General features: G+C 51.2%; 50 protein-coding genes and 1 riboswitch (2 of these 51 cut by a window edge). Of the genes, 32 read left to right on the plus strand and 18 right to left on the minus strand.

Annotated features, from left to right (window positions below):
• Both ndk and PsAD46_RS14920 read left to right on the plus strand, forming a co-directional pair.
• Window positions 1-30: the end of a nucleoside-diphosphate kinase gene (gene ndk / locus PsAD46_RS14915; RefSeq protein ID WP_057465350.1), read on the plus strand. The gene continues 393 nt to the left of window position 1, outside the view; 30 of the gene's 423 nt are visible here — the last part of the coding sequence; its start codon lies off the left edge, out of view; it ends in the stop codon at window positions 28-30.
• Window positions 31-251: 221 nt separating this feature from the next.
• Window positions 252-725 (plus strand): heme-binding protein, encoded by a 474-nt coding sequence (locus PsAD46_RS14920; protein WP_057465349.1) that lies wholly within the window; start codon window positions 252-254, stop codon window positions 723-725.
• A 104-nt stretch (window positions 726-829) separates the two neighbouring features.
• Here PsAD46_RS14920 and PsAD46_RS14925 read toward each other — a convergent pair whose 3' ends face one another.
• Window positions 830-1,267: a hypothetical protein gene (locus PsAD46_RS14925; RefSeq protein ID WP_063307253.1), complete on the minus strand. Its 438-nt coding sequence runs from the start codon at window positions 1,265-1,267 to the stop codon at window positions 830-832.
• A gap of 162 nt (window positions 1,268-1,429) precedes the next feature.
• On the opposite strand from PsAD46_RS14925, the gene PsAD46_RS14930 reads away from it, so the two are divergent.
• The 5 genes from PsAD46_RS14930 (at window position 1,430) to PsAD46_RS14950 (ending at window position 7,171) form a co-directional block, all read left to right on the plus strand.
• Window positions 1,430-3,415 carry an inositol phosphate phosphatase SopB gene (locus PsAD46_RS14930; RefSeq protein ID WP_063307254.1) on the plus strand — a complete coding sequence of 662 codons (1,986 nt, stop codon included), beginning with the start codon at window positions 1,430-1,432 and terminating at the stop codon, window positions 3,413-3,415.
• 369 nt (window positions 3,416-3,784) lie between these two features.
• Window positions 3,785-4,396 carry a TetR/AcrR family transcriptional regulator gene (locus PsAD46_RS14935; protein WP_208980904.1) on the plus strand — a complete coding sequence of 204 codons (612 nt, stop codon included), beginning with the start codon at window positions 3,785-3,787 and terminating at the stop codon, window positions 4,394-4,396.
• A gap of 238 nt (window positions 4,397-4,634) precedes the next feature.
• Window positions 4,635-5,243 (plus strand): TetR family transcriptional regulator, encoded by a 609-nt coding sequence (locus tag PsAD46_RS14940; RefSeq protein WP_063288462.1) that lies wholly within the window; start codon window positions 4,635-4,637, stop codon window positions 5,241-5,243.
• A gap of 486 nt (window positions 5,244-5,729) precedes the next feature.
• Window positions 5,730-6,344, plus strand: coding sequence for a TetR/AcrR family transcriptional regulator (locus tag PsAD46_RS14945; RefSeq protein WP_057465344.1), 615 nt, complete (start codon window positions 5,730-5,732; stop codon window positions 6,342-6,344).
• Between the two features lie 233 nt (window positions 6,345-6,577).
• Window positions 6,578-7,171 (plus strand): helix-turn-helix domain-containing protein, encoded by a 594-nt coding sequence (locus PsAD46_RS14950; protein ID WP_244273214.1) that lies wholly within the window; start codon window positions 6,578-6,580, stop codon window positions 7,169-7,171.
• 117 nt (window positions 7,172-7,288) lie between these two features.
• Here PsAD46_RS14950 and PsAD46_RS28610 read toward each other — a convergent pair whose 3' ends face one another.
• Window positions 7,289-7,561 carry a hypothetical protein gene (locus PsAD46_RS28610; RefSeq protein WP_244273220.1) on the minus strand — a complete coding sequence of 91 codons (273 nt, stop codon included), beginning with the start codon at window positions 7,559-7,561 and terminating at the stop codon, window positions 7,289-7,291.
• On the opposite strand from PsAD46_RS28610, the gene PsAD46_RS14955 reads away from it, so the two are divergent.
• From PsAD46_RS14955 to PsAD46_RS14965, 3 genes are all read left to right on the plus strand, one after another.
• The gene (locus tag PsAD46_RS14955; RefSeq protein ID WP_244273218.1) at window positions 7,517-8,053 is read left to right on the plus strand and encodes a TetR/AcrR family transcriptional regulator; all 537 of its coding nucleotides are present in this window, start codon (window positions 7,517-7,519) and stop codon (window positions 8,051-8,053) included. The genes PsAD46_RS28610 and PsAD46_RS14955 overlap by 45 nt on opposite strands.
• Window positions 8,054-8,281: 228 nt before the next feature.
• Complete coding sequence (locus PsAD46_RS14960) at window positions 8,282-8,824, plus strand: TetR/AcrR family transcriptional regulator (RefSeq protein WP_063288464.1); 543 nt, start codon at window positions 8,282-8,284, stop codon at window positions 8,822-8,824.
• A gap of 223 nt (window positions 8,825-9,047) precedes the next feature.
• Window positions 9,048-9,611, plus strand: coding sequence for a TetR/AcrR family transcriptional regulator (locus PsAD46_RS14965; protein WP_057465341.1), 564 nt, complete (start codon window positions 9,048-9,050; stop codon window positions 9,609-9,611).
• Between the two features lie 18 nt (window positions 9,612-9,629).
• Here the strand turns inward: PsAD46_RS14965 and PsAD46_RS14970 are convergent, their stop codons facing one another.
• Window positions 9,630-10,247 carry an HAD-IA family hydrolase gene (locus tag PsAD46_RS14970; protein ID WP_063288465.1) on the minus strand — a complete coding sequence of 206 codons (618 nt, stop codon included), beginning with the start codon at window positions 10,245-10,247 and terminating at the stop codon, window positions 9,630-9,632.
• Between the two features lie 223 nt (window positions 10,248-10,470).
• On the opposite strand from PsAD46_RS14970, the gene PsAD46_RS14975 reads away from it, so the two are divergent.
• Complete coding sequence (locus PsAD46_RS14975) at window positions 10,471-12,564, plus strand: molybdopterin oxidoreductase family protein (protein WP_063307256.1); 2,094 nt, start codon at window positions 10,471-10,473, stop codon at window positions 12,562-12,564.
• Between the two features lie 237 nt (window positions 12,565-12,801).
• Window positions 12,802-14,025, plus strand: a complete 1,224-nt coding sequence (locus PsAD46_RS14980; RefSeq protein WP_063307257.1) for a hypothetical protein — start codon at window positions 12,802-12,804, stop codon at window positions 14,023-14,025.
• 157 nt (window positions 14,026-14,182) lie between these two features.
• Here the strand turns inward: PsAD46_RS14980 and purN are convergent, their stop codons facing one another.
• Together purN and purM are read right to left on the minus strand one after the other, a co-directional pair.
• A complete protein-coding gene (gene purN, locus PsAD46_RS14985; protein WP_063307258.1) occupies window positions 14,183-14,836 on the minus strand; it encodes a phosphoribosylglycinamide formyltransferase in 654 nt (217 codons plus the stop codon).
• Window positions 14,833-15,918, minus strand: coding sequence for a phosphoribosylformylglycinamidine cyclo-ligase (gene purM, locus PsAD46_RS14990; protein WP_063291875.1), 1,086 nt, complete (start codon window positions 15,916-15,918; stop codon window positions 14,833-14,835). The genes purN and purM overlap by 4 nt, the downstream gene beginning before the upstream one ends.
• Here purM and PsAD46_RS14995 point away from each other — a divergent pair.
• The 5 genes from PsAD46_RS14995 to PsAD46_RS15015 all read left to right on the plus strand — a co-directional run bounded on the left by PsAD46_RS14995 (window position 15,917) and on the right by PsAD46_RS15015 (window position 22,060).
• Window positions 15,917-16,240, plus strand: a complete 324-nt coding sequence (locus PsAD46_RS14995; protein ID WP_153039902.1) for a hypothetical protein — start codon at window positions 15,917-15,919, stop codon at window positions 16,238-16,240. The two genes, purM and PsAD46_RS14995, sit on opposite strands and share 2 nt — an antisense overlap.
• A gap of 84 nt (window positions 16,241-16,324) precedes the next feature.
• Window positions 16,325-17,416: an AI-2E family transporter gene (locus PsAD46_RS15000; RefSeq protein ID WP_057465336.1), complete on the plus strand. Its 1,092-nt coding sequence runs from the start codon at window positions 16,325-16,327 to the stop codon at window positions 17,414-17,416.
• Entirely contained in the window at window positions 17,413-18,093 is a 681-nt protein-coding gene (locus tag PsAD46_RS15005) for a DnaA/Hda family protein (RefSeq protein ID WP_057465335.1), read from the plus strand. Before PsAD46_RS15000 ends, PsAD46_RS15005 begins: the two co-directional genes overlap by 4 nt.
• A 318-nt stretch (window positions 18,094-18,411) precedes the next feature.
• On the plus strand, window positions 18,412-20,559 hold the full coding sequence (locus PsAD46_RS15010) for an RNA degradosome polyphosphate kinase (protein ID WP_244272077.1): 2,148 nt from the start codon (window positions 18,412-18,414) through the stop codon (window positions 20,557-20,559).
• Entirely contained in the window at window positions 20,537-22,060 is a 1,524-nt protein-coding gene (locus PsAD46_RS15015; RefSeq protein WP_084404427.1) for a Ppx/GppA phosphatase family protein, read from the plus strand. Before PsAD46_RS15010 ends, PsAD46_RS15015 begins: the two co-directional genes overlap by 23 nt.
• A gap of 92 nt (window positions 22,061-22,152) precedes the next feature.
• Here PsAD46_RS15015 and rnd read toward each other — a convergent pair whose 3' ends face one another.
• On the minus strand, window positions 22,153-23,376 hold the full coding sequence (rnd, locus tag PsAD46_RS15020) for a ribonuclease D (RefSeq protein WP_063291879.1): 1,224 nt from the start codon (window positions 23,374-23,376) through the stop codon (window positions 22,153-22,155).
• A 297-nt stretch (window positions 23,377-23,673) separates the two neighbouring features.
• Between rnd and aspS the strand changes: the two genes are divergently transcribed.
• Both aspS and PsAD46_RS15030 read left to right on the plus strand, forming a co-directional pair.
• Window positions 23,674-25,458 carry an aspartate--tRNA ligase gene (gene aspS / locus PsAD46_RS15025; RefSeq protein ID WP_063307259.1) on the plus strand — a complete coding sequence of 595 codons (1,785 nt, stop codon included), beginning with the start codon at window positions 23,674-23,676 and terminating at the stop codon, window positions 25,456-25,458.
• Between the two features lie 155 nt (window positions 25,459-25,613).
• Window positions 25,614-27,419, plus strand: coding sequence for an ABC transporter ATP-binding protein (locus PsAD46_RS15030; protein WP_063291881.1), 1,806 nt, complete (start codon window positions 25,614-25,616; stop codon window positions 27,417-27,419).
• Window positions 27,420-27,530: 111 nt separating this feature from the next.
• Here PsAD46_RS15030 and PsAD46_RS15035 read toward each other — a convergent pair whose 3' ends face one another.
• The gene (locus PsAD46_RS15035) at window positions 27,531-29,648 is read right to left on the minus strand and encodes a hypothetical protein (protein ID WP_063307260.1); all 2,118 of its coding nucleotides are present in this window, start codon (window positions 29,646-29,648) and stop codon (window positions 27,531-27,533) included.
• 37 nt (window positions 29,649-29,685) lie between these two features.
• A complete protein-coding gene (locus PsAD46_RS15040; protein WP_063307261.1) occupies window positions 29,686-30,879 on the minus strand; it encodes a hypothetical protein in 1,194 nt (397 codons plus the stop codon).
• Between the two features lie 250 nt (window positions 30,880-31,129).
• Here PsAD46_RS15040 and PsAD46_RS15045 point away from each other — a divergent pair, with 250 nt between their 5' ends.
• The 4 genes from PsAD46_RS15045 to PsAD46_RS15060 all read left to right on the plus strand — a co-directional run bounded on the left by PsAD46_RS15045 (window position 31,130) and on the right by PsAD46_RS15060 (window position 35,760).
• On the plus strand, window positions 31,130-32,779 hold the full coding sequence (locus PsAD46_RS15045) for an EAL domain-containing protein (RefSeq protein ID WP_063307262.1): 1,650 nt from the start codon (window positions 31,130-31,132) through the stop codon (window positions 32,777-32,779).
• A 340-nt stretch (window positions 32,780-33,119) separates the two neighbouring features.
• The gene (locus PsAD46_RS15050) at window positions 33,120-33,932 is read left to right on the plus strand and encodes a ferredoxin--NADP reductase (RefSeq protein WP_057465329.1); all 813 of its coding nucleotides are present in this window, start codon (window positions 33,120-33,122) and stop codon (window positions 33,930-33,932) included.
• 53 nt (window positions 33,933-33,985) lie between these two features.
• Window positions 33,986-34,519 (plus strand): regulatory protein RecX, encoded by a 534-nt coding sequence (locus PsAD46_RS15055; RefSeq protein ID WP_063291886.1) that lies wholly within the window; start codon window positions 33,986-33,988, stop codon window positions 34,517-34,519.
• Window positions 34,520-34,635: 116 nt separating this feature from the next.
• On the plus strand, window positions 34,636-35,760 hold the full coding sequence (locus PsAD46_RS15060; RefSeq protein ID WP_063291887.1) for a heparin lyase I family protein: 1,125 nt from the start codon (window positions 34,636-34,638) through the stop codon (window positions 35,758-35,760).
• On the opposite strand, the gene PsAD46_RS15065 is transcribed toward PsAD46_RS15060, so the two are convergent.
• Window positions 35,757-37,424 carry a formate--tetrahydrofolate ligase gene (locus PsAD46_RS15065; protein WP_063307263.1) on the minus strand — a complete coding sequence of 556 codons (1,668 nt, stop codon included), beginning with the start codon at window positions 37,422-37,424 and terminating at the stop codon, window positions 35,757-35,759. The genes PsAD46_RS15060 and PsAD46_RS15065 overlap by 4 nt on opposite strands.
• Before the next feature lie 332 nt (window positions 37,425-37,756).
• On the opposite strand from PsAD46_RS15065, the gene PsAD46_RS15070 reads away from it, so the two are divergent.
• The 5 genes from PsAD46_RS15070 (at window position 37,757) to PsAD46_RS15090 (ending at window position 43,800) form a co-directional block, all read left to right on the plus strand.
• Window positions 37,757-38,650, plus strand: a complete 894-nt coding sequence (locus PsAD46_RS15070; RefSeq protein ID WP_063307264.1) for a DMT family transporter — start codon at window positions 37,757-37,759, stop codon at window positions 38,648-38,650.
• A gap of 175 nt (window positions 38,651-38,825) precedes the next feature.
• Window positions 38,826-39,039, plus strand: a riboswitch (cobalamin riboswitch).
• 175 nt (window positions 39,040-39,214) lie between these two features.
• On the plus strand, window positions 39,215-41,074 hold the full coding sequence (locus tag PsAD46_RS15075) for a TonB-dependent receptor (protein WP_063307265.1): 1,860 nt from the start codon (window positions 39,215-39,217) through the stop codon (window positions 41,072-41,074).
• Between the two features lie 97 nt (window positions 41,075-41,171).
• The gene (locus tag PsAD46_RS15080; protein ID WP_063307266.1) at window positions 41,172-42,044 is read left to right on the plus strand and encodes an ABC transporter substrate-binding protein; all 873 of its coding nucleotides are present in this window, start codon (window positions 41,172-41,174) and stop codon (window positions 42,042-42,044) included.
• Window positions 42,041-43,039, plus strand: a complete 999-nt coding sequence (locus PsAD46_RS15085; RefSeq protein WP_063291892.1) for an iron ABC transporter permease — start codon at window positions 42,041-42,043, stop codon at window positions 43,037-43,039. The genes PsAD46_RS15080 and PsAD46_RS15085 overlap by 4 nt, the downstream gene beginning before the upstream one ends.
• Window positions 43,039-43,800 (plus strand): ABC transporter ATP-binding protein, encoded by a 762-nt coding sequence (locus tag PsAD46_RS15090; protein ID WP_063291893.1) that lies wholly within the window; start codon window positions 43,039-43,041, stop codon window positions 43,798-43,800. The genes PsAD46_RS15085 and PsAD46_RS15090 overlap by 1 nt, the downstream gene beginning before the upstream one ends.
• A gap of 12 nt (window positions 43,801-43,812) precedes the next feature.
• On the opposite strand, the gene PsAD46_RS15095 is transcribed toward PsAD46_RS15090, so the two are convergent.
• The 8 genes from PsAD46_RS15095 to cofG form a co-directional block, all read right to left on the minus strand.
• Window positions 43,813-44,442 carry a TetR family transcriptional regulator C-terminal domain-containing protein gene (locus PsAD46_RS15095; RefSeq protein ID WP_063288486.1) on the minus strand — a complete coding sequence of 210 codons (630 nt, stop codon included), beginning with the start codon at window positions 44,440-44,442 and terminating at the stop codon, window positions 43,813-43,815.
• 306 nt (window positions 44,443-44,748) lie between these two features.
• Entirely contained in the window at window positions 44,749-45,783 is a 1,035-nt protein-coding gene (locus tag PsAD46_RS15100) for a TIGR03842 family LLM class F420-dependent oxidoreductase (protein ID WP_063291894.1), read from the minus strand.
• Window positions 45,784-45,876: 93 nt separating this feature from the next.
• Window positions 45,877-46,545, minus strand: coding sequence for an NADPH-dependent F420 reductase (gene npdG / locus PsAD46_RS15105; protein WP_063291895.1), 669 nt, complete (start codon window positions 46,543-46,545; stop codon window positions 45,877-45,879).
• A complete protein-coding gene (cofE, locus tag PsAD46_RS15110) occupies window positions 46,542-47,312 on the minus strand; it encodes a coenzyme F420-0:L-glutamate ligase (protein ID WP_063291896.1) in 771 nt (256 codons plus the stop codon). The genes npdG and cofE overlap by 4 nt, the downstream gene beginning before the upstream one ends.
• Window positions 47,312-47,962 carry a 2-phospho-L-lactate guanylyltransferase gene (cofC, locus tag PsAD46_RS15115; protein WP_063291897.1) on the minus strand — a complete coding sequence of 217 codons (651 nt, stop codon included), beginning with the start codon at window positions 47,960-47,962 and terminating at the stop codon, window positions 47,312-47,314. The genes cofE and cofC overlap by 1 nt, the downstream gene beginning before the upstream one ends.
• Complete coding sequence (gene cofD / locus PsAD46_RS15120; RefSeq protein ID WP_063307267.1) at window positions 47,959-48,942, minus strand: 2-phospho-L-lactate transferase; 984 nt, start codon at window positions 48,940-48,942, stop codon at window positions 47,959-47,961. The genes cofC and cofD overlap by 4 nt, the downstream gene beginning before the upstream one ends.
• Window positions 48,939-50,213 carry a 5-amino-6-(D-ribitylamino)uracil--L-tyrosine 4-hydroxyphenyl transferase CofH gene (cofH, locus tag PsAD46_RS15125; protein WP_063307268.1) on the minus strand — a complete coding sequence of 425 codons (1,275 nt, stop codon included), beginning with the start codon at window positions 50,211-50,213 and terminating at the stop codon, window positions 48,939-48,941. Before cofH ends, cofD begins: the two co-directional genes overlap by 4 nt.
• The gene (cofG, locus tag PsAD46_RS15130) at window positions 50,210-51,349 is read right to left on the minus strand and encodes a 7,8-didemethyl-8-hydroxy-5-deazariboflavin synthase CofG (RefSeq protein ID WP_193776952.1); all 1,140 of its coding nucleotides are present in this window, start codon (window positions 51,347-51,349) and stop codon (window positions 50,210-50,212) included. Before cofG ends, cofH begins: the two co-directional genes overlap by 4 nt.
• Before the next feature lie 841 nt (window positions 51,350-52,190).
• On the opposite strand from cofG, the gene PsAD46_RS15135 reads away from it, so the two are divergent.
• From PsAD46_RS15135 to PsAD46_RS15150, 4 genes are all read left to right on the plus strand, one after another.
• On the plus strand, window positions 52,191-53,462 hold the full coding sequence (locus PsAD46_RS15135; protein ID WP_063307269.1) for a Zn-dependent hydrolase: 1,272 nt from the start codon (window positions 52,191-52,193) through the stop codon (window positions 53,460-53,462).
• Window positions 53,463-53,494: 32 nt separating this feature from the next.
• A complete protein-coding gene (gene hydA, locus PsAD46_RS15140; RefSeq protein WP_063307270.1) occupies window positions 53,495-54,949 on the plus strand; it encodes a dihydropyrimidinase in 1,455 nt (484 codons plus the stop codon).
• 212 nt (window positions 54,950-55,161) lie between these two features.
• Window positions 55,162-56,661: an NCS1 family nucleobase:cation symporter-1 gene (locus PsAD46_RS15145; RefSeq protein WP_063288494.1), complete on the plus strand. Its 1,500-nt coding sequence runs from the start codon at window positions 55,162-55,164 to the stop codon at window positions 56,659-56,661.
• A gap of 79 nt (window positions 56,662-56,740) precedes the next feature.
• Window positions 56,741-57,028, plus strand: a complete 288-nt coding sequence (locus tag PsAD46_RS15150) for a DUF1330 domain-containing protein (protein WP_057465313.1) — start codon at window positions 56,741-56,743, stop codon at window positions 57,026-57,028.
• Between the two features lie 77 nt (window positions 57,029-57,105).
• Here PsAD46_RS15150 and PsAD46_RS15155 read toward each other — a convergent pair whose 3' ends face one another.
• Window positions 57,106-57,671, minus strand: the end of a protein-coding gene (locus tag PsAD46_RS15155) for an AMP-binding protein (RefSeq protein ID WP_063307271.1). It continues 1,069 nt past the right edge of the window; 566 of the gene's 1,635 nt are visible here — the last part of the coding sequence; the start codon falls outside the window, past its right edge; its stop codon occupies window positions 57,106-57,108.

A 57,671-nucleotide genomic window follows, 5' to 3' on the forward strand; every position in this document is an offset into this window, starting at 1 on the left:
TGGTTCTCCGGCACCGAAGTCGTAGGCTAATTTAGCTCAGTGATTTCAGCTGTCTGCTGAATTCAAAAGAGACCCGCTTGATGCTTGATTGCGTCAGGCGGGTCTTTTCTTGTCAAAAATTCCATCGTATCGTCAGGCAGTTCATAAAAGTTACTGGATAAACTCAGGTTTGCGCTGGGCACCCTTGCTTCGGACACAATTTTAAAATTAAGTCCGCGCGCACGTGGGAAAACGGAACGCGAGATAAATTCATGAATATTAATGCAAAATCGCTTCTTTTAGGGGCATCTCTGGCACTGGTGGCAAGCGCGGCAACCGCTCAGGACCATACCCGTCCTTACTTGAGCCTTGATGCTGCAGGCAAAGGCGTAAGCGCCTGTGTGGCTCTGGCAAAGGAAAACGGTTGGAACATGTCCATCGTTATTCTGGATCGGGGAGAGGATGTTGTGGCGTCTGCACGCATGGATGAGGCTCTGCCTGCCAGCTACAAAGGCGCAACGCTCAAGGCAAACACATCTTTGTCCTGGGGCATGCCAACAGAGCAGGTGAACGAGGTTCTGGAGAAGGCACCGGTCTTCAAACAGTTCCCGGGTATTCTGGGTATTGCAGGCGGCCTGCCAATCATTGTGGGTGAAAGTGCTCTGGTAGGCGGCATCGGTGTTGCGGGCAGCTCCATGGAAAATGACGCTGCCTGCGCAAAGGCAGCTGTAGAAGCCATGCGCTGATCTCAGCAAACCGAGTGAATTTAGCAAAGCCAGTTCCGTTTGTGCGGAGCTGGCTTTGTTTTTGCGCTATCTCTGTCTCAAAGGCACGAGGCCAGCTTCAGGAGTTACATCCACATTTGCGGGTGGTCCTGCCCCGACAACTCAGGGGCCGCACCGGCTTTCACTTCTGCATACCATTCTGAGACCTGAAGGAAGACCGGGAAAACCTGCTTCAGATGCGTGACGTCGATGTCGCTGTCTGGAATGCGGATTTCGCCATAGGCTGAGGAATAGGCAACCTCAAGGCCAAAGGTCAGGTTGTAACCCGCCACATCCAGCGTATTGCTGTTTTGCAGCAGTTCCGTGAGAACACGGGTATCAGTTGGCAAGTCATTGAAGAGAATGCGGAGCACGCACGTTTCTGTGGTCTGATCAAAGCCGAATACCAGAGAGAAATTCTGATTAATTTCAAGCACGAGTTCGCCGTCGAGGTCATCCTCCAGCATCGGGCTTAAATCAATGCTTTCAAGGAATTCATTAGCGGCTGTTTGAAAGTTCGACACGGGTGCTCCTTTAAACGGGATGTTTGATTTGAACTCTGTCTAACAGAGACAATCAACCCACAGGCGTGCCAAAGGGCACATCACGCCTCTCAGCTTTCCATATGCTTTGTCTCAAGAACGCGCTCAAAGCGCCGCTAAAAGACAAAACTAAGGGAACTAGGCATGGGAATTCCGACGGTCGCTGCATCGACAACTGTCCAACCTATTGAAACTACATCTGTAAATCAGGCAAACACCAATACCGCTGAAAACACAGCCGTAAAATCAACTGAAGTGCGGAGCCAGGATGGTGGCCTGTTTAAAATTGTTGCATATGTTAGAGAAAAAATCTCAGGCTCTTCCCATCACAGCTTGGCAGCACGTGTAAACACGCCAGCAGAGGGCAGAGAGACCCAGAGCGTCCTCACCCGCATCAAGGCGTTCTTCACGGGCAGTTCACGTGCATCCCAAGCGGAAACCGCTCCGGCTGCAGCGGGTGCCACTAAACAGTTGGTGAACACAAAAACAGCTCAGTTTACCGAAAACAACAAGAGCCTTGCGACATCTGTCGAAAACATCAAGGAACGGGCCGAAACCCATGTAAGACCAGCCGCACACCACGCTGTTAAAGAATTGCTGAGTGCTGGTGTTTGTGGAAACGGTGATGTCTTCGAGATCAAAGCAGAAGTGGGCATCAACGAAGCGTTTGATCGGTTGGATGCAAAGATTGCAGAAAATCCTGATGATATCAAAGGTGTCGCCAAGGCTTCCAAAGCACTGAACAAAGACATCCAGAAGGAAGTCATCTCAGCTTACAAACTGGCAGCTTCTGCTGAGGGAACAACACTCTCCAAGAGTGATATCAAAACGCTGAAGAAAGAGTTTCAGCAGCACATGTCCGCTCACATAACCCAGTCATTGAACAAGACTGAGGCCAACTGGCAGACCACGACTGAGACCGTCAAGCTGGATGTGGCAACGCAAAGAGAACTGGGTGCCTCTGGCGATGCTGCGCTGACAGAGCGCTCCTTCACAGCCACCACTACACCAGCAGCAAAACTGGAAGTTTTGGCAGGGGGCTATCAGGCCGATGAGAAACACGGCATCAGCTCAACGGCAACCTCTGAAACAGATCACGCGGTAAACCTGTGGGTCAGCGAGCTGAAAGGCGAAACCACCTCCTACGCAGCAGTCCGTCATGGCGTGAACTTCCCGTTCGGCGTCAAACATGATGCTGAGCTGGCCACAAAGGGCGCAGACACCCGAACCCAGGAAGTGGTAACAGCAGCAGCATCCACCAAAGCAGCTGACATTGTAGCATGGCGCACAGATCACCCGGGAGAGCCTTTCCCGCTGAAAATTGTTTCAACCTCACTGCTGACCGCAGCATCCAAGGCAAAGACCTATGAAACCGGCCAGCAGGAAGCATGGGGCCGCGCACAGGGCGAGCAAACCATCACGGTAGACTTGCCGGGTGAAGGCATAACTGAAGTCAATGTAGAGGTCGAAGTGCTGCCGTTCAGCATGGGCGTCAACGGCTTTGCGAAACTGGGATTGTTCTCTGGCTCCATCGGCAAACATCTGGGGGATCGTCTCACCGGCTGGAAATGGGCTGACAACCACAACGAACCGCTCATTGGTAAACTGGACGAAATGGTGGAGCAGGCCAAAGCCGATGCAATAGGGGCCAACGATCCAGGTAAAGTTGCCCGTCTTGAGAGTTACAGCACCCAGCTGCATGAGGCGGTCAATGATGGCAAGCAGCGCCGTTCCGCAGGCAATGCGTATGGAGTTGCCGTTCTGGTCAACCTGATTGCCAATGAAACCGGAGCTGTTCCTGCAATCAACTGCATGTCCGGCAAGGATCGTACAGGCTATCTGGATGCAGCCGTCAAAGCGCGTCTCATGGAAGTGGAAAGCCTGAATGCAGGTCGTCCGCAAAATGATAAGTCGATTGTGCCACAGATCTACGGACAGCGCACAGAAGCGCAAAACGCTCTGATGAGCCTGTCTTCTGAGGTGATGGGCGGTAAGACGGTGCAAAAAGCCTGCACCGGTGTGGCTGGCTATAAGGTTGGTGAAGGCGGAATGTTTAAAGTTCAGGCCAACCTGGACAACGTGCTCGACTCCAAAAGCCTGCTGGGCTTGTCTGCAGCCGTTAAGGCGTAACCACCGCCACACCTCAAAGCAAACGCAACATCAAGAGCGGCCTCAGAGCCGCTCTTTTTTGTGGGGCAAAGAAAGAGACACCCTAATCCCATACGTGAAAGAGGAAGCTGAACATTGGACCTCGTTACCGCTGGGGTATTGGGGAACACCCCAGCAAATCGCAAGGGGCTGCGACAATCTGTCATTATACCTTAGCCGGAGAGACAGGCACCAAAACGCGGCGAAATCGGCTACGGGTTTTTGCATAACAGTTTGATATGCATCAGTAATGTGTGGGTGAAGGAGGTGATATAATGCCAGAAACCCAAGGAAGACCCTTGGTAAAACTATGATTGATTAAAATTTCAATCAATATATATAGTGATCGCTATGGAAATGGAAAAAGCCCCCCGCGGTCGACCCCGTCGGTTGGATAAAGAAAAAATACTGGAGATCGCAAGTGTCCTGTTCTGGCAACAGGGCTATGAGGCGACTTCGATAAATGAGCTAGTCACTGCCATGGGTATTACACCACCAAGTCTGTATGCAGCGTATTCCTCCAAGGAGGAACTGTACCTGGCTGCAATCGACAGGTATTCGGCAAGCTATGGCCGGCAAATGCTGTCTGGCCTTGCTCTGCATTCCTGTGTTTATGAAGCAATCCGGACCGTTCTTTATGAATGTGTGGAGGTTTTCGTCGGTGGAGACCATCCTTCTGGTTGTATGATCGCTACCGGATTGGTCGAAAGTTCTAATGCTCAAGGCGCATTGGCACGTAAATTGGCTGATTTACGCCAGCAAACCATCAAGATCATCGCAGATAAGTTTAAAGCCTGTGAAACCCAGTTTGTCGAAGGAACTGACCTTCCGGCCCTTGCCAGCTTCTTTGGCGCCACAATTCAAGGCATGGCTGTTCAGGCAAGAGACGTTAACTGCCCGACAGAACTGCATAAAATCGCAGAACACAGTTTGAGCGTACTGCAGGCATCTCGTCGTTTCTGATAAAGGAAATGGCGCAAAAATTGCGTTATTAGGCGTGAATTGCTAATAAAATTACGCAATCACGCCTTTTTTATTTTGCAATATTACGCAAACTAAAGAATGTCATTTACATAATATATCAGAGTATCGTGAATGATACTGTTAAGGGTATTTCCCATGCACTCTTGAGTTTGTTGTTCCAAGCCTCCTGTCACCTATGCTTTTGGTATGGATTGCCCAACACCAAGGGAGGCTGACGATGGATAGTGAAACCATTAACTTCACCGAGACGTTCCCACAGTCAATGCAGGAAGCACTCAAAGCATCCCTCAAAGTATTCTGGCGCCTCGGTGTGCATCGCACGTCCATTGATGATGTGTGCCGCCAGTCAGGTGTTTCCTATCATTTCCTCAATGAGAACTTTGAGAGTAAAGAACATCTCTATCGCACTGCAGTGATGTGGTACCTGGATCAGTATGGAAGACAGCTCCTGTCAGAGTTTGCGCTTCACTCCAATCCCACGGAAGCCCTGCGCGGTGCGCTTTACGAATGCATCGGACTGTTCTGCAACAAGCAGTGTGAGCACGCCAAGCTGTTGTCCTACGCTCTGGCAGCCGTCAACAACAGTGACCGGATCCTGATCTCGGAGCTGCTGTCTCTGCGCCGTAAGGTCTACGCCACCATCTTGATGAAGCTGAACAGCAACAAGACCCACTTGAAGGACACTGCAGACATACCCGTGCTGGCGCGCTTCTACATCACAACGCTCAGAGGCCTCGCCAGTCAGGCAGCAGACGGCATCCCAAGCGATGAGCTCTACCGCGTGGCAGATTTAAGCCTGGAGCTGCTGGAAGCCTACCGAAAATGAGTACGCCCAGCACATTTCGACCGAAGAGCCTGACAGAAATGAACATCTGTCAGGCTCTTTTTTTAGGTGAGGGTGCCTGTCAACTTTTGCCCCCCCTTGAGTTGTATTTTTTCAAAAGGCTTTTTGAACTGAGGCTTTGGGGCAGGCAATCATGGCTCGTCTCAGCCTGCCGCTTTAATCTGGACACTCAATTGCCCTGATTGACTTTGTAACAGGCTTCTATTTCGCTGCGACAAACCATCGAAATCTTGCCACAATCGAAGACAGCAGACGTTAGGTCATACTCCTTTAGCAGAACAAAGAATCGATAAAATAAATCGTAATAATATAACACCACAACAGTTGGTTACATCATTTTTCACTAAAGCTGAGGCAAACCGCTCCTCTTTGTTAAGGATAGATTTCGTTCGCCTGAGGGTAAGTTGCTGCATACGTAAATGGGCCTAAGATTGAATGCTCGTTCAATAAAGATACGGGAGATTTTCGATGCAAATCGAGACCGTTAAGACGAACCGACCGACCCCGATCAGTTTGACAAAAACCTTCGAAGCCTCCATCCACGAGTTCTCAAATTTTGGGGTGGAAGCAACGTCGCTTGGGCAAATCAGTACAGCGACGGGCGTTCCAACAGAGCGTTTATCCAAGACCTTTCATGACACGGCCAATCTGTTCTCAAATGTGGTCAAATGGTATCTGACCAGATACGAGCATCAGATCCTTTCCGGCTTTGCCATGCATTCCAACCCTGTCGAAGCCATCCGTATTGCCCTTTACGAATGCATTGAACTGTTTTGCGAAGATGACTGCCCACATGGCAGTTTGCTCTCTGTTGAGCTTATGGAGATTTCTGATACCGACGGCGTCATCGCCAAAGAAATGGCGCACCTCAAAGAGCAGGTCCACGGACGCATCTATCAAAAACTGGAGAACTGCAAACAGCGCTTCACCTCGGGTTTTAGACCCAATGAGCTTGCTGAGTTCTATACCGAAGTCATGGCGATCCTCATTAAGCAGGCTTGTGATGGGGTAGATCGCACCGACCTGTATAATCTCGCTGATGCCAGCCTTGAAAGATTGGAGAACCAGCCTGTCATACACTAGTGCATGTGAGCAAAAACGATCAGAACAAGCGGACTGGCAGCCCTCAGTGTCAGTCCGCTTTTTTGTGAAATAAAACGCTCAAATCCGGCGCGAAATGAGGCTGCGAAAAGGCGAAATACTCAATTTGTCCGGATCTTGTCTATCAGGCCTTAATCGTAATTTTCCTAGCATTAATAATCGGTTGTTCTTTATCCATGGCCGCGTAATATGTACTTATGCCTATAAAGGATGAAATGCACGTGGAAACAATATCTCCGGACATAGAGGCCATGTTGGAAGCCTCGGTCAAAATGTTTTGGAAGCGCGGCTATGATGCCACTTCCCTAGATGATGTCGTGGACGCCATGGGCGTTCCTCATGAATTTGTAGAAGGGGCATTTTCCAATAAGGAAGAACTCTATGCAGCAGCCACAAGGTGGTACCTGCAAAACTATGGCCGCAGGCTGCTTTCTGGCTTTGCTATGCATTCCAACTGCTGTGATGCCATTCGTGTCGCCCTTTACGAATGTGTCGATGTGCTCTGCGATAAAACAGAGTCAGACGGATGCCTTCTGTCATCTGGCTTACTGGAGATCTCCACCCAGGACAGTATTCTGACCAGAGAGATCACCGATCTGCGCAACACCATGGTGGTTGCGATCACGCGCAAGCTTACTGATTGCAAAGAAAGCCTCAAGACCGGTACTGATATCGAAACGCTCGCCCGCTTTTATGCAGCAACCCTGCAGGGACTGGCCAGTCAATGTAAGGATGGCGCCAAAAAAGAACAGCTCTATCGCGTGGTTGATATGAGCATGAAAGTCCTGGATTCCTACCGCATCAATTAAAAGGTTATCTTTATGTTCTCTGTCGATATAAGATCCGGAACATAAAGTGAACATGAGAATTTTGAGGCGTGTAAGGATACTTCAAAAGAATACTCAATCGCAGTCGTTTCAAATCCTTTACAGAAGGTGAAAGTTATAGGTGCAGTAAGCCCTATGTCTTTGCACTGTTGTTTTCCATGTGACCAAAACAGCGTTGAGGAGACCCTCCGACACCATATACTCGCGGCCATGAGACCGTGCGATATGATAGAGGCCGGAAACGTAACTCCCAAAATCGAAAGGCTCTTCGACCAGTGCGTCAAAGTCTTTCTCCTCAAGGGCTACGAAACTTGCACTCTGGATGATATAGGTAAAGCCGCCGGATGCTCGGGAGACTGTGTGAAGGAACACTTCACGTCCAAGCAGGAACTCGCAGCTGAAGCCATGCGCTGGTACTACATCAAGTACAGCCGCCACATGCGCACCGAAATGGCCATGCACCAGGACATCTATTCGGCCATGGAAGCGGTACTGTTTGCTTTCATCGAAATCAGCTGCGATCAGGTCCACGCCAACAAAGGGTTATTTGTCCGCACGTTCATTGACATTTCCAACGTTGATGAGTTCGTCAAAAACTCCTTCGAGGAACTGCAGGATGACTGGGAACATCAGGTTCTCGACAAGTTCAAGCAGTGCAAGCTGGAGCTCAAGGACGACGCCGACATCGAGGTGTTGGCACACTACTTCCTGACAGTGATTGAAGGTCTTTATGAGCTGATCAAATACGGAACCCCGTGTGATCTGATGTACAAGGTTGCAGTTGTGAGTCTCGGCGTTCTGGAAGCGCATATGAAGACCGGCCAGCCCAAGAAAAAGAAGGGCTCCAAGAAGAGATCAAAGTGAGTGCCTCTGCCTTCTCACCGCCCATTGCCTTAGCTCTTTACAGAAGATGAAAGAAATCCACCAAGACGGGAGAGACCTCTTCTGTACTCATTTCCCATAGCGGGAGAACGAGATTGCTGCCTCCCACCCAAAACGTATACTGGCGCCATGTCCTCATTAGATCCCATACGCGATGGTGAATTGTCACCTGAACTCGAAACCGCCTTAGATTCCTGCGTGAAGGTTTTTATGCTGCAAGGGTTCCAGCATTCCACATTGGAAGACCTTGCTGTTGCAAGCGGAAGCTCAAGAGACTTTATCGAGAAGCATTTTGCCACCAAAGAGCAGTTTTGTGCAGCTGCCATGCACTGGTATTTCTCCAAATTCTATCGCCAGCTCCGGTCTGTGCTCGCGCTCCACTCAGAACTGTACCCGGCAGTTGAAGCTGTGCTTTACGAGTTTATTGAACTCTCCCGAGAGCAATATGATGCTGGCACTGCCATGCGGTTCCATACCCTCATGGACATCGCAGAGCTGGACCCGGAATTGTCGGAGGAGTTGCGCAAGATGAAGCTCGAAGGCATGGAGCACTTCATCTACAAATTCACCCAGTGCAAAGGCGAGCTTCAAACTGATGACGAAGCCACATCACTGGCCAAGTTCTACGCAACGATCTTTGAGGGCCTTTCCATCATGGTACAGCACGGCATGTCCCATGAAGACCTTTACAAAATGGCAAATCTAAGCCTGGAAGTGCTAGCCAACCATTTGAAAAAAGGCATCAATTTCTGAAGACGTTTCTCCGTAGAATGATGGCTGCTTCTCAGGTGAAGACACGCAAGACCTGTAAACTCAAAAACACGACGCATCAGGTTCAAATCCTTCCATTGCTTTTAAAGGTCTCTTTGCACTGCCACGGTTCTTCTTTGCAGACCTGACACTGCGCTCATATATTAGAATGGCGTTCTAACTTGAGATAGAGCGGTACTCTCGTCAGGGTTGGAATGGTGTTCTAGTGGCCAATGAAAACAACAGATATCAATCCATACTGGATGCGGCGCTGGAGCTGTTTTTAAAACAGGGCTACACAAGCACCTCGATTGCACAAATACGCAACAAAAGCGGCGCGACGACCGGCAGCATCTATCACTTCTTCAAGGGAAAACCGGATATTGCCGTCGCGCTATGGGATCAGGCGGTCGCCGGTTGGACCAGAGAGACACGCAACACGCCTCAAACCGCTAGCGCTGAAGACACCATCAAAGCCTCCGTCAATGGCTTGCTGCGGTGGGGCAGTGCCAATCCTGATCTGTTTCGCCTCTTTGAGGAGCTGAAGGTCAAAGCCCAGACGGAAGATGAGTTCGAAACCATCAAGCAACAGATGGAGAACGTTCATTTGCAGGGAGAGGCACTCTATGCCACCTGGCAAGTGCTGGGAGCTGTAAAACCTATCCCCTGGTCCGTTGCCTCCGCGCTCATCGTAGGCCCGGCCTATACGCTCTTAAGCACTGAGCGGGTTGTCTGTGATAAAGACAGGCAGTTTCTGGTGAAGATGGCATGGGAAGCGGTGAGGAAGTAAGAGACCCACTAAGATGCACTAAAACGACCCCAGCACCTTGATGATCTGCTCGCGGGTGTTGGGAGTAAAATGCAGCGCCCGCCACCCCATATCCAACGCGGACATAATGTTCTCTTCCCGGTCATCAATCAAAAGCATCCGGTTGGCAGGAACCTTAAGGGCCTTGGTAACATGTATGAAAAACTCGGCGCTGGGCTTGGCCACACCCATACGCCCGGAGGCAAACACCGTCTCCACACGATCCTTGTAACCCATCTGCTCTTCGATATAGCGCGTACGCCGCGCCCCGTTGTTGGTCGCAATCACCTGGCGGACATGGGTCTTGGTAAGCTTGCGCATTAAGGCCAGCAGATCAAAGTCCGGGTGGGCGTCCTTTTCAAACCAGTACAGCAGGAAATGATCAAGGTCACCGGGATAGCCGGTCTTATCCGCCCAACGGGAGAGAAGGTCTCTGAGATCCTCATGCCCAACCAGAACCTCGTTGAAGTCATCCGTAAACATCTCCTGAGCAAAGGTGTGCCATGAGATGCCGAGATCCTCTTCAAACTGCTGTACCCAGATAAAGCGGTCATTGATAATGTTACGATTGAGAACCCCGTCAAAATCCCACGCAATTACGTCGATATCCTGCAACATGGACTGCCTCAAGCTTCAAACCATTCCCTATGAAAGACCAGAACAGGCACCTCTTGCAAGCATTAGGAAATATAGGAACACCGCAAAGACCGCGCAGGACCTCAAGAAATCGTCAATTCAAGAATTTTTTGCCTGCGCTTTCTTGACAATTTGAGTGTTACCCGCGATCTGTCTGTGCAACGAGAACAAGTCTAGAACACCAGTTTTATTGAGTACGCCACGCATGTCTAAGCCCGAAAAACCACAAAGGTTTGCCTCCGCATGTCCACACGATTGCCCGTCCACCTGCGCAATCGAGGTCGAAGTACATGCAGATGGGCGTGTAGGCCGTATTCATGGCACCCGTGACAACGACTATACCGCTGGCGTCATCTGCGCCAAGGTCGCTCGCTATTCTGAGCGCTTGCATCATCCTGACCGCCTGACCAAACCTTTGCGCCGCACAGGGCCGAAAGGCTCCGGCCAGTTCGAAGAGATCAGCTGGGAAGAGGCACTCCAGGAAGTCTCTGAGAAATTCCTGGAGGCTGAGAAGAAACACGGCCCGCAAACCGTCTGGCCATACTTCTTCGCCGGCACCATGGGGCTTGTTCAGCGCGACAGCATCAACCGCCTGCGCAACGCCAAAAGTTATTCCGGCATGTACCAGACCTTCTGCACCAACATGGCGTGGACTGGCTACATCGCTGGCACCGGCAAGCTCGCTGGGCCGGACCCGCGCGAAATGGCTCTTGCCGACGCTGTTGTGATCTGGGGCACCAACCCGGTAGCGACGCAGGTCAACGTCATGACCCACGCCATCAAAGCCCGTAAGACCCGTAAAGCCAGGATCGTTGTCATCGATGTCTATAAGACCGAGACCATGAAACAGGCAGACATCGGCCTTGTCCTGAAGCCGGGCTCCGACGCCGCGCTCGCTTGCGCTGTCATGCATGTTTTGTTCCGCGATGGCTATGCCGACCGCGCCTACATGGAAAAGTACGCCGACGCACCTGCCGAACTGGAAGAACACCTGAAGACCCGCAGCCCTGAGTGGGCCAGCGAGATCACAGGTCTTTCCGCAAAGCAGATCGAAGAACTCGCAAAGTTGGTTGGCGAAACAAAGAAAACCTACTTCCGCCTAGGCTACGGCTTCACCCGCCAGCGTAACGGCGTGGTCTCCATGCATGCCGCCAGCTGTATCGCGGTTGTTGGCGGTCACTACCAATATGAGGGCGGTGGCGCGTTTCACAACAACGGCGCCATCTACGGTCTCAACATGACCATGGTCGAAGCCCACTCGCTCCACGACAGCTCCATCCGCAAACTCGATATGTCTCAGGTAGGTCGGGTTCTTACAGGCGACAGCGAAGCGCTCATGGACGGCCCACCAGTCACCGCCATGCTGATCCAGAACACCAACCCGGTGTCTGTAGCTCCTGAGCAAACCCTCGTAAAAGAAGGCTTTGCCCGAGAAGACCTGTTCACCGTGGTCCACGAGCAGTTCATGACTGAAACTGCCCTCATGGCTGACATCGTCCTGCCAGCAACCCAGTTTCTGGAACATGACGACATCTACAAAGGCGGCGGACATCAGAACCTCCTGTTCGGTCCAAAACTGGTCGACGCCCCGGGCGAAGCCAAACCGAACCTCTATGTGCTGAACGAGCTGATTGAACGCCTCGGCGGGGAAGACCACGAAGCGCACCAGATGACCTCCCGCGAGCACATCGACTGGATGCTCAAGAACTCCAAGTATCCGGGTGGCTTGAGCGAGCTGGAAGAAAACCGCTGGATCGATTGTCAGCCGGACTTCAATGAAGCCCACTACATAAATGGCTTTGGCTATGAGGACGGCAAGTTTCGCTTCAAGCCGGACTGGGCAAAGGTGCCTGCACCAAACAACGGTCCAATGGGCCCATGGCAACAAATGCCAACCCTGCCTGATCATTGGGACATCAATGAGTTGCCGACCAGGGACTATCCATTCCGCCTCGCCACATCTCCCTCACGCTCGTTCCTGAACTCCACGTTCAACGAGACACCAAGCTCTGTGAAGAAGGAAGGCCGCCCAACAGCCATGCTGCATGCTGACGACGCTGCCGCGCTGGGCGTGGAGGAGGGCGACAAGATCATCCTCTCCAACCACCGCGGCGAAGTCATCCTGCACGCCTCCGTGGGCGACCGTCCTCAAAAGGGCACACTCATCGCAGAAGGCATCTGGCCCAATGCAGCACACGAAGGTGGAAACGGCATCAATACCCTCACCAGCGCCGACCAGACAGCTCCGTTCGGCGGCGCTGCCTTTCACGACATCCACGTGGCGGTGCGCAAAGCGTAAGGCAGATATCCTTGGTCTATTGAAGGGGACGATACCGCTCCTTCAGTAGGCATGGACGACAAAAGTGATGATTTTCCTCAGTTCACAAAAATTGAACGCATATGTGAACGAAAAAGAGCCCTCATAGTACTAAGCGACACTCTTAACTCCGCCAGGAATCGTAAAGTAGTTCCACTTAGCGAGTTCTGACTGAATTTGATAACTCTGCGTCAAATTCAAAATAATAAAGGGTGTGCAATGAGCGGATTAACTATTGGTAACTCTAGTAATTTTCACGGTGCTGTTGAAAATCTGGTAAATCAGGCTCGTGTCGAGCATGCAACCTCGTTAAATCTAAATACTGATGACTTGATCGTTTCTATTGGCAGTAAACAAGGCAACCCGCAGACAGGGGAACGGATTTACTCCGTTGTGGTTGACACGCCGCAGCACAAGCGCGGTTTGGGAGATAATCTTAAATCTGCAGCAAGTGCGTTGTCGCATGGCCGCCTTGCCAATGTGAAGCAATCTCTCTCCGACGCGACAAAAAACATCGGGAACCTTCTGGGACGAACCCAAAGTGCTCCGGAACAAGCAAAAGAAAACTGGGCCCCGTTTCTGGAACTTGCAGAGCAGACGATTGCAGACACAATAAAGCACGCCTCATCCGGGACCGAGCGTCTCGTCGATCTGAAAGCGATGATGGTCGGTATTCAAGCAAGCGTTTTTGACAGGACTGAGTTCAACGAGCACGACGGATCTCATCGCACACTGGGGGATGCCGCCAAAGTCGATATCCGCAGCTTGAAAGCCTTGGACGCTGCAGTCTCCAGTGCCCAGAGCCGAATATTGGGGTATGCAAGCAGCACCCGAAGCGCTGAAGTCTCTGGAGTGCAGCAATCGCCTCTTTATGATGTTCCACGCCAGCCACCACAACCTCTATACGATACTCCGCGCCCACAACCGCATCAGTATGATACCCCGCGGCCACAACACCCATACGATCATCTGGAGCCAAAGACGACAGTGGCGCCAACATATGCGCAGTTGAACACAGGGACTGTCTACCAGAACGTGGAAGCACAGAACTTGGGTGAGAACACCGAAAGCTACTCCGTGCGGCGGACTCTGGAAATCACGAATGGTAATTTGGGAACTAACTTCCAAAGCCTGGACGAACTAAATAATTTCATGGAAGGGAAGGAAGCCTACATCGATGGCTATATGGCTCAACTGCAGACATCAGGCGAGTTCAAAACGTTTGAGTCATATTTCGCTCAGTTCAACAGGCCGGTCGCTCACGCATCCCAGCAGGTGACACCGCCAGTGGAACCAACTGTCACCTATGCTGATATGCAGATCGCACCTGATGAAGACGGTATCGAACAGCCTGAAGCTCAGACTGAGCGGAGCACTGCGACGCAATCTCAGTTTGTGAAATTGGATGACTTGGTGCTGCAAAAGGGTGAACTTCGGATCTGACAAGTCTCACAGGTGGTAGCGTAGGACCAACTCCGCTTTCAACGCAGAAAAAACGTAAATCGCGCAAACGAACGCACATAGTAACGCAAACGAAAAAAGGCCGGAGGCGAGAGCGCCTACGGCCTTTTTTGTGTCTCTTTATGAGAACCTTATCTCATTAACAAATAAGGCTTTTATCGTCCTGCTTAGCACCTTCAATCTTCACGCGAAAGCCATCAACGGAAGCTCTGCCACTGGCCACAGCCTCCAAGGCCTTCGGATAGATCTCATGCTCAACCGCCAGCACACGCGCTGCCAGATCATCCGGGTTATCCCCGTCCAGAACGGGGACAGCTCCCTGCGCGATGATCGGACCCACATCCATTTCCGCTGTTACAAAATGCACAGTCGCCCCATGAATGCGAACGCCTTCCTTCAACGCTCGCTCATGCGTATGCAGACCCGGAAAGCTTGGTAAGAGAGCAGGGTGGATGTTGATCATCCGGCCTTGCCACTGGCTTACGAACCACGGTGTTAGCAAACGTAAAAAGCCAGCCAGAACAAGCAGATCTATGTTGTGCTGTTCAAGCATCGCATTCAGATCACGCTCAAATGCCTCACGGTCTTTGCCATAAAGTTTGTGGTCCAACGCAAAGGTGGCAAAACCCTCGTCAGCAGCGCGCTCCAGCCCTTTTGCGTCTGGCCGGTTAGAACCCACCACAACGATTTCCGCTGGATAATCAGGGGTTTTTGCTGCCTCAATAAGAGACAGCATGTTGGAGCCACGCCCTGAAATCAAAACACCTACGCGTTTTTTAGGCTGCGTGCTCATTTAGCAAAACCCAGCGAGCCGTCAAACACAACCTGCTCAGCTCCATCCTGCGCAGCTTCCAGTTTGCCAAGCGTCACAACAGTTTCACCTTCACGCTCAAGCACGTCGCGAACAGCATCCGCTTTGTCTGCCGCAACCGCGACCACCATGCCAACACCGCAGTTGAAGGTACGCAGCATTTCAAACTGTTCAATGCCGCCAGCTTTTGAGAGCCAGCCAAACACAGCAGGAGAGGAAATAGCAGAAAGATCGATCCGTGCAGCAAGCCCGTCAGGCAGAACACGCGGCAGGTTCTCAGGAAGACCACCACCAGTGATGTGAGCCAAGGCTTTGATGCCATTGGTTTCTTTAATCGCGGCCAGCAACGGCTTCACATAAATGCGGGTCGGCTCCATCAGCGCTTCGCCAAGCGTCTTGTCAGCATCAAACGGCGCTTTGTCAGCCCATGTCAGGCCGGAAACTTCAACGATCTTGCGAACCAGAGAGAAGCCGTTGGAATGCACACCGGAGGAAGCCAGACCGAGAAGAACGTCGCCTTCGCCAATATCCTTGGACGGCAGCAGCGTTCCGCGTTCAGCCGCGCCAACGGAAAATCCAGCCAGATCATAATCACCAGCCGCGTACATGCCTGGCATTTCAGCCGTTTCACCACCGATCAGCGCGGCGCCGGAGATTTTACAGCCCTCTGCAATCCCCGCCACAACATCGGTCGCCATGTCCACGTCCAGCGCACCAGTGGCAAAATAATCAAGGAAGAACAGCGGCTCAGCACCTTGCACCACAAGGTCGTTCACACACATGGCAACCAGATCTATCCCCACGCCGCTATGCACGTTGGTGTCGATAGCAATTTTCAGCTTGGTGCCCACGCCATCATTGGCCGCCACAAGAACAGGGTCTTTAAACCCGGCGCCTTTCAGATCAAAAAGACCGCCAAAGCCGCCAATGTCACTGTCAGCACCCGGGCGACGCGTTGCTTTAACCAATGGGCTGATCCGTTTGACCAGTGCGTTCCCGGCGTCGATATCGACCCCCGCTTGTGAATAGGTAAGGCCGTTATTACCGTTCTGGTCCTGGCTCATGGATACTGCTCCGCATCATCAAGAGTATAGCGGCATGACCGCCTATGTAATTTGGCGGCATAAAAACAAAACTGTAGGGAATTGCAAGGCCGAAAGGGGAAGGAAACCACGCTGGTATCTCAGAAAAACGCAGATCTGTGCAGAACCAGCTAAGCTTTTGCAAATTAATGGAGCTTTGAAAAACTCTTCATTTAGGGGAAAGTTTTTCACCCCTCTCAAAGATGCTCCGAAATTAAGCGGGCGAAAAGGTGGAGTAGCTACTCTGGCAAACCTGATGCTGCGACTTGACGTAATCAACCTATGGAAACTACAACCATCTTAAATTTTAAAGATGCCTCTGTGAGCGACCGCGCTGCCGGATAACAGGCAAGCTGATGGGCTCCATGCCTCCACCTGGAGATAGTTTATGAGTACAAACAAACGGTTATTCTTCTGGTTGCTGGCTTTTATAGCCTTCATCCTGTTCTTGTCGGTGTTTCAAAGCATCCTTCTACCGTTTGTCGCAGGTATGGCCTTGGCCTATCTTCTCGATCCAATTGCGGATTATCTGGAAACCCACGGGTTCGGGCGCATCTGGGCAACTGTTACGATCCTGCTGATATTCCTGATTGTTTTCACTGCAGCACTGCTGATCCTCCTGCCAATTCTTGGCAAACAGCTGATCGCATTTCTGGACTACCTGCCTGAACTGGCCGGAAATCTTGAAAATTTGCTGCGTGAAAGCCTTGGGCCACAAATGGACAGACTTGCAAACCTGTCAGGCCAAACCAACAAAATCGACTGGGGTGCCTTCGTCGGGCAGGCCGCAAACTTCGTTGGCGGGCTGCTGTCGTCCATCTGGAGCGGCGGGCAAGCACTTATTTCTATCATCGGTCTTGCCGTCGTAACACCAGTTGTCGCGTTCTATCTCCTGCTCGACTGGGACAACATGATCGAACGCATCGACAGCTGGCTGCCACGTGACTACCAGCAAACCATCCGCGCACTGGCAAGCGACATGGATTCAGTAGTGGCTGGGTTCGTTCGCGGGCAGGTGATGATGTGCCTGATATTGGGCACCTTCTACGCTGTCGCTCTGTTACTTGTTGGCCTGAAATTTGGCCTGTTGATCGGTCTCACAGCTGGCTTGATCAGTTTCATTCCTTATGTCGGCGCGATTGTCGGCTTCGGTCTGTCAATTGGTGTTGCTTTGGTACAGTTCTGGCCTGATTATTTCATGATCGGAGCGGTGCTGGGCGTGTTTGTTGTTGGTCAGTTCCTGGAGGGAAACGTCCTTCAGCCCAAACTTTTAGGTGGAAGTGTCGGTCTTCACCCTGTCTGGCTCATGTTTGCACTGTTCGCTTTTGGTTCTTTAATGGGATTTGTGGGGATGTTGATAGCAATTCCAGCTGCAGCAGTGGTTGGGGTACTAGCAAGATTTGCTCTCAGGCAATATCTTGCAAGTTCGCTATATGCAGGTCACTACAAAAATACCAATAAGACGGAAGGACTGGAATGACAGGATCGACAGGGCCACAACAATTGCCTTTGGTCTTGCCCCATGAGGAGGCTTTGGGGGTTGATGATTATCTGGTTTCAACGTCAAATCAGGCTGCATTCAATCTGATTACCAATTGGCCGGAGTGGCCATCTCCGATCGTGACCCTGCAAGGGCCGATCGGATCGGGTAAAACACATCTGGTCAACGCATGGCAGGAGCTCAGCGGAGCTCAGATCGTGGGCGGGGATGAACTGGAATTTCTCGACCTGACGGCATTGGCAGAAGCCGGACCAGTCGCGGTTGAAGACCTGCACGCAGGTTTTGATGAAGCATCTTTGTTCCATCTGTTCAACGCAGTACGCCTGTCCGGTGGCAATATGTTGATGACCACCCGCGAGTGGCCAAACACGTTTGACCTTAAAACCAAGGATCTGGCGTCCCGTTTTCGGGCGGCGACCCCGGTGCAGGTGGAAGAGCCAGACGACATGCTGCTCGCAATGGTCATGACCAAACATTTTTCAGATCGTCAGGTAACTGTTGACTCCAGTGTGATAGATTACCTCGTGATAAGAATTGAACGGTCACTGGATGCAGCACGCAACGTTGTAGACATGCTGGACAGACATGCATTGGCGAAGGGTCGAAAGATCTCCCGCGTCATGGCCTCCAAAATTCTGGAGAGCATGGGCGAGTAGGAACCAGGGCGTATCTCCGAGAAGTGGTTGCCGGTTATCGGCTCCAGATACGCTTGTAAATAATGCTGAGAGCTTGCTGCTGCACTGCAACATGCTCTAAGCTTTATTTTCCCGTCAAAAATGTATGGTCTAAATGACCAGAATCATACAACGGACAGCGCAATCGTCAGATATTCTAAGGGCGAGGTGCGCCCATACAGGTGACCCGGTCCACGGGCTGCGGAGGTACATGGAATGAATGAGTTTACGGAAATGAACGCTTTGGAAGACGAGACCACTGACACCGCAGATTTTGAGGTGAGTGCAGGGCTGGCTCTGATGCAAAAACCAGAGCGCTTTGTAAACCGTGAACTCTCGTGGTTGCAGTTCAACCGCCGTGTTCTGGAAGAATCCATGAACCCGAGCCATCCGCTTTTGGAGCGGCTCCGGTTCCTGTCCATTTCTGCCAACAACTTGGATGAGTTCTTCATGGTGCGTGTTGCTGGCCTGCGCGGTCAGCAGCGAGCGGATGTGACGACCATTTCTGATGATGGTCTGACCTCGACCGAACAGCTGGAGCAAATCTCTGTTGAGGTAAGCAAGCTTCAAAGTGAGCAGCAAGCCCGCTTCCGTCAACTGCGCTCTGAGCTGGCTGATGAAGGTATCTTCATCGTTGAGGCGCAGAACATGAGCCAGTCTGAAACGGATTGGCTGGAAGACTACTTCCTTCAGCATATTTTCCCGGTTCTGACCCCGTTGGCTATTGATCCGGCGCATCCTTTCCCGTTCATCCCAAATCTGGGCTTTTCGCTGATCCTGGATCTGCGTCCGGTGGATGGAGGCGCAGGTATGACTGCGCTGCTGCGTATGCCAAGCCAGATTGGCCGCTTTGTTGTCCTGCCAACACCGCGTGATGCCGGGCCAAAAGCAACTCGTTTCATTCCAATTGAGACGATCATCTCGTTGTTCATCGGCAATCTCTTCCCCGGATATGAAGTTTGCGGCAAAGGCGCGTTCCGCGTCTTGCGCGACTCCGACTTGGAAATCGAGGAAGAAGCGGAAGACTTGGTGCGCGTTTTTGAAACCGCCCTAAAGCGCCGCCGCCGCGGGTCTGTGATCCGCATGGAAATCGAAGAAAGCACACCAGAAAGTCTGCGTGCCTTCGTTGCAAATGAGCTTGAAGTCACCGAAGAGGAAACCTTCCTTGCCAACGGTCTTTTGGCGCTGAATGACCTGTCTCAGGCTGTGAACGTCAAACGCGACGACCTCAAGTTCCCGCCATACACTCCGCGTTATCCGGAACGTATCCGCGAACACGGCGGGGATTGTTTTGCGGCTATCCAACAAAAAGACATTCTCATCCACCATCCCTACGAGAGCTTCGATGTTGTCGTCCAGTTCCTCCGCCAAGCCGCTCAGGACCCGGATGTCGTCGCAATCAAGCAAACGCTGTACCGTACATCCAACAACTCCCCGATCGTCAAAGCCCTTGCAGAAGCTGCAGAAGCTGGCAAATCCGTCACCGCGCTTGTCGAACTCAAAGCCCGCTTTGACGAAGAAGCTAACATCCGTTGGGCGCGAGATTTGGAGCGCGCTGGAGTACAGGTCGTCTTCGGCTTCCTTGAGCTGAAAACTCATGCGAAAGTCTCCATGGTTGTCCGCCGTGAGCAGGGTGGTTTGAGAACCTACTGCCACTTCGGCACCGGCAATTATCACCCAATCACAGCACGCATTTATACCGATCTGTCCTACTTTACCGCAGAGCCAGCAATGGCACGTGATGCTGCTAAGGTGTTCAATTACATCACAGGTTACGCAGAGCCGGGCGAGCTGGAGCGACTGGCCGTTTCTCCAATGAGCCTGCGCAAGCGCATCATTCAGCACACAGAAGAAGAGATTGCCCACACCAAGGCAGGCCGTCCGGGTCAGATCTGGATGAAGATGAACTCTCTGGTAGATCCTGGTGTCATTGATGCATTGTACCGCGCCAGTCAGGCAGGGGTACAAATTGATCTGGTCGTGCGCGGTATTTGCTGCTTGCGGGCAGGCGTTCCAGGGCTCTCTGACAACATCCGCGCGAAATCAATTGTGGGAAGATTTCTTGAGCACAGCCGTATCTTCTGCTTTGGCAATGGTCACGGGTTGCCCTCTGATGAAGCCCATGTCTATATCTCATCAGCGGATATGATGCCGCGCAATCTGGATCGTCGGGTCGAGACCCTTGTTCCTGTTAAAACGCCAACAGTACACAAGCAGATTCTTGATCAGATCATGGTTGCAAATCTAGAAGATAATCAACAAAGCTGGCGTCTGCTTCCAGACGGTAGTCATGAGCGCATTGTTGCAGAACCAGACGAAGATCCGTTCAACGCACACAAGTTCTTTATGACGAACCCATCTCTGTCTGGTCGTGGTAGCTCGCTACAGGGCGATAGCCCAAAACTTTTTGTAGAACGGCCGAATAGTGACAGATATCTCGACGAGTGATGAGCCTCGAGGACGATTTACAGACCCGGGACCAATAGCAATCATTGATATTGGTTCCAACTCTGTCCGTCTTGTAATTTATGAAAGACTGGCGCGTAACCCGACAGCGTTGTTCAATGAAAAAATCCTGGCAGGACTGGGGCGCGGCGTAGGCGCGACTGGTCGTCTGGGCGAAGAAAATGTTGCCACCGCACTACGTGCTTTGGTGCGGTTTCGCCGTGTCTGCGATCATGTCGGTGTCATCAAACTGCACATTCTGGCAACAGCAGCAGCTCGCGAAGCTGAAAATGGCGCAGAGTTCATTGCAAAAGTAGAAAACATCTGCCGTGCCAACGTTCAGATCCTGTCTGGCCGCGATGAGGCATTCTACTCAGCAATGGGGGTTTTCTCTGGTTTCTGGCGGGCAGATGGCCTTGTCGGAGATTTGGGCGGCGGATCATTAGAGCTGGTCGACATCAGTGCGCATGGCATCGGTGACGGGCGCACATTCCCGCTTGGCGGAATTCGGCTGCAGGAATCCTCAGAAAAAGATCTGGCACTGGCCAATGAGATCGCCCGTGAAGAGCTGGAAAAAGCCGACTGGCTCGGCAAGGCTAAAGACCGCAATTTCTATGCGATTGGCGGAACGTGGCGTTCACTTGGCCGTTTACATCTGTATCAACAAGGCTACCCGCTGCATGTGATGCATGACTACACAGTGCCTGCTGAAGTCATGATTGATTTCTGCGAGCAGCTCATGCGGGATGATCTGAGCAACGAGCCAAGCATTCAGGTGATCTCAAAAGCGCGTCGTGGATTGTTGCCATATGGTGCAACGGTGATGCGGCAGACCTTGTTGCATTGTCAGGCAGATCAGGTCGTCTTTTCTGCACTCGGCGTGCGGGAAGGGTACTTGTATGATCAGCTTGATGAAGACGGTAAAAAGCAAGATCCTTTGCTCACAGCAGCCCACGAGTTGGGTGTGCTGCGTGCCCGTGATCCCTCATATTCAGCCGAAGTGGTTGAGTGGAGCGAGCAGGCCATGCGTGTGGCTGGTGTAGACGAAAGCGAAGGCGAACGCCGCCTGCGCATCGCAGCCTGTCAGCTAACGGATATCGGCTGGCGTGCTCATCCGGATTACCGTGGTCAGCAATCACTGAACATTATTTCTAATGGTGGCTTTGTAGGCATTGATCATGCGGGCAGGGCATATCTGGCGCTGACAGTGTTCTATCGCTACGAAGGCCTGATGGATGATGCGCTTTCGCCTGCCATTCGCAGTCTGAGTAATCCACGCCTCATGAAGCTGGCACGTATGCTTGGCGCGACGCTGCGTGTTGCAGCATTGATCAGCGCCTCCATGAATGGCGTGTTGCTCAAGAGCAAGCTGTCGCTGGTGAACGACAAACTCGTGCTGGCTCTCCCTGCAGAACTTGCAGACATGCAAGGGGATCGTTTGACAAAGCGCTTGAACCAACTAGGGCGCGTTATGGATCTGGAAGCCGAAGTCAGAGTGCTCTAGGAAATCTGAGACAGATGCAAGAAAGCCCCGACAAGTTTTGCCGGGGCTTTCTTATTTATCAGTAAGTTATGATGAGTAGTGGTTTCAAATTCTTAATCAGGCTTTGGCTTGTTATTCTTGTTGCCACCACGACGGCGAGAACTGTTTTCAACACGCTCAACCGGTTCACCTTGTTCGCAAATGACGACCTGACGGCCATTAAAAGCAAGGCCGATTTCGCCTTTTTTCAAGCGTAGCGCATCTTCACCAAAAAGCTCTCGGCGCCAGCCGGAAAGAGCCTGAACCTGCGCATCACCACTTGATGCAATCTTGTCCAGATCATCGACCGTCGCGATAACTTTTGGTGCCACACCAAAGCTCTCGCTCTTCATCTTCAAAAGCACCTTCAGCAAATCAACAGCTGCAGACGCTCCGTCCGGAGAAGGCCGCCCTTTTGGAACTTCTGGCAGATCGTCCTCGGAAATCTCCATGGCGCGTTTAACCGCGTTGAGAATGTCCTCAGCATGTCTGGAGCGTTCAAAACCACGTGGAATTGTGCGCAAGTGCCCCAAAGCTTCAGATGTCTGAGGCTTCTGCGTTGCAACCTCAAAAATCGCATCATCTTTGATAACGCGGCTACGAGGAATGTCACGCTTTTGCGCTTCCTGTTCACGCCAGAAGGCCAGTTCCTTTAAGACAGCCAGATCGCGTGGTTTGCGGACGCGCAACTTCATGCGCTGCCAGGCCTTCGCAGGATCACTGCGGTAGGTGTCGATGGAAGACAGCGTTGCCATCTCATCTTCAACCCAGTGGTTGCGGCCCTTCTGTTCCAGTTGCTCTTTCAGGAACTGGTAGACGTCGCGCAAGTGGGTCACATCAGCCAGTGCATAAGCAAGCTGTTTGTTCGTCAAAGGTCGCCGTGACCAATCTGTAAACCGGGATGATTTGTCGATCCGCTCACCCGTCACTTTCGAAACAAGTTGGTCGTAGGAAACTGAATCCCCAAAGCCGCAAACCATGGCTGCAACCTGACTGTCGAAGAGAGGTGAGGGCACAAAGCCACCCAGATGGTAGATTATTTCAATATCTTGCCGTGCAGCATGGAACACCTTCACGATGTCCGTATTGCGCATCAATGCAAAAAAAGGTTCAAGATCCAGATCTTCAGCCAGAGCATCAACCAACACAGCATTATCTGGATTGGCAATCTGAATGACGCAGAGTTTTGGCCAGAAGGTCGTTTCCCGCAAAAACTCGGTATCAACTGTTACGAAATCTGAATTAGCAAGCTTGGCACACGCTTGCGCAAGCTCTTCTGTAGTTGTGATCATCTTCATGGTGTCAAAGTCTATAGCGTAAGCGAACGGGCTTGTCCCTATCTAAGTTTCTCGTTTTCTCATCAAGTGGTTGTAAATGTCGATTTTTGCTCTCTATGAACCAAAGGGTCGCAGCCAGAGCCTCGCGAAAACCACGTAGGTAGAGGAAACTCGGGAAATGTCCGCAAGAAACAGCGCCAAAGTTACAGACTTACTTGACTTTAGGATGCTGACATGTCTTTTCCAGCCGGATGACCTTTTGACGAGGTCAACCAGTTTCTGAATTTTATGATTCACTAGATTACCACTGAGGACGCTATGCATCGTTATCGAAGCCATACCTGCGGAGAGCTGCGGGCGAATAATGTAGGTGAAACCACTCGCCTTTCTGGCTGGGTGCACCGTGTACGCGATCACGGCGGCCTGCTGTTCATCGACTTGCGTGACCATTACGGTCTCACGCAGTGTGTTGTTGATCCGGACTCCCCAGCATTTAAACTGGCTGAAACCGTACGTTCCGAATGGTGCATCCGCATCGATGGTGACATTAAGAAGCGCTCTGATGATACCGTCAACAAGGGGCTTGGCACCGGCGGAATCGAAATTTTCATCCGTGATATGGAAGTTTTGGGCGACTCTCAAGAGCTGCCACTGCCAGTATTCGGTGAGTTGGAATACCCAGAAGATATTCGTCTGAAGTACCGTTTCCTCGATCTGCGCCGCGATACTCTGCACGCAAACCTGATGACACGGACCAAGATCATCAACTCCATGCGTCGTCGCATGAATGATGCTGAGTTCAACGAATTCCAGACACCAATTCTGACAGCTTCTTCTCCTGAGGGCGCACGCGATTTCTTGGTGCCTTCCCGTATTCACCCTGGTAAATTTTACGCATTGCCACAGGCTCCTCAGCAGTTCAAACAGCTGCTTATGATGTCTGGCTTTGATAAATACTTCCAGATCGCACCTTGCTTCCGTGATGAAGATCCACGCGCGGACCGTCTGCCAGGCGAGTTCTACCAGCTCGACGTGGAAATGAGCTTTGTTACTCAGGAAGACGTGCTGACCACCATGGAACCAGTTATCCGTGGTGTGTTTGATGAATTCGCTGAAGGTAAGCCAGTTACCAAAGAATTCCCACGCATTCCTTACGCAGAAGCGATCCGCAAATACGGCTCCGATAAGCCGGATCTGCGTAACCCGATCGAAATGCAGGACGTAACTGAACACTTCGCAGGCTCCGGCTTTAAAGTGTTTGCACGTATGATCGAGAGCGATCCAAAGGTTCAGGTCTGGGCAATCCCAGCTCCAAAAGGCGGTTCCCGCGCATTCTGTGACCGCATGAACTCATGGGCACAGAGCGAAGGTCAGCCAGGTCTCGGTTACATCTTCTTCCGTAAAGAAGAAGATGTAATCGCCGGTGCTGGTCCAATTGCAAAAAACATAGGTGCAGAGCGCACTGAAGCAGTCCGCACCCAGCTTGGTCTGGATGAAGGCGATGCGGTGTTCTTTGCAGCTGGCGATCCTAAAAAGTTCGCAGATTTTGCTGGTAAAGCGCGTACTCGCGCAGCTGAAGAGCTAAACCTGATCGATGAAGACCAGTTCGCACTGTGTTGGATTGTTGACTTCCCGATGTACGAATGGGACGAAGAAAACAAGAAAGTTGACTTCTGTCATAACCCATTCTCCATGCCGGAAGGTGGAATGGACGGCCTCAACAATGTTGAGCCTCTTGAACTGAACGCCTACCAGTATGACGTTGTCTGTAACGGTTATGAAATTGGCTCAGGCGCGATCCGTAACCATCAGGTCGAAGTCATGAAGAAAGCCTTCGAAATTGCTGGTTACGATGAAAGCTTGCTCGAAGAGAAATTCGGTGGCATGTTCCGCGCATTCCAGTACGGCGCGCCTCCACACGGCGGCATGGCTGCTGGCGTTGATCGTATCGTTATGCTGCTTGTTGGTGCAAAGAACCTGCGTGAGGTGACCTTGTTCCCAATGAACCAGCAGGCACAGGATTTGATGATGGGTGCTCCGGGCGATGTGTTCCCGGCACAGCTGCGCGATCTTCATATCCGCCTGAACTTGCCAGAAGCATAAGAGCCGCTGGCAGAAAAGCAGGTATGGCGGTTCACGTCATAATGTTATAAATCTCATGGAAGGGCGGTCGTAGATCTACGGTCGCCTTTTCATCTTCTACCGGTAGCAAATTAAGTCGTCATACTTAATTTCGCTGGAAAAGCTGAGGGTTTTAGGTGTTCGACGCCATAAGCAAAAAGCTGTTTGCGGATGAAGAGGGCGCTCCCAGCCTTATTCGCCGCCTTCTCCGAGAAAATTTCGGGCATTACAAATTCCAATACATGATTGCGTTTGGCTTCATGATTGTAGCTGCCGGTGCAGGTGCTGGCAGTGCAGCCATCATGAAAAACGTGATCAATCAGGTCTTTATCGACCGTGATATCACCATGGTCTACATCATCTCCGGCGCGGTGATGACCATCTTCCTGACCAAAGGCATAGCGACCTATGGTCAGACTGTTGTGCTGAGCAGGATCGGTAACTCGATTGTCGCCAAGCTCCAGCGTGACATGTTTGAAAAAGTGACCCGATTGGGGGTCAGATATTTCGACCACACGACATTTGGTGATCTGGCTACACGATTTGGACACAACACAGGCGCTGCACGCGGTGTTATGGAGCTGATCATCCTTTCCGCTGGACGGGATGTTATGTCGGTAATCGGTCTGGTCACTGTCATGGTCTGGCAGAATCCGCTGCTCTCACTCATCTCTCTGGGCATCATGCCTCCAGCTGTCTATGCTGTTTCCAAGCTTGTTCGCCGTGTGAAGAAGATTGCAAAGAGCCAGTTTGTTTCTCAGACAATCATTCTTTCCTTGGTAAAGGAAATGGCACTGGGCATTCGCGTCGTGAAGTCCTTCAACTACGAAGCAAACATGCATTCGGCGATGGACAGCGCGGTCTCCAGCGTCGAGCAACAGTCTAACAAGATCGCGAAGTTGACTGCCAGAACATCGCCATTGATGGAAACTCTGGGCGGTATTGCGATTGGGATTATTATCCTCTATGGCGGTTATAGTGTGATCGCCTTGGATCAGGATCCGGGAGCATTCTTTGCCTTCATCACAGCACTTTTGCTTGCATATGAGCCAATTAAACGCCTCGCTCGCTTTCAGGTTAATCTGAATACAAAGCTTGTTGGTGTGCGCCTGATGTACGAGCTTCTGGATATGCCAGAGGAAAATCAGAGAACCTTAGACAAGCCTGATATGAAGGTCACCAAAGGACGGATCGAGTTCAAACAAGTCGAGTTCGATTATGGTGAGACGAAAGCTCTGAATGGCCTGAGTATGGTTGCAAACTCAGGTGAGGTGACTGCCCTTGTTGGTGCATCTGGAGCAGGTAAATCAACAGTCTTCTCGTTGATTGAGCGTTTCTATGAAATTGATGAGGGCGGAGTTCTGATTGATGATCAAGACATTCGTGACTTCAACATGGAAAGTCTGCGCAGCAATATCGCAATCGTGACACAGGATACGTTCCTGTTTGATCGTACGATCAGAGAGAACATCCTTATCGGCCGTCCTGGCGCCACGGATGAGGAAGTGATTGAGGCTGCAAAGAATGCGAATGCCCACGAGTTCATCGAGAAGATGGAAAAGGGCTACGAAAGCAATGCAGGCGAGGGTGGTACACGCCTTTCCGGCGGCCAGCGTCAGCGCTTGGCGATCGCACGGGCAATGCTTTCTGACGCACCCATTCTATTGCTGGATGAAGCGACGTCTGCTTTGGATGCTGAGTCCGAAAACAAAGTACAAACCGCGCTTGCTCGGCTGATGAGGGGGCGTACCACACTCGTGATTGCGCACCGCCTTTCAACCGTTCGTGATGCAGATACGATCCATGTGTTGTCGCATGGCAAACTCTTAGAGAGCGGCACGCACGATCAGTTGTATGAGATGGATGGTTATTACAGACACCTGTGTGAACTCCAGTTCACCAATAGCAATCAAGTAACTCAAAAAGCGTCTCCGGACGCTTGATAAGGCCGACTTGAAGCGCCGTCGAGCTTTTGCAAGGCTCTTCCAGATTACAAAAAGGCCGCTGTGATATCACCTATCACAGCGGCCTTTTTGATTTCATCCTGTCTGAGCTTACTCGGTGTAGCTCACAGTTGCGCCCAGCATCTCAGGGAGCTGTTGAGGTGCAAGAGCCGCAATACCTCCAAGCTGCATGATTGGAACTGCTGTCTGCGGAGCAAGTGTCACGCGGATGTTGGTTGGCTTGGCAGCAAAGCTCTTAGCTGCTTGTGCCAGTTCCAGAGCAAATTCGGTTTCAGCCAGTGGACCAGCCTGCTGGAGCGTGCCATCAATCATCATTGAAGCCAGCAATTCAGCAGGAAGACCTGCTTGCTCTGCCTGAGTTGCAAGAAGTTCACTGATAAGCGGAGAATCCATCACTTCGATCTGTGCACCTTTGAAGGTCGCCAGAGCCACTACAGCTTCTGCCTCCTGTGGGTTTTCAAAGAGAGAACGTGGAATTCCGCCAAGCTGAATGTCAGCACGCAGTTTGATGCCGTTTTCAAGCTCAAACTCGAATTTTTCCAGCGTCAGGTCCTGAGTGTTCTCATCCCACGCAATCTTGAAGTCCTGTGTGAGGTTAACACGCTCAATGCCAAGACGGTCAAGTACACCCAGAACCATCGGCTCTTGAAGGAGGGCAGCATCAAAGCTCAGACCACCAATAACTTCAGACAGGTTTGTTGGAATCGGCCCGATGTGATTGCCCATCTCAATAGTAAGCTCACCAAGGGAGACTGGTGTTGGCAGATCTTTTGCCTGCATGTTTAGGCCAGCAAGAGAAATGCGTCCGATAGTTGGAATGGCCTTCATCGCTGCAGCAGGATCAGCTTCTGCCGTAAGAGTGCTTTCGATCATGGTGCGTAAACTTGGCCATGCAATATTTGCAAGTTCAAAGCTGTCCAGATCAAACACTGTATCGTTGCCTTCGACCGCACCATGCAGGCCTTCAAGCTTAACCAAACCCAGGCTATTCGTTGTCAGGTCCGTTGTTGAGGCGTGTTTCAGTGATGCTTCAAAACTTGGTGTTTTGGTGTCTTTCATGCGAGCGCGGATTGGGTCCCACGCTTTGATGACCATGTCGTTTATGTCTGAATATGCGACGGAATATGAGCCGAGCGCATCAAGCATGCCGAAAATCTGATCAACAGCCTCTTCTTCCTCTGGCTTGTCTTTGAGGCTCTCAAACGCAGCCCAAAGCTTGGCAGCATCACCACCTGACATGCGCACATCTTTGGTGGTAGATTCACCAGCGCTCACTTCTAGAAAACCGAATGGTTCAGAGGCGCTGGCACCTTCAGTTTTTATTGTACTTGAGAAGCTTCCAACCCGGTACTCGCTCAGCAGCCTATCAGAAGGTGCCTTGGCTGCACCAAGAAGCGCCAGAAGCGGGCGTACGTCTTGATCTTTGACTGAAAAGTCGTTGTATACCGTTTCAGAAACCGTTGAGACCTCTCGGCCATCTGTCGTCATTGAAGTTGTTGTTTTATATTCAATTTCTTCAATTGAGGCCAAAGCCACAACACCATTTTCCGCGCCGGAGTAAACGCCGTTCTTAATGGTGTATGTCCCTGTAAGTGCATCTGCCATTGCCATATCAGCGACAACTTCAGCAAAGCTGCTGCGGTCATAAGAAACACTGGTTGCGGCGGCGAGCAACTGCTGAAACTCTTCTGCGGTAACACCATCTGACAGAACAGGCAGGTCAACCCAGTTCACAGAATAACCGGAAATGACATAATCTTTGGCGTCAGCGATAACTTTGATGACATCGTCAGAGGCTTGAGCCTCTGCAACATTTTTGAAATTCTCTGCTTTCTCAAAAAAGCCGAGCTCAAGCTGCATCTCATCGGTGGTTACGTTTTGGAAGCTGAAGGTGTCACCGTCACGCGAAGAGCCATCATAAATCGCCTTTGGCGTCTTGATGATGTAGTAGACGCCAAGGTTAGGCTTGTCTTCATCGAGGGAAAGAGTGAACATTCCTTCGATTTTATGATCAAGAATTTCGGTCTTTGATCCGTCTTCTACCGCCTTCGCATATGTTGCAGTTTCTGCGCCATTTGCAAGGAACCAGTCATTGTACTTATCAATGAGGTCTGATGCAGGACTGGAAAGGGCAGGCTGGGCGGATAAACCTAATACAGTGATTGAAACAGCAAAAAATCCCTGCCGTTTGAAATTTTGGAAAGGCATTAAATAAACCTTTTATGGCTAGTAGGAGGGTTCCCCGCTAGTTTACATTTGCTTGAAGGGCGATGCCAAGCAAAGAAATGATGGAAGCGGGGGAAATCGCAGATACCCCAAGAATTTGTGTTACGCTTGTCGGTGCCTTAGGGGTAGCACTCAGCGTGATACTCTGCGGATTTTGCAAGAAACTATAAATCGCTTCCGTAAACTCCAGCTGCTTTGCGCGATCAGGAATTTTCGCAAACTGCTTTTCTGCTTTCTCCGTCAATTGCTGTGTATAGGCAGAACGCGATTGTCCGTGTCGGTGAGCTTGACGTTCAAGCATGTCATCCAGACTGCCTTCATCGACGAGTGAGAGATTGAAACTGGAGATGGCTGCGCTCTGTAATAAATCCAGTGCAATGACGTTATCCTTAGTGGCAAGCTCGGTGATCTGCTCAACAACTGTATCTGTAAGGCCTTCCAGTTTCAGGGAGACCTGTACAGAGAATAGATCTTTCAGCACAACAGCTGCACTCGGAATATTGACTTCGCCCGTGTCGCCATTCCACTCACCTTCAAAGTCGATATCTGCATCCACTTGAGTCAGGCCCAACTCATCAAGCATTTGCTGTTGTGGTGGTGCAAACATGGATCGGCTCAAAACGATATGAGCAACCTGAACACTGGCAATGATAGGGAAGCCGCCATTGTTGACGTCAAAGTCGATACTGACCCGCTCAATAGGCATAGATTGGCCCGTTGAACGATCCTGAAACAGCAGTCCCATGATCTCTGCAGTGGAATAGAGTGACATGGGGAGGTTTGATGCTGGATTATTTAGATCATTGGCATTGGGAAGATAGAGATCCGTAATCGCGATCTTATCTGCCGTGAAGTTGAAGTCTGGTTCGTCAACCTCGAACTTCGAAGCTGCGAATGCCCCGACAAAGATCCGCCCGTCACTTTCCACGAATGCCTGAGCCAGCGCCAGATCGCCAATCTTGAAACGCTTTGTCTGATCTACATTCGGATAACCTTCAATACCGCCAATAGAAAGCACGTCATTATCGACAGTAACCGGTCCTACGTGCGTCAAGGTCAACCCGCGATCCTGAAGGTTCTGAAGAAAGGCCTTTGCGACTGCATTATCAGTATTGATCTGTGCTGACGCTGCAAGAGCAAGGCAGCTGCTGAAGAGGAGGGCAAAGAAGAATACCAGGAAGGTACGATGGCGACGTAACTCAGAACTGCGCATAGCTCGGCTCCAGATTGACCGCTAAGAGGTATTTGGGTGCTAAGCTGGCATATTGAGAGTTAGGGGCGCGTGTATATCACTGGGAAAAGTCAAACCACTCTGAGAGAAAATATGGTGAAACCCTGCATTTCACAGCCATTTTGGAAAGCATCTGGGGATCGTTTAGGGTGTTTGGATGATTTTTACAGTTTTAAGTAAGCCTTAATCATAGAAATAGGTAGCCGTATTTTGCATTTTTAAGGTCGTGGTTGTGTCTCGCCATTATTTCGTATTTGTCCGCGCAATTTTGGTTGCTTTGGGATTGGCGCTCTTGCCATTGCTCATTGGCAATATGATCCTTGAGAACTTCGCGATGCACCAGGCGCGGAACGAAATGAACGCGATCGCAGATCGTTACATCTCAAGAAGCGAGGCCGCGATTTCCGGTGCGGTAGAAATACTGCGCCAGATGCAGGTGAAAGGGCTGACATCCTGTACACGCCAAAATCAGGGTGAATTTGAAAAGACCCTCTCAGAAAACGTCATCATAAACGCAATAGGGATCGTGGATCACCGTGGTGTCCCCATGTGTTACGTGCCGGCTCAGGTTCGCCGCGGTAACAGTATTCTCCCTGCACTCAAGCCAGATGCCCCGCGCGTTGGAATTGGTATGTCCTGGATGGAGTATCAGGGTATCCGCACGGCGCTGGTCTCCTGGAAGCTTAGAAATGGCTGGCGTCTGGTTGCCAATATTTCTCCAACCGTACTCGCGATTGAACCGGGCCCAGATTATCTGCGCCATGCTTCTGAAATCGAAGTCCGGTTAGGGCGTGATCATGTTTGGGTCAATCCGACAAACAACAGCAACCTTCCCGTCATCATGGGCAGCAACTTCATTGAAGAGTTTGCAGCGTCAACAATCTACCCGATTAATGTGCGGATCCGAAGCGATCGCAATGCGGTCATGAGTCTGGTAGGCGAACTCAAGATCGTGGCTGTGATCGCCTGTTCAGGCATTGCTATTTTCCTGATTGCCTTGGGCGTCTGGCTCTCCTGGAAGCCTGAAAAAGATGCGGAAGACGACTTTGTTGCCTCCATCCGTAACAACGAGTTCATACCGTACTATCAGCCTGTCGTGGACATCGTAACTGGGGAGCTACAGGGCTGTGAAATGCTGATGAGATGGCAACTCCCCAACGGTAAAATGGTCTCTCCAGGTCAGTTTATGACCTATGCTGAAACATCGGGCCATATTTTCGAAATGACCCGCAGCATCATGCGCCAATCCATTGATGATTTGGGAGAGCTCTATTCTCAACATCCGGAACTGAAGCTCTCGGTCAACCTCTTCGCAGGCCACTTCAATGACCGGTCTATCGTTGACGATCTGCTGGATATCTACGAAGACTCTCCAATTGCGCTCAATCAGGTGGTCATGGAGGTGACAGAGCGTCAGCCTCTTGAAGATATCGACCTGGCGAGAAAGATCATCGCAGAGCTACAAGCCCATGGCATTCGTGTCGCTCTTGATGATGTGGGAACAGGTCATGGTGGTCTGGCTTACTTGCAAAAGCTGGGTATGGACATCGTCAAGATCGATAAGATGTTCATCGACCCACTAGGCAGCGAAGAGAATGCCTTCCGTCTGGTCGATGCCATAGCCGAACTCGCAGACACGATGAACATGGGCATCATCGCAGAGGGTGTAGAGAAGTATGAGCAAATTGTACTTCTGCGCGAGCTCGGAGTGTCTTCTGCGCAGGGGTACATCTTCTCCAAACCATTGCCAGCCCGCAAATACCTTGAGTTTGCGGAGGATATCTTCACAGATAGACGTAATCCGGTGAAGGTGCTTGAAGAAAAGAAGCAAGCTTCTGATGAAGCGCTGGATCAGATCGTTTCTCAAAACAACGTCGACTAACCCAACTTACCTCTATTTCAACACGGCTCAGATCAATGCCCACCGACGGGCATAAATCATGCCGCCATGCGCATAACTTATCGTGTCACATTGAATAATATTAATATATTCCATAATTATATGTAGCGCATATTTGGTAACCTGCTTCACCGTACTTTCCAGCAGCCTTGGCGATCTCCAAAAAGCTTAGGAATGAGAGGCGAAAGACAGTATTCTACGGAAAGAAGCAACTGGAAAAGAAATATTCACTCGCACGCGGTTTATTAGCTGCGTGTGCCTCAGCACAGCCTTCAGCTTGGGTTAGCCTTTGCCAACCTCATTAATCGGAGCAAGGCGAACGATGAACCAGATCATAAAGGGTGCGGAATTGGAGAGCGCAGTTCCTGCAAATGTCTTTGTAGAAACAGTAACGGAAGTGACCCATTTCACGGACCGCCTTTTCCGGTTCAAAATCACGCGTCCTTCAAGCTTCAGATTCCGCTCTGGTGAGTTCGTCATGATCGGTTTGATGATCGACGGAAAACCGCTTTTCCGCGCCTATTCCATTGCCAGCCCTTCCTGGGATGAAGAACTGGAGTTCTTCTCGATTAAAGTTCCTGACGGCCCATTGACTCAGCACTTGCAGAAGATCAAAGAAGGCGACCATATCCTTCTGAAGAAGAAGTCTACCGGGACACTTGTGCTTGACGCTCTGTCTCCTGCAAAACGTCTTTATATGTTCTCATCTGGAACCGGCATCGCTCCATTTGCCAGCCTGATCCGTGACCCAGAGACCTATGAGAAATTCGATGAGGTGATCCTGACCCACACCACACGCGAAATCTCTGAGCTACGCTATGGGGAAGAGTTGGTGGCCGACATCAGCAATGATCCGCTGATTGGCGAAGTTGCTGCTGGCAAACTACATCTTTATAACTCCGTCACCCGCGAACGCTTTAAGCGGGAAGGGCGCATCACGCATCTAATTGAAAGTGGTAAGCTCTTTGACGATCTGTCAGTTCCAGTCTTAGACGTCGCAGAAGACCGGGCCATGATCTGTGGCTCCATGCACATGATTGCCGATACCAAGGCATTGCTGGAACAACGCGGTTTCACCGAGGGTGCCAACAACAATCCAGGTGATTTTGTTGTTGAACGTGCGTTCGTGGGCTAAACCACAGTGCATTATGTGATAGCTCATCTCTATTGCATTGGAGATGAGGTCACGTGGGCAAGAAAGTTTCATCTGAATATCTGCGCCGGGCAGCGTTGCATTATCTAAACAGATACAGTGCATCGGAAGACAGTCTACGACGGGTTTTGAAGCGTAAAGTAGACAAACGGGCCAGAGAGGCAGATGAAGATCCCCACGAGTTCTATGAGCTGATTGAACCTGTGGTCACGTTTTGCCGTGATCACAAGTTTGTCGATGATCTTCAATTTGCGCAAAGCAAAATCAGATCGGCGACACTCAAAGGCAAGTCCAGCTCCCGAATAAAGCTGGAACTGAATGCCAAAGGTGTGTCTGGAGACGATATTCAGACAGCTTTTGACGATGAAAACCATGACGACCAACGTGCAGCGATTGCCTATGCCAAACGCAGGCGCCTTGGGCCGTGGCGGACAAAACCTAAAGAAGAGCGGCGGGATAAAGAGCTTAGCAGTTTGATCCGCGCAGGCTTCCCCTTTTCGCTCGCTCAAAAGATCATTGATATGACCTTGGAAGAGGCTGAAGACATCATCTATGGGCCTGTTTCCTGAAGCTTTTCTTCAAATCCTATGAAAAATCCCGAAAGTCTCTTGGGTGTGCAGCAATAAATCTTCTCTAGATTGGCGTGATCTGCAATCAATCCAGCACCGTGCCTTTGGGAGAAAAGATGCCGGATTCAGATCTACGCGATACTTTCAGAAGATACGGTCTGCTCATCCCTGTGCTTGCAGGTCTATGCCTGTTGGTGAGTCCTCAGCTCTCAGTTGCCGACGACCTAACTCCAAAAGACGAACCCTCTGACAAAACTGATGTCATCGTGACACCCCAACAGGACGGAGGTGTTCACATCAATGAAATGCGTCAGTCAAGGTGTGCCGTCATGATTGATGACTTTGATGAATACCCAAGTGCAAGCGACTGGGATATTCACCGCATGAACAAGCCAGAAAACTTCCAGATTGAAAGCGATGTTGTGCGCGATGGTGGACACTCGCTGGCGATCACAGTGTTCGGCGATGATGAGTTGGACGCAGAGGGAAACCTGAAAAATGAACTTTGGGAGGCCCGTCAAAAACGTTGTAATTTTGGCGATGAGGTTTGGTACTCATTCAGCTTTAAAATTGATGGAACCGTCTGGCCTGCCGGATCGACCCGCTGGGTCATTGGTCAATGGAAGGAAGACTCTGGCGGCAGCCCATTTCTGGCGCAACGGTTTGACAACGGCGTTTTTCACATCACTGTCCAGCATAATGACATTCGCAAACTGGTTGCGCAGGCAGAAGGCAGCTATCAGCAAGACTTTAAGGGGTTCTCGCAGGAGCTACAGCAAATGCTGAGTTTGGATCGGCAAGGTTTTCGCAACAGAAATGATGCAAGCCGCACCTCAGACGAGTTCCTTGGCAGTGGCCTTTCAATTCCTGAGCTGAAAAAAGCGATTGAAGCACAGGATACCTCCAAGTTCCCATTTCTGGCGGACCCACAAACCTACTCAGATTATCCAGGTATTCAGATCGAACTCTCAGATGACCCGGTACTGCCGGATCCAACAACCGGATGGGTTGATATGCGTTATCGCGTCAAAGGAAGCCGTGTTGGGCAGGGGATCATCGAGATTTGGGCCAACAACAGGTTCATCGCACGCGTTACTGGTTACATTGGTAATGATGAGTTTGCCGGTAAAACCCAATACTTCAAGTTCGGGCATTACCGGGATTATGATCGCGATGACTTACAGTCGACAGTGTATCTGGACCGCTTTCGCCGCGGCCCACACCGGTCTGATGTAGACTAGAACAAGCCTTCAATCTGGCTGTTTTCATCAAGCCCGATGGTCTCTGCTGCCGGGTGGCGCGGCAGGCCCGGCATCACCATAATATCGCCAGTCAGTGCAACAATAAATCCAGCCCCTGCGGAAAGTCGAACCGCACGCACATGGATGCTGTAGTCAGATGGTGCCCCAAGCAAAGCCGGATCGGTCGAGAAGGAATAAGGCGTCTTGGCCATGCAAACCGAGAGATGACCGTACCCCTGTTCCTCATAGGATTTGAGTTGATCTTTGACAGCCGGCTCGCAGGTGACTTTGGAGGCGCCGTAGACTTTTTTACAAATCCTGCGAATTTTCTTCCAAAGGGCCAGATCATCTTCATAAAGATGTTTGAAGTCTGACTGTGTTGTCTGGAGAATTTCAGAGACAGAAGTCGCCAGCTCCTCAGTGCCTGCTGAGCCATTAGCCCAATGCGTGCAGGGCACGGCTTTAACGCCAAGATTCTCCATCCGAGTCATGATCACGTCAATTTCCTGATCTGTATCAGGACCGTACCGGTTGATGGCCACAATGACAGGAACACCATAGCGCTGACAGTTTTTCACGTGACGTTCCAGATTGCTCATACCTTTTTCAAGCGCAGGGATGTTCTCCACTGTCAGATCATTCTTGGCAACACCGCCATGCATCTTGAGTGCACGAACAGTGGCCACAACAACAACGGCATTCGGTGTCAAACCAGCTTGACGGCATTTGATGTTGAAGAATTTTTCTGCTCCAAGGTCGGCACCAAAACCTGCTTCTGTCACCACATAATCAGAAAGGCGCAGTGCTGTTTTCGTCGCAATCACCGAGTTGCAGCCATGCGCGATGTTGGCAAACGGGCCGCCATGAATAAAGGCAGGATTGTTCTCAAGCGTTTGAACCAGATTGGGGCAGAAGGCATCTTTAAGCAGCGCAGTCATAGCACCATCGGCTTTGATATCCCGGCAGTAAACGGGTGTCTTGTCTTTACGATACCCAATCAACAGGCGGCCCAAACGGCCCTGAAGGTCCTGTAGGTTTTCAGCAAGGCAAAGCACGGCCATCACTTCAGAAGCCACGGTAATGTCAAAGCCAGATTCACTCGGGAACCCATTGCTTACGCCGCCAAGACCAGTGGTAACGGAGCGCAATGAACGGTCATTGATGTCAACAACCCGGCGCCAGACAACGCGGCGTTGATCAATACTCTCCGCATTGCCCCAATAAATGTGGTTATCAATCATAGCAGACAGCAAGTTATGTGCGGTAGTGATTGCATGCAGATCGCCTGTGAAGTGGAGATTGATGTCCTCCATGGGTACCACTTGTGCGTACCCGCCGCCTGCTGCTCCCCCCTTCATGCCAAAGCACGGGCCAAGAGAAGGTTCTCGCAGGCAGATAGTTGTTTTTAGCCCAATGCGGTTGAGCGCATCACCAAGGCCCACAGTTGTCGTAGTCTTGCCTTCTCCCGCTGGGGTTGGGGAAACAGCTGTCACAAGTATGAGTTTGCCATATGGATTGCTGCTCAGCTCTGGCATCTCATCCAGATTAACCTTGGCTTTAAACCGGCCATAAGGTTCAAGAGCGTCCTCCGGGATCTTCAGATTTTGAGCGATGCGCGCAATGGGTTTCATGTCTGCTGCGCGGGCAATTTCAATATCTTTCATGGAAAATCTCCAGATTAGAACGTGTAATAAAATGAGCCGGAGAGAGCGTCAAAAACGCAAATCAGGCAGGAACAGCAATGTAATCTCTACGTAGAATCTCTACCGAATGCACCTGCAAAGTTCAAGATTGAGGTAGGGCACTTGAAACTAACTTAGTTAACGGTGCTCATCTGTGTTTTTGCTGAGATGTGAAATATTATTGCCTGAATAGCTGTTGGTCTGTTCTAAAATTCACCAGACTGCGCTTGCGCGGCAAATCCAAGAGCAGTAGAGCTGGTTGGCTTTTATAAACAAACTGCGCCGCGCCGTAGTTTCGTCGGTTAGGTCACCCCATGTTTTTATTTGAAGTTGCCGCGCTCGGTGCCGCTGCCACCTGGGCTATTGGTGGTCTCATTTCAGCAAAACCTGCAGCACACCTTGGAGCCATTGGCTTCAACTGCGTGCGCATGTGGTTTGTTGTGGTGTTTCTGGGTATCTATGTCATTGCAACAGGCACATGGAATACGGTTGATTCAAGCCACGCTTCTCTCATCTTTCTCTCTGGCTTTGTCGGCATCTTCATGGGGGACACTTTGTTGTTCCTCACGCTCAACCGTATGGGACCGCGCCGCACAGCCATCCTGTTTTCCATGAACGCACCCATGTCAGCGCTTCTTGGGTGGCTGTTTCTGTCAGAGGAACTGTCATTTCAGGCACTTGTTGGTATCTCATTCGTTCTGGTCGGCGTTATCCTCGCCATTGCGTTTGGAAAGCGCAAAGACCAGCTTCATAAATGGGAGGCGATTAGAGGTCCTGTTTCCATTGGTGTCCTCTTTGGCACGTTGGCCGCACTTTCCCAATCAGTCGGGTCAATCATCATTCGTCCCGTTATGGAAAGTGGAGCAGATCCCGTCGCCATCTCGCTTATGCGCTGCACCATTGCAGCCTTTGGTTTGCTGGTGCTCTTTTACCTGCCGGGCCGTCCTTTCAGACTGGCGAACCCAATCAACAAAGAGATTGTCGCACTGGCCTCCTTGTCCGGCATGCTTGGCATGGGTATCGGCATGACGTTGATCCTCTATGCGCTGAGTGGCGGAGAGGTGGGCATCGTTTCTACCCTGTCTGCAACCACTCCAGCGATGATGCTGCCTGTCCTGTGGTGGCAAACCAAAGAGTTTCCTGCCATTGGGGCATGGATTGGTGCACTCCTCGTCATTCTCGGCTGTGCTTTGATTTTCATGAGTTAAACAGACGATATGCAACCATGCTGCCTAAGTACCACAAGCAGGTGCGACCTTAAGTGGCCGCACCGCAAGATCTGGTAGTGTGGCCGCATCAGCAATTTCTGTGAGTTTTGCAGGCAATTGGTCGAATTTTATCAAGTTCGCTATTCAGCCAGTTGACGAAAGCCCCTGAAATCTGATCAATAGCCGGGCATTTGGTATTTTTGTCGATTAGATAAAAATGAAAAGGGAACACGGTCCGATTGGAAAAGCCGTGGCTGCCCCCGCAACTGTAAGCGTAGAGTTGTTGCTCACACATGCCACTGACGCAGCTGTTTAAAGCAGTGTTGGGAAGGCGGAGCAACAGTAAGGACGCGCAAGCCAGGAGACCTGCCAGATGCAGTCACTCACCCACGGCACGGGGCGTGCTAAGGGGCGGTATTCCGTTCAGGTGACATTCACAGTGCGTCTGAGCGGCAATGAATCTGACTTTATTTCAAAAGGTTAGAACCAGGTTTCTTCAAAGACGCACAATGCAATCAACAGCATGGCATCCGTCATGGATGCTGTGAATGATGGACCAAACTCGTGCGTAACACATCTTGGATCGCAGCTACCCTCAAATCTGGCGTAGCTCTCTCAGCTCTCCTCAGCTCAACTCTAATCTCCTCCGCAAACGAGACCGAGCTCGACGAAATCATCGTCATCGCCAACAGAACGGAAACCGAAGCCGGCAAAGTCGGCTCCACTACCCACGTTGTCACCGAAGAAGACCTAAAGAACGACGGCGCTACGTTTGTTCAGGATTACCTCGCGCAGCTCCCGGGCATCTCCCTCACTCAGAATGGAGGGGCAGGTACATTGTCTACTCTTCGCATGAGAGGTCAAAATGGTAGATACATTAAAGTTATAGTTGATGGTTTGGATCTAACAGATCCAACACGTGCACGACCATCGACGGCGTTTCAGCATATGTTGCTCGCGGATGTAGAGCGTATTGAAATACTCAAAGGCTCACAAAGTGCTCTTTATGGAGGACAGGCGATCGCAGGTGTAATCAATATTATAACTAAGCGTGCTCCAGCAGGAATAGTTGAGCAATCTGCACGGGTTGAAGTCGGTTCTTACGATACAAAGAATGTTTCATATGGTGTTCGAGGAGCGTCAGATCGTGCTGATATTGCGTTAGGTATCGAGCATTTTCGTACAAATGGGTTTAGTGCAGTTTCACCAAAGGGTAAGCCCGCTGATGATGATGGTTATGAAAATACAACGGTGTCAGCAAAAGGATCCTTTGACCTAACAGAGAATCTTAACCTTTACTTTGCAGCAAGAGGAACAAAGGGCACTACTGAGCTTGATGCCTCAGGGAAGCCGAACGTCAAAGATGACATGCATTATCGGCAGATTTCAGTAAAGGTAGGCGCGAACTACTTGGCGTTTGAAGATCGGTTTTATTCTGATTTTTCGGTTCAGGTTACAGATATCAAGCGTGAACAGGATTTTGCAGACGCGGCCAAAGAAAAATCTGTTTTTGAGGGGAGGAGAGTTAAATTCGACTACCTTGGTGAGTACGAAGTTAACGAAAAGACAAAGCTCAATTTTGGGGGAGATTGGTCCCAAGAGTTCTCAAAAACAAATGACCCGATCGACGACAGCAGTTCCATTGGTGGAGCTTTCCTTCAGCTTATGATTGAACCACTCAGTGGGTTGAATTTGGCTAGTTCAGTGCGTTTTGATCAACATAGTGAATTTGGCAGTTTTGTTTCGAAACGATTGACTGCTTCTTATGAAGTTAATGAAGATTTGAGAGTTCGAACCAGTGTTGGGAATGGGTTTAGAGCTCCCTCGCTTTACGAACTTAATCACCCTAGCTATGGCAATCATGAGCTTGAGCGAGAAGAAAGCCTTAGCTTCGATGTCGGCGTAGATAAGAAATGGCTGGATGGGCAGCTTTCAACCTCCGCTACTTATTTCAATATTTTGACTGACGACTTGATTGATTATGATAATTCGATCAGCAAATATAATCAGATAAAAGGGACGTCGCGCAGTCAAGGTGTAGAGTTGGAAGTTAGTTATAAGCCAACCGATCGCTTGGTTTTGACCGCAGGCTATACATACACCTACTCTGTTGGTCCAGATAAGAAACGTTTAGCTCATGTTCCTCTTCATGATCTGAGTGTGGCAATGAACTATGGTTTTACAGACGACATTTCGCTGAATGTGAATGGTACCTATCTTGGTGAAAATCTTGGATCTGATTGGCCCAACATCGTAGCTATGGAAGATGTGTTCCTGTTAGGTGCCAAAGCCTCATATGATGTGACCAAAGAGGTAGAGTTATATGTTCGCGGTGAGAACCTATTAGATCAGGATTATGAGCTAATTAACGGCTATCAGACACCGGGTCTTTCTGTTTACGCTGGTCTTACTGCCAGTTTCTGATTAAGTATGCCGCTCGGTGAAAGCTGAGCGGCATCTTGCAGGGGATGGCTCTGCTCGGGCTGCCTTTCCATGTCTGTACGCCTCTCAAAAGGTCGAAATGCGAAATAAGATCAAAAAGATCATGCAAATGGCGTTTCTGATGGCTCTGGCGTTCAGTCCGGTTGTTGCACGAGCGGACCAGAGCGAGGCGAAGGCACCCCGGCGAGTTGTCTCCATGAACCTGTGCACCGACCAGTTTTCCATGCTGCTCGCAGGCAAAGAACAACTTGTATCAGTCTCCAAATTAGCATCTGACCCAACGCTCTCCGTCATGAGTAAAGAGGCAAAGGCCTATCCGGTCAACTTCGGCGGGGCGGAAGAAATCTATCTGATGAACCCTGATCTGGTGATCGCAGGGACATACACAAACCAAACCACAGTCCAGATGCTGCGCGGTCTCGGAATAACGGTGGTTCAAGTGCCGCCCGTTCGCACGATCTCAGACATCGCCAAAGAGCTACGACGTCTCGGTAAGGTATTGGGACGTGAACAACAAGCTGAAGCGCTTGCACAGCAGTTCACCTCCGAAATCCAACAGTTAATCGACGTCCAGCCAGATGAACAGGCACGGGCAGGGGTCTACTACGCCAATGGGTACACGGCGGGAGATGGTAGCCTCGTCAATGAGTTGATCACAACGGCAGGCCTGCAGAATATTGCCAATAATCTGGGCTTGAAGGGCACAAGTAAACTGCCTCTGGAGCTGCTGATCCTCGAAGACCCACAGTTGCTTGTTGAGGGCACTCAGTTCTCAGATAAACCAGCACTGGCTTTTGAACTCCTCGCTCACCCGGCATTGAAGCGAACACTCGGCAACAGTGGCCGCGTCATGGTTGAAGACAAATACACCATTTGTGGTCTGCCGTTTGTGACGCAAGCTATTGGTAAACTGGCCAACCAAGCCACCAAATTAGGAGCGCAAGCCGAATGACAAAGCATCCGGATGCTCCGTTGATTATGACACTATGCCTGATCGCTGCTGTCTTGTTTGTAACCTCGCTCATGATCGGCGCTGCTGATTTAACATTCATGCAGCTGATTAAAGCAGCATTCGCCGCAGAAAAAACACCCGTTTCCATCGTCTTTTGGGAAATCCGCGTGCCGCGCGCCCTTCTGGGCTTAATCACGGGTGCAACACTAGGCCTGTCCGGTGCTGTATTGCAGGGCCTCCTGCGCAATCCGTTGGCGGAACCTGGTTTGATCGGCGTCAGCTCCTCCGCAAGTCTGGGCGCAGTCATAGCTATTTACACAGGACTGACAATTACCATGCCCTTCGCACTGCCAGCGTTTGCATTGCTCGGCGCAGCGATTGCAGCAGTTTTGCTGCCCATGCTGGCAGGCGGGCGAGGGCAGACGCTGACACTGATCCTTGCAGGCGTTGCGATCTCAAGCATAGCGACTGCGCTCACGTCATTGGCACTCAACCTGTCGCCTAACCCGTTTGCAGCCATGGAAATCGTGTTCTGGATGCTGGGTTCATTAAACGACCGGTCCATGCAACACCTTTACATCATTGCGCCGTTCATCGTGATCGGCTGGAGCCTCTTGCTCATCACGGGCAAAGGCCTCAATGCGTTGTCTCTGGGTGAGGAAACTGCTCATACTATGGGTGTGTCTCTACCTCATCTGCGATTTTGTGCCATTGCGGGAACCGCGGCCAGTGTTGGTGCTGTGACAGCTGTGACTGGAACAATCGGTTTCATCGGTCTGATTGTACCTCATCTGCTACGCAAAATGGTGGGCGGAGAGCCGCAACGCCTTCTGCTGCCAAGTGCCATTGCAGGGGCATGCTTGCTTACGCTTGCAGACATCACAGTGAAACTGTTCGGCCCACAATCAAACCTCAAGCTCGGAGTGCTGACGGCAATTGTCGGTGCGCCGTTCTTCCTTTGGCTGATCATTAAACAACGCAGGGCTTTGATCTGATGCTGCTTCAACTCAAAGATCTTTCTGTCAACTACGGTCCCAAGAACATCCTGTCCTCAATCAATCTGGAGATTGGTAAAGGTGAGATCGTTGGCTTGATCGGCCCCAACGGCTCAGGCAAATCCACACTGATGAAAGCCATGGTCGGATTAATCCCGTCTTATGGAGAGATCAGCTACGACAACCAGCTCCTCAAAAGCATCTCGGCCAAGCAATTATCCAAGCATGTTGCTTACATGGCGCAGGAGCGTGATGTGGCATGGGATTTGTCTGTAGAACGCATTTTGGCTTTGGGGTGTGAAGCAATCGGAGGTTCTGTTCGGACGCCAAAACACAAGGCGGAACTGGAAGAGACGATTGCAAGCTTGGGGCTGGACGCAATCAGAAAAGCCTCAATCCTACAGGTGTCTGGTGGAGAGAAGGCGCGTGCTCTGCTCGGTAGGGCCTTGATGCAAAAAACACCATTGATCATTGCGGATGAGCCAACGGCAGGACTTGATCCGGAACACCAGTTGGAGCTGCAGGAGATTTTTCAAAAGCTGCAACAACAAGGTACATCCATGCTTGTCAGCCTGCATGACTGGACATACGCAGCGCGCCTTTGCACGCGGCTCGCGATGCTAAAAGAAGGAAAGCTGGTCGCGTATGGTACGCCAAAAGACGTGTTGACCGAAGAACGCGTGCAGGATGTTTATCGTGTCAAAGCCCATATTCTGCAAACAGAGCAGGGGCCTGTGATCACCCCCACAACACGTTTGTAAGAAGACCTTCGATTATTCGGGTGCAAGGCTCTTACGGAACATGCGATCAAGGTATGCCGCAGCCTCTTTGAAGCGGTCCTTGGACTTATCTGCCGGAAGCAACGTCTCCACCTGACTGTCAAAGTCAGCGTAATGCTGTGTCGTGGACCAGATTGAAAACAGCAGGTGGTAGGGATCTGTCTCTGCGATCTTGCCTTCATTCATCCAGCCTTGAACAACGACTGTCTTCTCATCCACCAGTGACTTCAAAGGGCCGGCAATCAAAGATTTGATGCGCGGGGCACCCTGCAAGATCTCATTGGCAAACAAGCGGCTTTCCCGTGGGTAGTCCCGCGCCATCTCCAGTTTGCGGCGTACATACGCGCAAATCTCTTCAATGGGTTCACCTTCAGGATTGAGCTGATGTAGCGGATCAAGCCAGATGTACAGCAACCGTTCAATCAGCTCTGCATGAATGGCATCTTTGCTATCGTAATAATAAAAAAGGTTTGGTTTGGACAAGCCAGCTTGCTGAGCGACCTGATCGATCGTAGATCCACGAAATCCATAGGTTGAGAACACATCCAGCGCAGCTGCGAGGATCTTCTCAGTCTTTTCTATCTGAATTCGTGTTTTGCCTTTTGCTTCAGAAGCCTTAGCCATACTCTTTTCCAAATTGCTTAAGCACCGAACCTAAAAATACCCGCTCGGTATATGAGTAGGTTAGCACCTACGAAAACACAGTGCTCATATCAAGCTAAACACTAGTAGAAAAGTCGTGATGAGGCGGCTCACCCAATAATTGTTGTTTTTCTGCAATAAAGCGCATTCCTGAAAAGTGGTTCCGGTTTTCGGACAAGAATACGCGTAAAAATAAAGAGTTAAAGCTTGATGCGTGCATCCACATGAACACAGCCTGCTCTGGAAAGAGAAAAGGCCGGGCTCATATAGAACCCGGCCCATGTTTGCTTAGCTGACAGCTTCCGGTGTTTTTGCGTTGTCCGCGTTAAAGGCCGGAATGACCTTTTCGCCGTAATCTGCGATGATCTTCTCTTCGTCACCACTGTCCAGATAAATATTGAACTGAGTGATGCCCGCATCTTTCAGCTTGTTCAGCTTTTCAATGTGGTTTTCAGGTGGGCCGAGAACCGCAAAGCTTTCAACGATATCATCGGTAATGAAGTCGAGGAACGGATTGTCGCTCTGACCGTGCTTGGAATAGTCATAACCACGACGGTTCTCAATGTAAGACGTCAGAGATGCAGGCACCTGATCGGTGTTTGATCCATACTTCTCAACAATGTCCGCCACGTGGTTGCCAACCATAGCAGGGAACCACTTGGTCTTCTCAATGCCTTCTTCCAGTGTGCCTGTATGAGCAGGAGCAGCTGCCATAATGCCGAAGTTGCTCATGTCACGGCCAGCTTCCTCACCAGCTGCAACAGCCTGATCGCCAAGCCATTTACAAATGCCAGGCTCCGCAATCTGCAGAATAAGGCCATCACCTACGCGCCCAGCAGAGCTCAGCGCCTTTGGTCCATAAGCAGCAACCCAGACAGGGAGCTCATAACCATCTGCCCATGGGAACTTCACTGGCTCTGGGCATTCACCGTACTGCGCTTCTTCACCACGGATCAGAGCTTTAACAGTGTGAGTGAACTCTTCCAGACGCTTAAGTGGGGCAGGTTTTTTACCCATCACGCGCACAGCACTGTCGCCGCGGCCCAAACCAATATCAAAACGGCCGCCGGACTGTTTAGCAAGCGAACCAAACAAGCTGGCTGCATGAGACCAGTCACGGGTGTTCGGGTTGGTCACGCACGGTCCAAAACGCATGTTTTTGGTGTGTTCCATGCACATTGCCATAGCAACGAAGCTCTCACGCCATAAAATGTGGCTGTCGTAGAACCAGCAATACTTGAAACCAGCATTTTCCGCCTGACGAACCAGTGCCTTCGCGCGCTCTGGTTCTACAAACCCCTTAAAGCAAATACCAAAATCCATGTGTGTCTCCTCCACAAATAGTAAGGTGTTGTTCAAAGCGTATCCTCGAAAAACGGCAGTTGGCTTTCGAAGAAGGATACGCCCGAAAAAGTCTTAGTGATCCGGTGCCCAGATGCGGATTCCCGCATGTGTAAACGGCACAGCTTTTGAAATGTTCTGACGAATGAGGATCGGAGTGATCGCCTCAATACAGCGTGCTGCTTTTGCATTGCCGCTATTGTAGGTTTTCACATCAAGCTTGTTCACCAGCTCCATCACCACCTTGCGGGCAGCAAGGCTATCACCGCATACGAGGATGTCGCAGTTGATCGGCCAATCCAGATTGTTCAAAGTCGTGGCAGAAACATTGTGCAATGCACCCACAACCGGAATATCTGGCCCAAGCAATGCTTGTGCAGCCTCAGTAGCAGAGCCTTCAGGCGGCATTTCGACGGTCTTCGGGTCACCTGGCGCAAGCGGAACAACAATGTCGATCAGGATCTTGCCAGCAAGGTGCGGTTTCAGGGCGTTTAATGTTGCGTCGTGCGCCGCATAAGGCACAGCAAGCATAACGCACTCACCAGCCGCGGCCACTGCATCCTCGTTACCCATACCGTTGATCTGCGCAGAACCTTCTGGGAGCTTGGTCATCAACTCATCGGCAATTTCCTTGCCGCGAACTGCATCACGAGAGCCAAGCGCAACGGGAACACCCGTACGTGCAAACCTGAGTGCAAGCCCCTGACCCTGTGGCCCGGTTCCTCCGATAATTGCTAATGTCATCGGAACATGTCCTCCTTCTTAGATCTTATTAAATCCTGTGCTGAGCTCGCCTCCAGCGTCCAGTTCAATCCGCGAAACAGCACAACAGGCGTCTGGCCTGCTTTACTGATCACCAGACCGGAAGCCGCGGCCAACTCATCTGCGAAGGCGGGTTCGGTCACACTGAGCAAGCGCCCATGTGCATCCGAGTTGCCTTGTTCTTTGATTGTTGCGGGTACACCGGCAAGGCCCACAGCCACGTTTACTTGGCCAAGTCGCCAGGGCCGTCCAAAAGTGTCCGTAATGGCAAAGCCGATTTCGGCGTTAAAGCGTTTGGAAAGGGCTTCCTGCATACGGGCAGCACTGGCATCCGGGTCTTCAGGCAGCAAAATGAGCGTTTCATCTGTGCCACTGTTGGATTCATCGACGGCCGCATTGGCGGAAATGAAGCCCAGACGGTGCTCACAGATCATCGTCCCTTCATTTTGCGTCGGCCGCTTAAAATGGCGAACCACCCGAGTGCTTTCCTGCAAGATGATCTCAACCTTACGCGGGTCTTTGCTCAGCTCTTCCGCATAGGTCTTAGCGTCTTCAGAAGGAGTGACATCTGACAGTCTCACAATACGGCCTTCCGCCTTAGAGAAGATCTTATGCGCAGATGTCAGGACGTCTCCATCTTGCAAAGAAAGTCCAGCTGCCTCAATGGCATCGCCCAAAATAGCAGCAAGATCATCACCGGGATTGATCTCTGGAATGTTCGGGATCGCATGTAGAGAAAGTGTATGCATCAAACAGCTCTCCGATCAGAACGTTTCTCAAGGAGCCGAGGCTGATGTGCGCTCAAATCTTCCATGTAATCGATATCTCTGGAAAAGGAGGAGGACGGGGCGATCACGCAGTTCAAACCACGCTCTGCCGCCTGGGCCTGATGCTTCAGGAAGGATGAACTGCCATAAGTGAACGAAATGGCATCCGGCGGCGTTACAATCAGCACATTGGTACCGTAGTCATGAGCCGGGCAAAGAACCAGTGAACTGGAAGAACCAGCAAGGCCCAGAAGTCGCTCAAACTCACCAAAGTCAGGTGATGCGATATCGGCAGGCAAAACGCAGAGTGTCTCGTAGCCATGCGCTTTTGCCCAAAGAGCAGCAGTCGACAGTGCACAGTTCAGTCCATCTTCCTCTCCCTCTAAGATCAGGTGAAGGCGATGATCAGTCACGGTTCTTGCGATAGTCGTAGAACTGGTGACCACCGCGATGTCAAAGGGCGTGCTGCTGCGTGTCTGTGCGTCCTGCAGAAAGGCAATGGTCTGTGCAAACAAGTTCGCAGCCACGATGGCCCGTTCATTGGCATCAAGATCCGGTCCCAGACGCGACTTGGCTCTCGCAAAATCCTTTACCGGAACCACAACAAGCGTTTTAAGGGCGGTTTCCGTCATACGCTCAGCTCCCGAGCCTCTGATGCCTTTCCGCTGCCAACATCGGAAAGGGCAAGCAGCGACGCCGCCAGCCGTACTTTGTCATCGCGGGTCTTCATGAGGATCGTGTCCAATGAGGTACACAGACCAAGGCCATTGATGGCAGTCACATGTTGCTCATCTGCATTATCAATCACAAAGCAATCCAGAAAATCCGCATAGATCTGAGCAACACCAAAGGCTGACGCTTCATAGCCAAGGGAAGATAGCATCCGGTCCGCAGGGCCTTTCACCCCCCCCCCATTGATGATCGGTGAAACACCAATCTTGGGAGCCTTGGAGGCCTTTACTGCTTCCAGAATACCGGGAACTTTCAGGATTGGCAGAATACTCACGAGAGGGTTGCTTGGCGCGACCACAATTAAGTCTGCTTCCGCAAGTGCGTTCAGGGCTTCCTCGGTCGCATGTGCATCCTCAATATGATCGTAGTGCAGTTCCCGAACCTCAGGCGCACAGCGCTCTTTGACGAAGTATTCCTGAAAACTCAGCCAACCAGCCTCCGTTCTCACACGCGTTTGAACCATGTCGTCCGTTGGCAAAATCATCTCGCACTGAAGACCAAAGCTCTTGGCGATATCACGTGCAATATGCGTTGGGCGATCTCCCTGCCGACGCCTGTGTGTGCGGTAGATGTGCAGACCAAAATCACGGTCTCCCAGTGACATCCATGTATCGTCACCCAGTTTTGATAGCGTGTCTAACGCGCGGTGGCTTTCATCCGCCACACCCCAACCTTGCTGGCGATCAATCACATCGGCCAGTGTGTAGGTGAGGGTATCAATGTCCGGCGAAACCCAGAGACCGTGGAAAGCCTCATCATCTGCAATGTTGCCGATGATGGAAAGTTCCACATTCTCCAGATGATACAGGCCCTCCGCCATTTTGGCGCCGCCGACCCCTCCGGCAATCAGAGTAACTTTGATAGGTGTGTTTGAGCTCATCCAGCACCTCCGATCGCTTGTACAGGCGCACCATCAGCCTCAGTCAGGAAGTTCAGCAGTCCGGAGTGTGCGCGGGCAACCAGAGGCGCCTGTTGTTCTGGCAATCCATCGGCAAAATCATTGATCACGCCATAAATGGTATTGCGCTGAACAGGCTCTCTGTCTGCTTCCTGAATGACTTGGCACATTTCATAGGCTGTGATTTCCTGCCCATGAGCAGCGCCAGCAGAACGGGAGATGCTCTCATTCATCAAAGTGCCGCCCAGATCATTCACACCGCATTGCAAAAGATCAGAGGCAAACTCTGCACCAAGCTTGGTCCAGGAAACCTGAATGTTGTCGATCCAGCCATGCAGCATAATCCGCGAAACTGCATGCATCTTGCGTACTTCCAGATCAGTCGGGCCGGGGCGCACGTTTTTCGGATCCGCCGTATAAAGCGGGCTCTCAGAGTGCACGAAGCTCAGGGGCACCAGTTCGGTGAAGCCTCCGGTTTCCTTTTGAATATCGCGCAGCAAGGCAATGTGAGCTGCCCAGTGCTCCGGCCCATCAATATGGCCGTACATGATCGTTGCGGTGGTCGGAATTCCAACCTCGTGGGCCGCTTTAATGATCTCTACCCACTTCTCAGTGCTCAACTTGTTGCGGGTCAGCTGCTGGCGAATATCTGTGTCCAGAATTTCCGCCGCTGTACCGGGCAGAGAACCCAGCCCGCAATCCTTCAGGTCCTGAAGAAAGTCCGTGTAAGACTGCTTGGTCTTGGCTGCACCATACCAAACCTCAAACGGTGAAAACGCATGGATGTGCATGTCCGGCAGCGCTTTTTTGATCGCCAACACGAGCTCACGATAATAGGTGCCTTCCATTTTCGGGTGCAGTCCACCCTGAATGCAGACCTCAGTCGCCCCTCGGTCCCAGGCCTCTTGTGCCCGTGCAACAACTTGCTCAGGCACCAGCCATTCAGCACCCGGATCTTCGGTTCGCTTGGCAAACCCGCAGAACTTGCAGCCCATGTAACAGACATTGGTGAAGTTGATATTCCGGTTGACTACAAAACCAACTTTATCGCCATTGCTCCGCTGCCGAAGCGTATCCGCCACATAGGCAATAGCTGGAAACTCTTCTGCTGTGGCCCGGAACAGGCATTCGCCTTCAGCTTGAGAAACCTCATTACCAGCCAGCGCCTTGCTCAAAATATCACGAACGGGAGCGCTGACACTGCGAAACTCTGGCGTATCACCGGTGCGCTGCGGGAAATTGTGAAGGGTCATAGGGTGCCTCCTGACTGAAGCGAGGCAGAGGAACCCATCTGTTCCCAAAGCCCTTGTGATTTTGAAAGCACAGCAGGGTCAACAAACTCGGTTTTATCGTGCAAATAACTCGGATAGACGGTCAGGCGCTCTTCCAGTTTCTGCCCTGCCAACTGGGTCGAATGAGCAAGCTCATCAATCACCGGCCAGCGGTGCTGTGGGTTGATGAAATCAATGGTAACCGGCGAAATGCCACCCCAGTCGTTGATACCCGCACTCAGGTATTCCATATGCCGTTCACTCAAGTTCGGTGGTGCCTGAAGACTGATCTCAGGCGAAAGGATCAACCGGGCTACGGCGAGTGTTCGCAGCATGTCATCCAGCGAAGGTTCCAGATGATTTTCCATTCCGATACCCGGCTTGCGCTGGAAATTCTGGATAATCACTTCCTGAATATGCCCGTGGCGAGCGTGGCTTTCATTGATAGCCTCCAGCGCTTCAATGCGCTCTTTCCACGTCTCGCCAATGCCGATCAGCAATCCGGTGGTAAACGGGATCTTCTTTTGTCCAGCACGTTCCAGTGTACGCAGGCGCTGGACAGGAGCCTTATCCGGACAGCCGTAATGCGGTTGGCCTTCTTTCATCAATCGGCGACTGGTTGTCTCCAGCATCATGCCCATGGAGGCGGCAAAGGGGCGCAGCTGATCAATCTCTTCATCGCTCAGCGTACCCGCATTCACGTGGGGCAGGAGAGTTGTTTCCCGCAGCACCATCTCACAAGCATCTGCCAGATAGCTGACCATGGAACTGTAGCCAAGCGTTGCCAGAGCTGCTTTCGCCTGTTCGTAGCGCAGTTCGGGTTTCTCACCCAGGCTGAACAGCAGTTCCTTACATCCGGTCTCTTCACCCTGACGCGCCGTACGCATCACTTGCTCCGGTGTCATGATGTTGGCTTCGGGCGAACTGGGGTGTTTGACAAATGTGCAATACGTACATGTATCCCTGCACATGTTTGTCAGTGGTACAAAAACTTTACGGGAGTAGGTGACAGTGTTGCCCCAATACTGAAGCTTTACTGTAGCAGCCTGTTGCATCAGATCCCGAAGATCTGAGCCTTGCACTTCCCCCAGGTATCGCGCTTGGTCAGCAGTCAGCATAATTTTTTACCTCTCGGTCAAAAAATATCTGCAACTAACAGTTAGTCAAGGGAGAATTATCTCTCGGCTAGAATAAATATGCTGCAATGCAAATAAAACAAGCAATGTTAAGGGTCTGTTTCAGCAACGGAAAGCTTTATTTTGCAATGATTTTTGTAAAGGTGCTTTGCAATATTGAACTATCAAAATCTTATTTGTGCAAAATTTTAGCAGTACATGCATAAATATCCGCCTTTCCAGTGTGTTGTTTCCCTTGATAAGTAGATGGGGAAACTTTGATTCCGATGATTTAGAAAAAAACATCAAAAAAACTTAGTAAGCTGTGGAGTTTTCTTACCTGCGACGCGCTTATCTCGCAGTTTTGGGAGGGCCTCTAAGTGTTTTACCTATTGGAATATCAGGAGAAATTTTGAAGTCGGCTGGTGAAATTGATCCATTTTTGAAGGTGGGTTGACAGATAATTGACTGTTTGGTCCAATTTACCCAAAGTTTTGGGAGGGGAATATCCAAGATTTAAGCTGAACTAAGCTATTGTATGAGGGGGCCACCTCTGCATACGATACCTACTCTGTTCCAAATGGGAAAAATAACCCTGCGGGAAATCTAGTAGATTGAATTTTTGACATATTTTGCCTGCAGCCTGTTTATGTGCGGTTGCAATCCGTCCGTCCTGTCAAAAAAAGAGATACAGCTTGAATCCTGCGAAAGTCCTCATCGGTTTTATCAGTTTTATACTCCTTCGGGAGACCAGATAACTATGGCGAGCCCGTTGCGTTTTTAAAGAATAGAGCGCGGGTAAGTTGAATAAAACGACGTTGTAAAAGCGTTATCGGAGAGACTTATGAGTAAACTTGGCTCAAATCATCGTATTAATGGTGACAGACTGTGGCGTAGCCTTATGGATATGGCCCAAATCGGACCCGGTGTTCGTGGCGGCAACAACAGGCAAACGCTCACAGACGAAGATGCCGAGGGCCGCAAGCTTTTCACCAGCTGGTGTGAGGCTGAAGGCATGTCAATGCATATCGATACCATGGGCAACATGTTTGCCCGGCTGGAAGGGGAAGATCCGAGCCTTGACCCGATCATGATCGGCTCTCATCTGGATACGCAGCCAACTGGTGGGAAGTATGATGGTGTGCTTGGTGTACTTGCAGGTCTGGAAGTAATCCGCTCCATTCGTGAGCGTGGCATCAAGACCAAACGCCCAATTGAAGTCGTCAACTGGACCAACGAAGAAGGCACCCGCTTTGCTCCGGCAATGCTGGCTTCTGGCGTGTTTGCTGGCATGCACACGCAGGATTGGGCCTATGACCGCGAAGACGCAGAAGGCAAGAAGTTTGGCGATGAACTGAAGCGCATCGGCTATGTAGGTGAGGAACCGGTAGGCGCCCGCAAACTCCACGCCATGTTTGAACTCCACATTGAGCAGGGACCAATCCTCGAAATCGAGGAAAAGGACATCGGTGTTGTCACCCACGGGCAGGGCCTCTGGTGGCTGCAGGTCACGCTCACAGGAAAAGACAGCCACACCGGCTCAACCCCAATGCCAATGCGCAAAAACGCAGGTCTCGGCATGGCACGCATCACAGAGCTGGTTCACCAGATTGCCATGGAGAACCAGCCAGAAGCCGTTGGCGCCATTGGCCATTGCGACGTCTATCCAAACAGCCGCAACGTGATTCCGGGTAAAACCGTCTTCACCATCGATTTCCGCTCCCCGCATCAGAACGTCCTGGATGGCATGAAAGCCAAACTGGAAGCTGAAGCCCCGAAAATCGCAGAAGAACTTGGTCTGGGCATTGAGATCGAAGCCGTCGGTCACTTTGATCCGGTCACCTTCGATGAAGGCTGCGTCACTGCCGTTCGCAATGCAGCAGAACGCCTGAGCTATTCCCATCGCGACATCATTTCCGGCGCAGGCCACGATGCTTGCTGGATCAACCGTGTAGCGCCAACAGCCATGATCATGTGCCCATGCGTGGATGGTTTGAGCCACAACGAAGACGAAGAGATTTCAAGAGAGTGGGCAACCGCAGGTGCTGACGTGCTGTTCCATGCAGTGCTTGAGTACGCGGAAATTGAGCAAGATACCACCGAGCCAGCCGAATAACCCATAGATTTTAAAGAGTTGAGGACTGCAATATGTCTAAAGTTATCAAAGGCGGCACGATTGTAACTGCCGATAGAACCTACAAGTCTGATGTGCTGGTTGACGGTGGCAAGATCATCGAGATCGATGAGAACCTTTCCGGTGATGAAACGCTGGATGCCACTGGTTGTTATGTCATGCCGGGCGGGATTGACCCGCACGTGCATCTGGAAATGCCGTTCATGGGAACGCATTCTGCAGACAATTTCGAAATCGGCACAAGGGCTGGTCTTGCTGGTGGCACAACCATGGTGGTGGATTTCTGTCTGCCATCCCCCGGCCAATCCATGATGGAAGCGCTTGCCATCTGGCAGCAAAAATCCGGTGCAGCATGCTCGGATTACTCCTACCACATGGCCGTCACATGGTGGGGTGAGCAGGTCTTCAATGAGATGCAGGAAGTGGTGGATCGTGGCATCAACACCTTCAAGCACTTCATGGCCTACAAAGGCGCCTTGATGGTGGATGATGACGAAATGTTCGCATCCTTCCAGCGGTGTGCTGCGCTTGGTGCGATGCCGCTTGTCCATGCTGAAAACGGTGATGTGGTCGCCACCATGCAGCAAAAACTGCTGGCAGAAGGCAACAACGGCCCGGAAGCGCATTCTTATTCTCGCCCGCCGGAAGTGGAGGGTGAGGCCGCCAACCGTGCAATCATGATCGCAGATATGGCTGGTGTGCCGCTCTACATCGTGCACACAAGCTGTGAGCAGGCCCATGAAGCCATCCGCCGCGCCCGTCAAAAAGGCATGCGTGTGTATGGGGAGCCGCTCATTCAGCACCTGACACTGGATGACAGCGAGTACGCCAACCCGAACTGGGACCACGCCGCGCAGCGCGTCATGTCGCCTCCATTCCGCAACAAACAGCATCAGGATAGCCTTTGGGCAGGCTTGCAGTCTGGCTCATTGCAGGTGGTCGCAACTGACCACTGCGCCTTCACATTGGAGCAGAAACGCTTTGGTGTTGGCGACTTTACCAAGATCCCGAACGGTACAGGCGGTTTGGAAGACCGCATGCCAATGCTCTGGTCAACCGGCGTGCGCACAGGTCGCCTGACCATGAACGAGTTCGTAGCTGTCACTTCCACCAATATCGCCAAGATCCTGAATATGTATCCTAAAAAAGGTGCAATTCTTGAAGGGGCGGATGCCGACATTGTTGTTTGGGATCCTAACCGCTCAAAAACAATCACTGCTACAAATCAGCAGTCCTGCGTCGAATACAATGTGTTTGAAGGCAGGGAAGTGGTCGGTCTGCCACGTTTCACACTCACCCGCGGCAAAGTCGCGATTGAGGAAAGCACGGTTAAAACCGAACCAGGTCACGGTGAATTCGTTGGTCGCGAGCCAAATGCTCCGGTCGGCGCCGCTCTGTCCAAGTGGAAGGAAATCACAGCGCCGCGCAAAGTTGAGCGCCGGCCAGAATTGATGCCAGCAGGCGTATAAGCCTGCACACAGAGCAAAAGGCGCATCTCAGAACAGAGGGCACTGGCTTTCGGATAAGGATGCGCCCGAAAACAGCAATTTAGAGCATGTCGCGGAGCTTCAGAGCACTGCGATATGCCATCAGGTCCGCGTGGGGTACGCGGGCTGGTCATTAAACGCAGTAGTATTTTTAGAGGGGATCTGCTGCTTTTAATCTGAGGGGGAATTACTCGATGTCGGATTCAACTCTAGGCTCAACCGGGAATGTCGTCCCGGACGAGTTTGGTATTATCCATCAGGAACTCGTCGGAATCGACGGTGATCTTTACAACGAAGATCAGCTGCCAACTGCTGCAGTGGCTCGTACATGGAACTGGGTTTCCATCTCCGCGCTCTGGGTCGGTATGGTGGTCTGTATCCCAACGTATCTGCTCGCGTCCTATCTGATTGGCGCAGGCATGAGTTGGGATCAGGCGGTCATGACGATCCTGCTTGCCAACGCAATCGTTCTCATTCCAATGGTTCTGATCGGCCATGCAGGCACCAAATACGGTATTCCGTTCCCGGTTTTGCTGCGCTCGTCCTTCGGTCCAGCTGGTGCAAAATTTCCAGCAGTCGCCCGTGGTATCGTGGCTTGTGGCTGGTTCGGTATTCAGACATGGGTTGGTGGTTCCGCGATCTACGTGATCCTGAACACGCTCATGAGTGGAGCACTGGCCGGTGACCCGCTCCCAATTCTGGGCATCAATGCAGGCCAGTTTGCCTGTTTCATGGCGTTTTGGGCACTGCACCTGTACTTCATCAAAAACGGTACAGAATCCATCCGTTGGTTGGAAACTTATGCAGCACCATTCCTGCTCGCAATGGGTCTGGCGCTGCTGGCATGGGCCTATGTCAATGCTGGTGGGTTCGGTGCAATGCTCTCCACTCCAAGCCAGTTTGCTGAAGGTCAGCCTAAAGAAGGCCAGTTCTGGTCCGTCTTCTGGCCAAGCCTCACAGGTATGGTCGGCTTCTGGGCAACCCTTGCACTGAACATTCCGGACTTTACGCGCTATGCAAAAAGCCAGAAAGACCAGTTCATGGGGCAGGCTGTTGGCCTTCCAATCCCAATGGCGCTGTTTGCGTTCATCGCCTCTGCGGTGACTTCCGCAACTGTGGTGATCTTCGGTGAACCAATCTGGGATCCAATTGTATTGGCTGAGAAAATGGGTGGCATGAGCATTATCATCGCTCTATTCGCACTCATCGTTGCAACGCTCACCACCAATCTGGCGGCAAACGTTGTGGCTCCGGCACACGGGTTCTCTAACCTGGCACCGAAATCCATCAACCTGCGCACCGGCGGTTACATCACAGCGGCTATTGGCCTTGTGATGTTCCCATGGATCCTTGTGAACCACATCATCGGCTGGTTGATTGCATACTCAGCGCTGCTGGGTCCGATTGCGGGAATTATGCTGGCAGACTACTACCTGCTGCGTAAAACCAAGCTCAACGTGGAAGATCTGTTCAAGCACAACGGCATCTATTCTGGCTCAAACGGCTGGAACTGGGCGGGCGTGCTCGCGCTGATCATCGGTATCCTGCCAAACCTTCCAGGCTTCCTGGCAGGCGTAGGTCTTTCCGGTCCAGCCTCACCACTGTTCGCAACCATCTACACCTATGCATGGTTCGTTGGTCTGTTCGTAGCAGGTATCGCCTACCTAATTCTGGCGAAAATCCTGAACAAGTAACAGGCAGACACACTTTAAATAACGAGAAGAAGGGGCGGCGTATCATGCGCCGCTTCTTCCTGTTTCAAAGGAAGAGAAAATGCCAAAAGCCTATTGGGTCGCTCACGTCACAGTCACAGATCCTGAACCCTACAAGCTCTACGCCGACGGAGCTTCTGCTGCATTCAAAAAGTACAGTGCCAACGTTCTGGCCCGCGGCGGCAAGTTTGAGGATCTGGAAGGCACAAACCATCCCCGCAACGTGGTGATCGAGTTTGCCGACATGGAAACCGCAATGGCGTGTTACAACAGCGAAGAGTATCAGGCGGCCAAAAAGCATCGTGAAAACGCTGGCATTGCCAACATCATCATCGTGGAAGGCGCCTAACGCGCATCTGGATCGGATGAAACGAAAAAAGCCGCAGCGATCAAACTGCGGCTCTTTTTATGTCTTCTGGTGAAAACTTATTTCTCTCGCAATTCCCGGCGCAAAATCTTACCCACGGTCGATTTCGGAAGCTCTTCCAGAAACTCCACGTATTTCGGCACCTTATAAGCCGCCATCGCATTATGGCAGTAATCCTGCACGGCTTCTGGCGTAACGTCCTCGTTGTTGCGCACAACAAACGCTTTCACCGCTTCGCCAGTCCGCTCGTCAGAGGTACCTGCAACAGCCACTTCAACCACACCCTTGATCTCAGCTATCACAGCCTCAACCTCTGCAGGGTAGACGTTGAAGCCAGACACAAGCACCATGTCTTTCTTGCGGTCGACAATCTTGAAGTTGTTGCGCTTGTCCATGATCGCAATGTCACCGGTACGGAAGAACCCGTCCGGCGTCATCACCGCAGCAGTTGCCTCCGGCTTGCGCCAGTATCCCTGCATAATCTGCGGCCCGCGTGCACAAAGCTCACCCGGCTGGCCAAGCGGAACTTCATTGTCCTCCGCATCCAGCAGCTTGATCTCCGTCTTCGGCATGGACTGGCCGACGGTCTCAGTAAACTCAGTGCTATCAAACGGATTCACAGAAA

It is taken from the genome of Pseudovibrio sp. Ad46 (assembly GCF_001623065.1).
Lineage (GTDB): Bacteria > Pseudomonadota > Alphaproteobacteria > Rhizobiales > Stappiaceae > Pseudovibrio.

What these genes read in the sequence shown, in the direction of transcription:
- rnd (WP_063291879.1), bottom strand. Translation starts at nt 23,376, where the DNA reads ATGAAGATGATCACAACTACAGAAGAGCTTGCGCAAGCGTGTGCCAAG.
- PsAD46_RS14970 (WP_063288465.1), bottom strand. Translation starts at nt 10,247, where the DNA reads ATGTTGCAGGATATCGACGTAATTGCGTGGGATTTTGACGGGGTTCTC.
- PsAD46_RS14975 (WP_063307256.1), top strand. Translation starts at nt 10,471, where the DNA reads ATGTCTAAGCCCGAAAAACCACAAAGGTTTGCCTCCGCATGTCCACAC.
- PsAD46_RS15070 (WP_063307264.1), top strand. Translation starts at nt 37,757, where the DNA reads ATGTTTTTATTTGAAGTTGCCGCGCTCGGTGCCGCTGCCACCTGGGCT.
- PsAD46_RS15035 (WP_063307260.1), bottom strand. Translation starts at nt 29,648, where the DNA reads ATGCCTTTCCAAAATTTCAAACGGCAGGGATTTTTTGCTGTTTCAATC.
- PsAD46_RS14930 (WP_063307254.1), top strand. Translation starts at nt 1,430, where the DNA reads ATGGGAATTCCGACGGTCGCTGCATCGACAACTGTCCAACCTATTGAA.
- aspS (WP_063307259.1), top strand. Translation starts at nt 23,674, where the DNA reads ATGCATCGTTATCGAAGCCATACCTGCGGAGAGCTGCGGGCGAATAAT.
- PsAD46_RS15100 (WP_063291894.1), bottom strand. Translation starts at nt 45,783, where the DNA reads ATGGATTTTGGTATTTGCTTTAAGGGGTTTGTAGAACCAGAGCGCGCG.
- PsAD46_RS15065 (WP_063307263.1), bottom strand. Translation starts at nt 37,424, where the DNA reads ATGAAAGATATTGAAATTGCCCGCGCAGCAGACATGAAACCCATTGCG.
- PsAD46_RS14945 (WP_057465344.1), top strand. Translation starts at nt 5,730, where the DNA reads ATGCAAATCGAGACCGTTAAGACGAACCGACCGACCCCGATCAGTTTG.
- PsAD46_RS15095 (WP_063288486.1), bottom strand. Translation starts at nt 44,442, where the DNA reads ATGGCTAAGGCTTCTGAAGCAAAAGGCAAAACACGAATTCAGATAGAA.
- PsAD46_RS15000 (WP_057465336.1), top strand. Translation starts at nt 16,325, where the DNA reads ATGAGTACAAACAAACGGTTATTCTTCTGGTTGCTGGCTTTTATAGCC.
- PsAD46_RS14935 (WP_208980904.1), top strand. Translation starts at nt 3,785, where the DNA reads ATGGAAATGGAAAAAGCCCCCCGCGGTCGACCCCGTCGGTTGGATAAA.
- cofD (WP_063307267.1), bottom strand. Translation starts at nt 48,942, where the DNA reads ATGAGCTCAAACACACCTATCAAAGTTACTCTGATTGCCGGAGGGGTC.
- hydA (WP_063307270.1), top strand. Translation starts at nt 53,495, where the DNA reads ATGTCTAAAGTTATCAAAGGCGGCACGATTGTAACTGCCGATAGAACC.
- cofE (WP_063291896.1), bottom strand. Translation starts at nt 47,312, where the DNA reads ATGCATACACTTTCTCTACATGCGATCCCGAACATTCCAGAGATCAAT.
- PsAD46_RS15060 (WP_063291887.1), top strand. Translation starts at nt 34,636, where the DNA reads ATGCCGGATTCAGATCTACGCGATACTTTCAGAAGATACGGTCTGCTC.
- purN (WP_063307258.1), bottom strand. Translation starts at nt 14,836, where the DNA reads ATGAGCACGCAGCCTAAAAAACGCGTAGGTGTTTTGATTTCAGGGCGT.
- cofG (WP_193776952.1), bottom strand. Translation starts at nt 51,349, where the DNA reads ATGCTGACTGCTGACCAAGCGCGATACCTGGGGGAAGTGCAAGGCTCA.
- PsAD46_RS15040 (WP_063307261.1), bottom strand. Translation starts at nt 30,879, where the DNA reads ATGCGCAGTTCTGAGTTACGTCGCCATCGTACCTTCCTGGTATTCTTC.
- PsAD46_RS15010 (WP_244272077.1), top strand. Translation starts at nt 18,412, where the DNA reads ATGCAAAAACCAGAGCGCTTTGTAAACCGTGAACTCTCGTGGTTGCAG.
- PsAD46_RS15145 (WP_063288494.1), top strand. Translation starts at nt 55,162, where the DNA reads ATGTCGGATTCAACTCTAGGCTCAACCGGGAATGTCGTCCCGGACGAG.
- npdG (WP_063291895.1), bottom strand. Translation starts at nt 46,545, where the DNA reads ATGACATTAGCAATTATCGGAGGAACCGGGCCACAGGGTCAGGGGCTT.
- PsAD46_RS14950 (WP_244273214.1), top strand. Translation starts at nt 6,578, where the DNA reads ATGCACGTGGAAACAATATCTCCGGACATAGAGGCCATGTTGGAAGCC.
- PsAD46_RS15090 (WP_063291893.1), top strand. Translation starts at nt 43,039, where the DNA reads ATGCTGCTTCAACTCAAAGATCTTTCTGTCAACTACGGTCCCAAGAAC.
- PsAD46_RS14980 (WP_063307257.1), top strand. Translation starts at nt 12,802, where the DNA reads ATGAGCGGATTAACTATTGGTAACTCTAGTAATTTTCACGGTGCTGTT.
- PsAD46_RS14960 (WP_063288464.1), top strand. Translation starts at nt 8,282, where the DNA reads ATGCTGCAAGGGTTCCAGCATTCCACATTGGAAGACCTTGCTGTTGCA.
- PsAD46_RS15005 (WP_057465335.1), top strand. Translation starts at nt 17,413, where the DNA reads ATGACAGGATCGACAGGGCCACAACAATTGCCTTTGGTCTTGCCCCAT.
- PsAD46_RS15135 (WP_063307269.1), top strand. Translation starts at nt 52,191, where the DNA reads ATGAGTAAACTTGGCTCAAATCATCGTATTAATGGTGACAGACTGTGG.
- PsAD46_RS14995 (WP_153039902.1), top strand. Translation starts at nt 15,917, where the DNA reads ATGGATACTGCTCCGCATCATCAAGAGTATAGCGGCATGACCGCCTAT.
- PsAD46_RS15150 (WP_057465313.1), top strand. Translation starts at nt 56,741, where the DNA reads ATGCCAAAAGCCTATTGGGTCGCTCACGTCACAGTCACAGATCCTGAA.
- PsAD46_RS15085 (WP_063291892.1), top strand. Translation starts at nt 42,041, where the DNA reads ATGACAAAGCATCCGGATGCTCCGTTGATTATGACACTATGCCTGATC.
- purM (WP_063291875.1), bottom strand. Translation starts at nt 15,918, where the DNA reads ATGAGCCAGGACCAGAACGGTAATAACGGCCTTACCTATTCACAAGCG.
- PsAD46_RS14940 (WP_063288462.1), top strand. Translation starts at nt 4,635, where the DNA reads ATGGATAGTGAAACCATTAACTTCACCGAGACGTTCCCACAGTCAATG.
- PsAD46_RS14920 (WP_057465349.1), top strand. Translation starts at nt 252, where the DNA reads ATGAATATTAATGCAAAATCGCTTCTTTTAGGGGCATCTCTGGCACTG.
- PsAD46_RS15050 (WP_057465329.1), top strand. Translation starts at nt 33,120, where the DNA reads ATGAACCAGATCATAAAGGGTGCGGAATTGGAGAGCGCAGTTCCTGCA.
- cofH (WP_063307268.1), bottom strand. Translation starts at nt 50,213, where the DNA reads ATGACCCTTCACAATTTCCCGCAGCGCACCGGTGATACGCCAGAGTTT.
- PsAD46_RS15080 (WP_063307266.1), top strand. Translation starts at nt 41,172, where the DNA reads ATGCGAAATAAGATCAAAAAGATCATGCAAATGGCGTTTCTGATGGCT.
- cofC (WP_063291897.1), bottom strand. Translation starts at nt 47,962, where the DNA reads ATGACGGAAACCGCCCTTAAAACGCTTGTTGTGGTTCCGGTAAAGGAT.